We start from the raw sequence: 56449 nt of genomic DNA, 5'->3' as shown, positions 1-56449 counted from the left end.
CGACCGGGAACAACCCCAAGGACCGGAACGTGATCGTGGCCGGGGGCGTCGCGGGCGGCGGCTGGACCGGTGAGGTGCCGGGCACCCGTACCGACATCACCACCGGGTTCGTGCAGGTCGGGTCGCGCGAGTTCGAGGTGGCGAACCCGGGGGCGCTGCGCCCCGGCGACAACATCGTCATCACCCACCCCTGCACCGAGGAGTGGCTGAAGGCCATCGACTACGGCGGCCACGACGTGGGGCCGCCGTGGAAGGTCGGCGAGCACCCGATCATCTACAACCGCTACATACGAGACATTTCAGGAAATGTCGTAAAGATCGATGTGCCGGTCTTCAACCATCTCAACCGCGCCCACGCCACCTCGTTCCTCTACAAGTGGGACCGGGCCGGGCTCGTCACCCACGTCGGCGTGGAGCGGCTGCGCGTGGACATCGAGTACCACGGTGACCCCGAGCAGGACGAGGACCACGCCTACAACGCGATCGTGCTGCTGCGCACCGAGGACTCGTGGGTGCGGGACTGCACCATGCTGCACTTCACCCAGGCCGGCGTCGCCACCCAGGAGACCACCCGCGCCACGGTCGAGAACTGCAGGGCCATCGACCCGGTCAGCATCGTGACCGGCAGCAGGCGCTACAACTTCAACACCTACGTCTACTCCCAGCAGGTGCTGTTCCGCGACTGCCACGCCTACAAGGCCAGGCACGCCTTCGTCTCCAACGGCCACAGCACGGTGTCCGGCGTCGTCTTCCTGCGCGGCACGTCGGAGTACGCGCTCAACTCCAGCGAGGGACACCGCCGCTGGTCGCAGGGCCTGCTGTTCGACGGCCACAAGGACGTGGACCCGCACTACGACTACACGCTCGGCCTGTACAACCGTGGCCGCTACGGCACCTCGCACGGCTGGTCGGCCGCCCACTCGGTGGCCTGGAACTGCGACGTGGCCACCAGCAGGCTCATCGTCCAGAAGCCGCCGACCGCGCAGAACTACGCGATCGGCTGCCGCGGCACGGTGACCGGCGACGGCCCGTTCCAGCAGCCGGCCGGGTACATCGAAGGTGCCAACCAGGCCGGCCTGGTCCCGCCCTCGCTCTACGGGGCGCAGTTCCTGGACCGGCTACGCGGTGGTCTCCAGTCGTAGCAGCCCGCCCTCGGGGACGGTGACCTCCACCGTCCCCGGGGTCAGGGTCACCAGCTCGTCGCCCTCGGTGCGGCCCCGGCAGTCGTAGACCGTGGCCCGGGCCGTCCCGGGGCGGGAGACACGGAGGAGCACGCCGGTGGAGGCGTCGCCGTTGGCCAGCCACAGCGTGCCGGTCTCGGGCGACTCGACCGGCATCGGCGCGTACCTGGCGGTGATCACCGTCCCGCCCGAGCGGGCCGTCACCTGCGGATAGGCCAGGTCGGGGCGGGCCGGCTCGAAGTCGCCGCGCTGCAGCACCTCGGCGTGATCGCGGAAGAACGCCAGCCAGAACCGCAGCGCCTCCTCCTGCGCCGGGTTCAGCGTGGTCAGGTCCACCGAGATCTGCGGGACCGCGAACAGCACGCTGATCAGCTGGGTCGCGATCCGCTGCGGGCTCTCGTCCGGGTGCCACATGAGCATGTCCGCGTGCACGGCCAGGGGCCCGGCGATGAGCCGCAGGTCCACGGTGCGCTGCCGGTTGTGGGCAGGGCTGAGCGGGCAGTCGGAGGCGCGGATCATCGTGGCGTACGGCCACAGGCCCGGGCTCACGTACGGCTGGCGCAGCTCGACCAGGCAGTCCCCCGGAAGCTGGGCCAGGAGCCGGCGCACGCCCTCGTTGACCGTGGCGCAGTCGGCCCCGGGTCCCGGCTCCGGCGGGTCCTCGACGGCGAACTGGTCGATGAAGTCGATCTTCAGGCCGTCCATGCCCCACTCCGTGACCGCCCTGGTGAGGTGGCCCGCGAGCAGGTCGCGGACGGTGGGGTGGCGCGGGTCGACGATGGCGGCGTTCATGTGCTCCTTGTACGCCAGCGTGTACGGCCGCACGCGGTCCCACAGGGCGGTGTGGCGGCCGACGAAGGGCAGGGCGTACCAGAGCAGGTAGGCGAGCCCTTCACCGCGCACCTTCGCCACATGCTGCGCCATGTCAGGAAAGGAGACAGGCGACGGCTCCCACTCGCCGACGTACCCGTAGCCGCGGCCCCGGTCGTCGGAGTGCCAGCCGTCGTCCACGATGATCGCCTCGCAGCCCAGCTCGGCGGCGGGACCGGCCTGCCGCTCCACGCTCGCGGCGTCGACGTGCTGCTGCATGGCGTACCAGGTGGAGTAGGCGGGCATCCGCGCCGCCCGCGGGACGTCGCGGTCCGGGCCGTGCAGCGTCCGCCACCAGTCCGCCACGCCCGCCAGCGTCGTCGCGAAGTGCCGCCGGGTGAGGTCCAGGCGCAGCAGGAGGCCGCCGCCGGGCTCGGCCTCGTGCTCCACCCAGAACCCGAACTCGCCGGTCTCCTCCACCACGCCGGTGCGGGTGCGCACGGGCCGGACGACCTCGCCGGCCGCGAACGTGCACAGCGCCTGATCTTGAGTGCCCACCAGGCACCCGACCGGCGCGTTCTTCTCCAGCGCCGCGGTGCGGGGACGGCGCCAGAAGGGCGGCAGGCCGCGGTGCTCGCCGCCGTCCGCCGCCCAGAAGGCGGTCGCGCCCACGCACGGCACACGCCAGGCCACCCGCACGACGGCCGTCCGGTCGGGGACGACCCGCAGCTCCAGGACGCCCCGGTCCTCCTCGGCCGTCCAGGTCAGCCGGGCCGCCGACGTGCACTCGAACTCCAGCCCCGCCGCCTCGATCCGCACCTCCTCCTGCCGTCGCATCTCGTCGTGTGGCTGCCAGACACCGGGGGCTGCGGTCACTTATCTCTCCCTACTCATGGCCTCACTCCGTGAGGCGGCCCCGCCCTGGTCGCTACGCTCCCGACGCTCTTCCAGGCGACGGCGCTCCCACCTGCTTATGGCCTCACTTCGTGAGGCGGGCTCGGTCGCCATATGCCGCCGCCTTCCTCCGCTCTGGTCGCTACGCTCCCGACGCTCTTCCAGGCGACGGCACTCCCACCTGCTTATGGCCTCACTTCGTGAGGCGGGCTCGGTCGCCATATGCCGCCGCCTTCCTCCGCTCTGGTCGCTACGCTCCCGACGCTCCTCCAGGCGACGGCACTCCCTCGCGGCTGAAGAGGGTCTGGATGGAGACCGCGGCCGCGCCGCGTGCCCACTGCTCGAAGGTCCGCGGGCGCAGCAGCAGGCGGCAGTCGGCCGCCGCGCCGAACGCCTGGGCGGCGAAGGACTGGTTGATCTGCTCCTCGAACAGGTCGTAGGCCGCCAGCCCCGGCACGTCGCCGGTCACGATGATCCGCTCGGGGCCGAAGAGGTTGGCCATCGCGGCCATGGCCAGCCCGATGGCGTGCCCCGCCCGCGCGAACACCTCCCGCGCCGCGGGATCCCCGCCGTGGGCCAGGTCGATGGCCGCGTTCACCGACAGCGACGCGTCGCCGGTGACCGCGCGCACCGCCGCGACGAGCGGCGCCGTCCCGGCGATGGCCTCGACGCAGCCGCGCCCGCCGCAGTGGCACGGGGGCTCGTCGCCCCCGACGGGGATGTGGCCGATCTCCCCGGCCACGCCGTGGGATCCGGCCACCACCCGGTCGTTCACCACCAGACCGCAGCCGATCCCCATGCCCACGGTGACCAGCGCGAACGACGACGCCCCCACGCCGTCGCCGAACCACTGCTCGGCCACGGTGAGCGACTTGACGTCGTTCTCGACCGTGACGGTGAGGCCGGTCGCCGCGGCGGCCAGCCGCGCCAGCGGCACCTGCCGCCAGCCCAGGAAGGGGGAGTAACGGACCAGCCCGTGGGCCTTGTCGACGTCGCCCGACACGGCCAGGCCCAGGGAATGGCAGCGCTCCCGGTAGGCGGGGTCGGCCGCCAGCAACTCGGCGACCAGCCCGGCCAGCTCCGCGACCACGCCCTCGACGTCGGTCGTCGCCAGCCTGCGGTGCGCCGAGGCCACGGGCTGGGCACGCAGGTCGGTGACCACGCCGATGAGCTCGTCGTCGGTGATCTTGATGCCGGTGAAGAACTCCCGGTCCGGTCTGATCGTCAGCGGGCTGGCCGGGCGTCCTGCCCCTGGCGCGGTCCGCTCGGTGGCCTCGAGCTCCGCCAGGTAACCTGCCTCGATGAAAGGGCGGGCGGCCTTGGTGACGGCGGCCGACGACAGGCCGCTGCGTCTGGCGATCTCCACCCGGGAGACCGGGCCCTGGGTGAGCACCATGGTGAAGACGGTGGCCTCAGCACGGGTGGTGGTGGTGAGCCGGGGCTGCATGGCGGCCATCGTATCATAATTAACTTCGTCAAGAATTGAATTCGCAGCGAATGTAATTGGTGAGGTTTGTGTTATCTGAACAGTGACTCTCCCGTCTCCTGAACGGAGCATCGGAGGCTCCCGGACGGAGATGATGGATGTACGCGCGCCCGACGTACGAGGTCGAGACGGTGCTCGCGGCCCGGGCAGGCGATCGCGGCGCGATCGACGAGCTGGTCAGGAGCCACCTGCCGCTGGTGTACAACATCGCCGGCCGTGCCATGAACGGCCATCCGGACGTCGACGACGTCGTCCAGGAGACGATGGCCAGGGTCGTGACCGGCGTGTCCGGGCTTCGCGACCCGGAGAGCTTCCGGTCCTGGCTGGTCGCCATCGCACTGAATCAGGTCAGGGAGTGGCGCCAGGCCGCGTCCGTCACCCTCGCCGCCCTCGACGAGGCGCTGGGCATGCCGGACGCGGGCGCCGACTTCGCCGCCGTCACCATCACCCGGCTCGGCCTGTCCGGGCAGCGCAAGGAGACCGCCGAGGCCGCCCGCTGGCTCGACGCCGACGACCGCGAGGTGCTCGCGCTGTGGTGGATGGAGGTCGCGGGCGAGCTGGCCAGGGCCGACCTGGCGGCCGCGCTGGGCGAGAACGAGCGGCACGCCGCCGTCCGCGTGCAGCGCACCAAGCGGCGGCTGGAGTCGGCCCGCGCGGTGGTGCGGGCGCTGGCGGCCCAGCAGGGCTGCCCCGGGCTGGGCGCCGCGGCGGCGTCCTGGAGCGGCGTCCCCTCCGATCTGTGGCGCAAGCGGCTGTTCCGGCACGTGCGCGAGTGCCAGGCCTGCACCGAGCAGATGTCCGACCTGGTCCCGGCCGAACGGCTGCTGGCGGGGCTCGGCCTGGTGGCCGTGCCCGCCGGGCTCGCGGCCGGCCTGCTGGAGATCGCCCGTACGGCCGCCGCCCCGGCGCTGAAGGCCGGCCTGCTGGCCAAGGGCAAGGCGGCGGCCGGCTCGTTGCTGGCGAGCAAACCCGTCGCGGTCACCGCCGCGGGAGCCACGCTGATCGCCGGGGGAGCGGTGGTCGTCCAGAGCATCCGGCCCGAGCCCGCGCCCCCGCGGGCCGCCGCGCCGGCGATCGCCACGTCGGCGCCCGCCTCAGCCCCGCGCTCGCCCAGCCCGTCGCCGACGCGTACCCGCCGGGTCAACCCGTACGGGCGCACCGTCGACGCGGTGGACCAGGCCCCGCCCAGGAACCGTCCCCCCGCCCCGCTGCCCCGCCGCCGGGCGGGAACCGTGACCGTCGACGGCACCTACGGGCACGCCCGTTTCGGCGCCCCCACGATGACCCACCGCGGCGAGCGGCTCACCATCACCGGAAAGGGCTACTTCCAGGTCCGCTGGGGCATCCTCTACCGCAACCGCGTCGGCCCCTTCCCGCCCGCCACCTGGACCGGGCTGAAGGGCAAGTTGTTCCACGTCGCCTCGGGCGGCGGCCGGCGGATGGACGACGAGCAGGCGCCGGGCGTCACGTGGATGGGCTCACCGGAGACCGGCTTCGCACGGCTGCCCCGGGGCCAGCAGCAGATGTGGCAGAACGAGTTCTACTACCTCGACGGCGCCGTCACCTTGCACAACAACGAGAGCGGCACGGACGTCGACCTCTCGGTCGCGCCCAAGACCTGGCGCGAGGTCTGGGCCGACATCTCGGCCAGGCCCGACCCCGCCAAGAGCATCCTGCGGTACGGCCTGACCCGCGACACCGGCGACGACCGCGCTCCCGTCCCGCAGTACCTCACCCGGGCACGGCCCGCGGACCCCGCCCAGGTGCCGCAGCGCAGCCGGGTCACGCCGCGCTGAGCGGCGCCTTCGCCCGCGCCGGACCCGAGGCGGCGCCTCGACGTGACATGTAGGAAATTTCCTACATGTAGTGGACGTCGGCACAAACCAAGGGCCCGTCCCCGTCGAGCGGGCGGCCGACGTCGTGGGCGCTCTGGAGCTGCTCGTCCACACCTGGGACGTGGCCCGCGCCGTCGGCGGGGACGAGACCCTGGACCGCGAGGCCGTCATCAGGACGCACGCGAGCCTGCGCCCCCACTACGCCGCGCTCCAGGCGACCGGCTCCTTCCGGCCGCAGGACACGCCCCCCGCGGACGCCGACCCGCAGACCGCGTTCCTGTACTTCACCGGCCGCCGTCCCTGACCCCCGCCGCATGGGAAGATCCCGTATGACCGCGAACCCGTGCACCTTCTGCAGGATCGTCGAGGGCGGCGAACCCTCGCAGACCATCCACCAGGACGACCACTGCGTCGCGTTCCTCAACATCGCCCAGGTCACCAAGGGGCACACCCTGGTCGTGCCGAGAAAGCACCGCAGGGACCTCGCCGAGATCCCGCCCGGCGAGGCGGCGCACGTGATGAGCACCGCCGTCCACGTCGCCCGCCGGCTCACCCGCGCCCTCCGGGCGCCCGGTGTGAACCTGTGGCACGCCAGCGGCGAGACGGCCTGGCAGAGCGTGTTCCACTTCCACCTCCACGTGGTCCCCCGCTACACGGAGACCGATCTCACGCCCCCGTGGACGGAGACCGAACTGCCCGTGGAGTCCCTGGCGGCGCTGGCGGAGGAGATCCGCCGGGCGTGACACCGACCAGGCCGCCGGCCATCGCGCGGGAGGGGCACGCCTGAGCGTGCTGGCAGGATTAATTAATTATGTCAAGAATTGAATTCTGGAGGTCTCGGCTTTACGCTCCTGCCGAGCCTCCAGAAGGACCTTCATGACTCTTGTGACCTATCTCGCCGATCACCGGCTGTGGCTGCTGCGCACCCCCGCGACCTCGTACGCGCTGGGGCTGGACCCCGACGACCGCCCGCGCCACGTCCACTGGGGCGCGCCGCTCACCGCCGAGCAGGTGATCGACGTGCCGGCCCTCCCGCACCACGAGAACAGCAGCTTCCAGGTCCGCGGGTACGGCGAACTGGAAGGCCCCGGCTTCGGCGCCCCGTCGCTGCGCCCCCGGTACGCCGACGGCGGCGCGGGCGTGGAGTGGCGCTATCTCGATCACGAGATCGAAGGCGGGCACCTGGCCGTCCGCCTCGCCGACCGCCATCACCCCCTCGAGATCACCCTGCACTACCGCGTGCGCGACGACACCGACGTGATCGAGCGGTGGACCGTGCTCCGCCACACCGGCGAGTCCGGTCCCATCGAGCTGGAGCGCTGCGACTCGGCCGCGTGGACCCTGCCGCCGCTCCCCGATGTCAGGATCAGTCACGTGGTCGGCGGGTGGTCCAGCGAGACCCAGCTCAAGCGCGAGGGACTGCCGTACGGCGAGACCGTGCTGACCAGCCGGCGCGGCACCACCAGCCACCAGGCCAACCCATGGATCATGCTCGACGACGGCACGGCCGCCGAGGAACGCGGCGAGGTGTGGAGCGCCGCGCTGGCCTGGAGCGGAAGCTGGCGGATCGCCGTGCAGCGGCCGCCGTTCGACGCCGTGGGTTTCACCGGCGGCGCCGGCCACGACGGCCTGCGGGTGCGCCTGGCCCCGGGCGAGACCTGGCGCACCCCGGTGTTCGCGGGCGTGTACGGGACGGACGGGTTCGGCGGCATCAGCCGGGCCTGGCACGCCTACACCCTGCGCCACGTGCTGCCCCATCCGCAGGAGCTGCGGCCCGTGCTCTACAACTCCTGGGAGGCCACGGGGTTCGACGTCGACCTGGACGGGCAGCTCCGGCTCGCGGAGAAGGCCGCCGCGCTGGGCGCCGAGCTGTTCGTGCTGGACGACGGCTGGTTCGGCCGGCGCGACAGCGACCGGGCCGGGCTGGGGGACTGGCAGGTCAACCTCGACCGCTTCCCCAGCGGCCTGGACAAGCTGATCGAGGCCGTGCACGGGCACGGCATGCGGTTCGGCCTGTGGGTCGAGCCCGAGATGGTCAACCCCGACAGCGACCTCTACCGCGAGAATCCCGACTGGGTGCTGCACATGCCGCACCGGCGCCGCACCACGCTGCGCAACCAGCTCGTGCTCAACTTCGCCAGGCCCGACGTGGCCGCCTGGGCGCACGCCTGGCTGGACCGGCTCGTCGCCGAGCACGAGATCGACTTCCTGAAATGGGACTTCAACCGGGCCTTCACCGAGGCCGGCTGGCCCGGGCACGACGAACCGGACCGGCTCTGGTTCGACCACGTCCACAACCTCTACGCGCTCATCGACCGGCTGCGCGCCGACCACCCGCACCTGCGCGTCGAGTCGTGCGCGGGCGGCGGCGGCCGCGCCGACCTCGGCATCCTGGCCCGCGCCGACGAGGTGTGGCCCTCCGACAACACCGACGCCGTGGACCGGCTCGCCATCCAGCACGGCTACGGCCAGGTCTATCCCGCCCGCACCATGGCCGCCTGGGTCACCGACAGCCCCAACCCGCTGACCGGGCGCTCCGTCCCGCTGCGCTTCCGCTTCCACGTGGCCATGGCCGGCGTGCTGGGGCTCGGCGGCGACCTGCCCGCCTGGCCGGCGGCCGAGCTGGCGGAGGCCGCCGGGCTGGTGGCCCTCTACAAAGAGGTCCGGCCGGTCGTGCAGCACGGTGGCCTGTTCCGGCTCGGCGCGCCGGACGATCCGGTCAGCGCGGTGCAGTACGTGCTCGGGGACCACGTCGTGGTGCTGGCCTACCGGGTGCGGACGCGCTTCGGTCATCCCGCCGGGCGGTTGCGCCTGGCCGGGCTGGAGGCCGCCGCCCGCTACCGGGACGAGGGCACCGGGCAGGTCCACCACGGCGCGGTGCTCCTGGCCCATGGCCTGCACCTTGACCTGCCCGCCGGCGACTACGCCAGCACCTTGATCCGCCTCACGAGGCTCGCCTAGCTCACCGGCGCGCGGACCGGCCCACCGGCCCACCGGTGGGCCGGTGGCGGGGTCAGGCGCGGCGGAGCTGGAAGGTCAGGCCCAGGTCCTCGTCCACGTGGGACGGCAGGTCCGCCACCGCGCCCTCCGTGACCGTCGTCGCCAGGACCTCCTCCGCCACCACGTGCGGCTCCGACCGCAGCGCCGCGGCCAGGTCCGGCGACGAGGCAGCCCACGACAGCTCGATCCGGTCGGTGATCGACAGGCCGGTCGCCTTGCGGGCCTCCTGGACCAGGCGGATCACCTCGCGCAGCAACCCCGCCCGGCGCAGCTCGTCGGTGAGCTGGAGGTCGAGGGCGACGGTCTCGCCCGTGCCCGTGCCGATCGCGCCCGTCTCCACCGCCCAGCCCGCCCGGGGCTGCTCGTTGACGATCACGTCGTCCGGGCCGAGCATGATCTCGCCCAGCTCCTCCGCCTCCACCATGACCGTGCCGCCGGACCGGATGGCGCGGGCCACCCTCACCGGATCGGCGGCGGTGACCGCGGCGGCCACCACCTTGGTCTGCGGCCCGAACCGCTTGCCCAGCGCCCGGAAGTTCGGCTTGACCGTGTAGGACACGAGATCGGCGCTGAAGCCCGACATGTCCTCCAGGGTCTGGACGTTGAGCTCGTCGGCCACCAGCCCGCGCAGCTCGCCCGGCAGCGACGGCCAGCCGTGCGCCCCCACCAGGGCCCGGGCGAGCGGCTGCCGCGTCTTCATGCCCGACGAGGCCCGGGCCGAGCGGCCCAGCTCCACCAGGCGCCGCACCAGCGCCATCTGGTCGGACAGCGCCGGGTTCAGCAGGTCCTGGCGCACCTCCGGCCAGGAGGTGAGGTGCACCGAGGAGGGCGCGTCGGCCGCGCGCAACACGTCCCACAGGTAGTCGGTGACGAAGGGCGTGACGGGCGCCATCAGTCTGATCACCGTCTCCAGGCACTCGTACAGCGTGGCGAACGCGTCCTCCGAGCCCTGCCAGAACCGGCGGCGCGAGCGGCGTACGTACCAGTTGGACAGGTTGTCGAGGAAGTCGGCCAGCCGGCGGCCGGCGCGCTGGGTGTCGTACTCGTCCAGCGCCGCCGTCACCTCGGCGACCGTCCGGTGCAGTTCGGCCAGCGCCCAGCGGTCCAGCAGCGGCCGCTCGGCCGCCGGGGTGGCCTGCGCCAGCATGGCCGGCGACCACGACTCGGCGTTGGCGTAGAGCGTGAAGAACGACGAGGTGTTCCAGAGCGTCAGCAGGACCTTGCGGACGATCTCCTCCAGCGCGTTGTGACCCACCCGGCGGGCCGCCCACGGCGAGCCCGAGCAGGCCATGAACCAGCGCAGCGCGTCGGCGCCGTGCTGCTCCATCAGCGGCATCGGCTCGAGGATGTTGCCCAGGTGCTTGCTCATCTTGCGGCCGTCCTCGGCCAGGATCAGGCCCAGGCACAGCACGTTCTCGTACGAGGACTGGCCGAAGACCAGCGTGCCGACGGCCATCAGCGAGTAGAACCAGCCGCGGGTCTGGTCGGTGGCCTCGCAGATGAACTGCGCCGGGTAGACGCCCTCGGGCTTGCCACGCTCGCCCCACTGCGCGAACGGCATGGAGCCGGAGTCGTACCAGGCGTCGATCACGTCCGGCACGCGCCGGGCGAGGGCGCCGCAGGTCGGGCAGTCGAAGGTCACGTCGTCGACGTACGGGCGGTGCGGGTCGAGCGCCGAGACGTCCTGGCCCGCCAGGGCGCCCAGCTCCTCCAGGGAGCCGACGCACCTCACATGGGACTCGTCCGCCGTGCACACCCACAACGGCAGCGGCGTGCCCCAGTAACGCGAGCGCGACAGCGACCAGTCCACGTTGTTGCGCAGCCACTCGCCGAACCGGCCCCACTTGATGGTGTCCGGGTACCAGTTGGTGTCCGCGTTCTCGGCCAGCATCTGGTCCTTGACCGCGGTGGTCCGGATGTACCAGGACGGGAGCGCGTAGTAGAGCAGCGACGTGTGGCAGCGCCAGCAGTGCGGGTAGGCGTGCTCGAGGTGGCCGCCGCGGAACAGCAGGCCGCGGGCGCGCAGGTCCTCGGTCAGCTCCTCGTCGGCGTCCTTGAAGAACCGGCCGCCGACCATGGGCACGTCGCCGAGGAAGCGGCCGTCGGGGCCGATCGGGTTGACCACCGGCATGTCGTACTGCCTGATCACGGCCAGGTCGTCGGCGCCGAAGGCCGGGGCCTGGTGGACCAGGCCGGTGCCGTCCTCGACCGTGACGTAGGTGCCGAGCACGACGTAGTGCGCGTCCGGGATGTCGACCAGATCGAACGGGCGCGCGTAGGTCGTGCGCTCCAGCTCGCGGCCGGTGTAGCGGGCCACCTCCGTGACGCCTTCGCCGAGCACCGGCAGCAGCGGCTCGGCCACCACCAGCACCTCGCCGTCCACGGTGCGGGCCGCGACGTAGGTCACGTCGGGGTGCACGGCGACCGCCGTGTTGGACACCAGCGTCCACGGCGTCGTCGTCCACACCAGCAGCGCGGCGCCGAGTTCGGCCAGCGGCCCCGACGTCACCGGCATGCGCACGTAGACCGACGGGCTGGACACGTTCTCGTACCCGCCGGGCTGGCCCAGCTCGTGGTCGGACAGGCCGGTGCCGCAGCGCGGGCAGTACGGCGTGATCCGGAAGTCGCGGAACAGCAGCCCCTTGTCGAAGACGACCTTCAGCGACCACCACACCGACTCGATGTAGGACGGGTCCATGGTCCGGTACGCCTGCGACAGGTCGATCCAGTAACCCATCCGCTCGGTCATCTGCTCGAACGCGTCCACGTGCCGCAGCACCGACTCGCGGCACTTGGCGTTGAACTCGGCGATGCCGTACGACTCGATGTCCTTCTTGCCGGACAGGCCCAGCTCGCGTTCGACGCCCACCTCGACGGGCAGACCGTGGCAGTCCCATCCGGCCTTGCGCGGGACGCTGAAGCCGCGCATGGACTTGTAGCGCGGGAACAGGTCCTTGAACACGCGCGCCTCGACGTGGTGCACGCCGGGCAGGCCGTTGGCGGTGGGCGGGCCCTCGTAGAAGACCCACGCCTGGTTGCCGGCGTTCTGCTCGATGGAGCGCTCGAAGATCTTCCCGTCCCGCCAGCGGTCGAGGACCTCGCGCTCGAGCGCGGGCAGGTCGACCTGCGCGGGAAGAGGGCGGAAGGATGGGGAAGACATTTCGGGCGAGACCTCCACGCTTGAATCGGCCTTGTCGGCTGGCGTGAAGGGACGAAGCCGTGCGGCCCCGCGGTACCACCCTTCTTGACCCCGCCCGCAGGGGCGAGGCCCTCTTCATTTGCTCTGCTGCCGGTTCTAGTGAGCTCCTGAGAGCCGTTCTTCCGGCGGCTCCGGGGTGATATCCCTCACAGTCGGGCCCCATCAACGCCTTGCAGTCTCAAACCATAACGCAGAGTGGAGGCGAAGGCTTCCAGGTTTTCCCCTGTCGCCCTCCCCGTCGGCCCCCGACGGCCGCGCCGTCGGTACGGAGCGCGTAAACGGCAACAAAGTTGTGGGAATGGACGCCGCTGAGGAGGAGTTGAATGCGCGAGGCGGGATAGTACGGGGGAGGTAAACCGTCCGGCGGGTCGTTTGCCGTTCCGTTATCAGGATCCTAAGCTGCCCGCACCCTTAACACGGCCTTGATCAGCAATGGAGGCACGCCATGGCGGCAGTTACGCAGACCGCTACACCGTCCCTGTGGTCGGACGAGGAGCTTGCCGAGGTACGCGGCAGGCTCCAGACCGAGATCGACGAGCTCGAGGCGGACATCCACCGCCACGAGACGGAGATAGCCTCTGGAGACGTCACGCAAGGAGCCGGCGACGACCAGGCCGACGCGGGCGCCAAGACGTACGAGCGCGAACGCGAGATCGCCCTTACCCTGAATGCGCGCGATCTGGTCGCGCAGAACGAACGTGCGATCGCCAGGATCGACGCCGGGACCTATGGAGTGTGCGAATCGTGCCACAAGCCGATCGGCAAGGAACGCCTTCAGGCGTTCCCGAGGGCGACGCTGTGCGTGGCCTGCAAGCAGAGGGAGGAGCGCCGGTAGGCAGACCCCGCGGTCGCCTGTTCGCCGTCCTCATCGTGCTGGCGGCCGTCATCTACGCGGCCGACCTCACCACCAAGACGGTGGTGCTGGAGAGGCTGGAGGGCAAGGCGCCGCTGGTCGTCATCCAGGACGTGCTGCAGTTCCGGGTGATCTTCAATTCCGGTGCCGCGTTCAGCATCGGCACCGGGATGACCCTGATCCTCACGCTGATCGCGGCGGCGGTGGTGGTGGCCATCGTGCGCACCGCGCGCAAGCTCGGCAGCCGCGCGTGGGCGATCACGCTCGGCCTGCTCCTCGGCGGGGCGCTCGGCAACCTCACCGACCGGTTGCTGCGCTACCCGTCGGGGTTCGGCCGCTCCACGCAGCTCCAGGGGCACGTCGTCGACTTCATCGAGGTGCTCCCGGGACACTTCCCGATCATCGACTACTTCCCGATCTTCAACATCGCCGACTCCGCCATCGTCTGCGGCGGCATCCTGGCGGTGATCCTGGCCTGGCGCAACGTGCAGATCGACGGGAGCAGGCCGGTCCAGGAGGGGGACGGGACCAAGGGAGACGACGGGACCGGAGAGGAGGACGGGAAGAGTGGCTGAGCAGCGGAGCCTGCCCGTGCCCGACGGGCTGGAGGGCGAGCGGCTCGACGCCGCGCTCTCGCGCCTGTTCGGCTTCTCCCGTACGCGCGCGGCCGAGCTGATCGTCGCCGGCGAGGTCCTGGTCGACGGCCGGCAGCCGGCCAAGTCCGACCGGGTGCACGCCGGCGCGTGGCTGGACGTCACCCTGCCGCCGCCCGTCACCACGCCGATGCCGGTGGCCGAGCCGGTGCCCGGCATGTCCATCGTGTACGAGGACGACGACATCGTCGTCGTCAACAAGCCCATCGGGGTGGCCGCCCACCCGACCGTCGGCTGGACGGGCCCGACCGTGATCGGGGGCCTGCTCGGGGCCGGCCACACGATCGCCACCAGCGGCGCCGCCGAGCGCCAGGGCATCGTGCACCGCCTGGACGCCAACACGACGGGCGCGATGGCGGTGGCCAAGAGCGAGCACGCGTACTCGCGGCTCAAGCGCGCCTTCAAGGAACGCACGGTCGACAAGCGTTACCACGCGCTCGTCCAGGGGCATCCCGACCCGTTCCGCGGCACGGTGGACGCGCCCATCGACCGGCACCCGTCCGGCGACGGCAGGTTCGCGGTGGTGGCCGGGGGCAAGCCCTCCGTCACGCACTACGACACCGTCGAGGCGTTCCGCGCGGCCTCGCTGCTGGACATCAAGCTGGAGACCGGGCGTACGCACCAGATCCGGGTGCACATGGCGGCGCTGCGCCACCCGTGCGTCGGCGACCTGCTCTACGGCGCCGACCCGACGCTCGCGGCCCGGCTGGGGGTCACCCGGCAGTGGCTGCACGCGGTGGCGCTCGGGTTCGAGCACCCGTCCACGGGGGAATGGATGTCGTTCAGCACCGACTATCCGCAGGACCTGCAGAAGGCGCTCGACATCGTCCGCGACGAGTCCTGAGCCCCGCGCCGCGGCCGGGGCCGCACGGTCAGGAGAGCTTCTTGTCGGCCTTCCGCTTCTCCGCGTCCGAGGCCCTGCCGTTGCTCGAGCCCTCGCCGTCCGAGCCCTCGACCTGACTGGGCGTCTCGGGGGAGGTCTCCTCCTTCTCCTTCTTGGTCTTGGCCGGCGTCGGCTCCTCGGTGGGGGTCTTGCGTCCGCCGGCCGGTGTCCTGGGCCCCTCCCTGGTGGGCGGCGGGGTGCTGCGCGGCGCCTGCGGCTCGTACGTGGACCCGTACGTGGACTCGGGGGAGGCCGGCCCGGTGTCCGTCACCTCCGGTGGCGACTCGGAGGAGCCGGAGGACGGCGAGGGGACGGCGGGTGTGGTGACCACGGCGGGTGCCGGCCCCGGGGTGCGCGCCGTGTCCGGCGGACGGCTGGACCACCAGGCGGCGCCGCCTGTGAGCACGGCCACCAGCAGCGCACCGCCGCCGATCGCGGCCAGCGGGCGCCCACGCCGCCGCGGCGCCGAGGCCGCCGTGACGGGGACGGGCACCGGGCCGGTCCGCTCGGGGACGCCGCCCGCCAGGATCACGGTCAGCCGCCGCTCGGCCTCGTCCAGCGTCATGCGCTCGGCCGGGTTCTTGCGCAGCAGCCCCAGCAGCACAGGGGCGAGCACGCCGGCGCGGGCCAGCGGCTCCGGCTCGGCGTGCATGACCGCGCCGAGCGTGGCCAGCGCGTTGTCCCGCTGGAACGGCGAATGGCCCTCGACGGCCATGTACAGCGTCACGCCCAGCGACCACAGGTCCGACGCGGGCATGGCCGAGCCCCCCGCCGCCCGCTCGGGCGCCATGAAGGCGGGGGTTCCGATCAGGATGCCCGTCCTGGTGACCGGCGCCTCGTCCTCGGTGGTGGCGATGCCGAAGTCGGTGAGCACCGCCCGGCCGTCCTGGGCCAGCAGCACGTTGTCTGGTTTGACGTCCCGGTGCAGCACCCCCGCCGCGTGCGCCGCGCGCAGCGCCTCCATCAGCTGCAGGCCGACGTTCGCGGCCTCGATCGGGGACATCGGGCCGTCCTCGCGGATCAGGTCGCCGAGGGTGCGGGAGTGGACGAGCTGCATGACGATCCACGGGTGCCCGTGCTCCTCCAGCACGTCGTAGACGGTCGCCACGCCGGGGTGCGCCACCCGCCCGGCCGCCCTGGCCTCCCGGAACGTGCGCACCGAGAACACCTCGCGCTCCGGCCCCGTCAGATCCGGCGGCGGCAGCACCTCCTTCACGGCCACGTCACGCCCGAGCACCTCGTCGTGCGCCTGCCACACCGTGCCCATGCCGCCCTTGCCGATCGTCCTGAGCAGGCGATATCTCCCACCGACCATCCCCGCTGAATCGGACATGCACGGCAGCTACCCCAGAAGCATCCGGGCAAGCGCGGTGACGACCGCCGCGGCCGCCAGGACGACGAGGAACGGCGCCCGCAGCAGCAGCGCCACGGCCGCCGCGCCGAGACCCGCCGTGCGGGCCGGGTCGAAGCGCAGCCCGCCCTCCTCCGTGAACACCTGCACCGCGATCAGCGCGGCCAGCAGCGCCACCGGCACCAGCTCCGCGAACCTGCGCACCCCCGGATGGTCCAGCACCCGCCGGGGCGCGGCCAGCCCGGCCAGCTTGAGCGCGTAGCAGCCCGCGCAGAGGGCGGCGATCGCCCACCACAGCGTCATCGCGCCATCACCACCAGGACGGCCGCGGCCGACAGCAGCACCGGCACGCCCGCCGGCAGGAACGGGGTGGCGCACAGCGCGATCGCCGCCGCGACCGCGGCCAGCAGGCGCAGCTCTTTGCTCGCGGCCAGCCGGGGCCACAGGATGGCCAGGAACGCGGCCGGGCCCACCGCGTCGAGGCCCAGCACGCCCGGGTCGCCCAGGAACGACGTGCCGAACGCGCCCGCCAGCGTGGTGAGGTTCCAGGTGACGTACAGGCTGGCGAACGTGGCCGCGAATCCGGCGCGGGCCGCCGCGGGGTCCGGCTGGGCGAGGGAGACGGCCGTGGTCTCGTCGATCACGCCGTGCGCGGCAAGCAGCCGGCGCGGGCCGCGTACCCGCAGCAGGCCGGCCAGGCGCAGGCCGTACAGCGTGTTGCGGCCGCCGAGCAGCAGCGCGCCCGCGGTGGCGGCGACCAGGTCACCGCCCGCGCCCACCGCGCCCGTCAGGGCGAACTGCGAGGCGCCCGTGAACGTCAGCAGGCTCAGCACGCACGCCTGCGGCACGGTCAGGCCCGCGGTGATCGCGGCGGCCCCGAAGGCGAGCCCGGACAGCCCCACGGCCAGGCCCATGCCCAGACCGTCCCGCACGGCGGCGGAACGAGATGTTGTCTGATCCATGGGGCGAGAGACTAGGACGCGCGGGAATCGCTGGTCTTGTACGTTCCTGCGGCGCGCTGGTAGGCGGCAGGCGGTACGCCCACGATGCGGCGGAAATGCCGGGTGAGGTGGGCCTGGTCGGTGAAGCCCACCTCGGCGGCCACCCGCGCCGGCCGCATCCCGGACTCGAGCAGCCGGCGCGCCCGGCGTATCCGCAGCGAGGTCAGGTACGCGTGCGGCGGCAGGCCCGTCGCCTCCTTGAACGCCCGCAGCAGCGGGAACGGCCGCGCCCCCACCGCGCCCGCCAGGTCCTCCAGCGTCGGCGGGTCCAGCAGGCTCTGGTGCAGCAGATCGAGCGCCTCCCGCACGGCACGCCCGCCCGCCCCGGGCGGCGCGGTGGCCGGCCTGGGCGTGGCGTGGCGGGCCAGCAGCCGGGCGAACAGCGTGCTGCTCAGCGTCGAGGCGGCCAGCGCGTCGCCCCGCTCGGCCGCCTGGTGCGCCCGGCCCAGCAGCGCCGCCACCTCGTCGTCGCGCACCACCTGCGCGGGGAAGTGCGGCGTCGTGTGCGGCGCGCCCAGCTCGGCCGCGATCCCGGCCAGCGCGTCGATCGACGGGTAGAGCATGCGGTACGACCATCCGCCCGGCGCCCCGGCCTGCCCGGTGTGCACGGCGTCGGGGTTGACCAGCACCAGCTCGCCCGCCGCCGCCCGGTGGGTGGTGCCCCGGTAGTCGAACTCCTCGACGCCGGCGACGATCAGGCCGATGGCGTAGCCGTCGTGGACGTGGCGGGAGAAGCGGTGGGTGACATACCGGGCCTTGAGCAGATCCGTCCCCGGCACCGCCGGGTGCCGCCAGAAATGCGCCTGCTCTTTCACCGCGGTCTGAAGGTCTTGGCGAACGTCTGGAAATAGCGCTTGTCCTGCGCCCAGCGGGAGTCGAGGGTCTCCCAGTAGAGGGCGTAGGGACGGCCGTCGGCGGTGCGGAAGCCGCGGTTGATCACGTGGATGAGCTTCCCGTCGCGCATCCTGGTGAACTCCCAGTCGGCGGCCTCGCGGCCGAGGTAGCTGGTGGAGGTGATGCCGATCCTGGTGTATCCGCGGAACTCGCCCTTCGCCTGGATCTCCTTCTCCAGGGAGGCCCACTGCTTGGCCGGATCCGTCCAGGCCCTCTCGGGCACGGTCCACTCCACGATGAGCCGGCCAGGGGTGTCCGGTCCCGTCATGGAGATGCTGTCGCGCTCGGCGGTCTTCTTGGCCAGCCATCCCGCGGGCATGGCGATCGAGAACCGGCCCGCCGTGCTCGTGAACGTCCGCCAGCCGGCGGGCGACGCCCGGGTGGGCGAGGCCGTCGCGGGCGGCTCGGCGGAGGGCGAGGCGGTCGTGGCCGTGGTCGGCGTCGTGGTCGGCGTCGTGGCCGGGGTCGTGGCCGGGGTCGTGGTCGTGGTCGGGGCCGTCCATCGGTTGTAGAGCAGCGCGCCGCCCGTGCCCAGGACCGCCACCGAGGCCACGGCCGCGGCCGGCGCCATCCACGGCGCCCTGCCGCGCCGCGGCCGCCGCCCGGACACGGTCGAGTACGGCTCGCCTGCCGCGAGGCGCGGTCCATCGGTTGTGGGACGCGGCGCGGCATCGATCGTCCGCCGCCCGCGACCCCTCGCCTCCCGCCCCGCGTCGACGGGCGTCCCGTGTGGGCCGTGGCCGGCCGGCGTCGGCTGCCGGTCGGCGGGGATCGCCTGGTGGGCGCCGGTCGCGGCCTCGTACAGCAGCCGGGCGGCCTCCTCGGCGGGCATCCGCGCGCCCGGGTCCCGGCGCAGCAGCCCCATGATGACCGGCGTCAGCGCCCCGGCCCGCGACGGCGGCTCGGGCTGGTCGCGCAGCACCGCCGCCACCGTCGCCGCCCACGAGTCGCGGCGGAACGGCGGCGCGCCCTCGGCGGCCGCGTACAGCGTCGCGCCCAGCGACCACAGGTCCGACTCCGGCCCGGCCGGCTCGCCGTTGAGCCGCTCGGGCGGCATGTACGCGGGCGTGCCCACCAGCCCGCCGGTCGCCGTCAGCCCCGCCTCGGCCTCCAGTGAGGCGATGCCGAAGTCGGTGAGCACGACCCTGCCGTCGTGCGCGAGCAGGACGTTCTCGGGTTTCACGTCGCGGTGCAGCACCCCGGAGGCGTGCGCGGTCCGCAGCGCGTCCAGCAGCCGGCCGCCGATCACCGCGACCTGCCCGGCCGGCAGCGGCCCCTGCTCCTCGACCACCTGGGCCAGCGAGCGGGACCGGATGAGCTGCATGACGATCCACGGCCGGCCGTCCTCCTCGACGACGTCGTGGACGACGATCACCGAGGGGTGGTCGAGGCGCCCCGCCGCCCTGGCCTCCCTGATGGTCCTGCGGACGAGCTCGGCCCGCTTGGCCTCGCCGACGCCCGAGTACCGCACCTCCTTGACCGCCACCGTGCGGTCGAGCAGCTCGTCGTAGGCCCGCCACACCACGCCCATGCCGCCTTCGCCGAGCGGCTCAATGAGGCGATAACGGTTACTGACCAGCCTTTCCACGCGGAGCAGCCTACTTGGCGGGTTTGAACGTCGCGTTGAACCCCTCGAAGAAGTCGTAGTCGTCCTTCCAGTGGCTCTTGAGCGTGTGCCAGTAGATCGCGTACGCCTCCCCGCCGGTGGTGGTGAAGCCCCGGTTGCGCACCTGTGTCTTGCCGGTGTTGGTGTTCCAGGTGAAGTCCCAGTCCGCGGCGGCCTTCATGTAGTCCTCGAGCTCGTCCTTGTCGACCTTCTTGATGTCGAGCTTCTTGTAGCCGCCGAACCCGCGCTTGGCGACGGGCTCCTGCTTCTTCCAGTCCTTGTACGGGTCCGTGCCGGGCTTCTTGGCCTTGTCGATCATGACGTACGCGTTCGAGGCCGCTCCAGGGCCCTTGAACCTCACCCATGTGCCGCCGCGTTCCCACACGTCCCAGCCCTTGGGCAGGCCGACGGAGAAGCCCAGTTTCTTGTCCTTGTACATCTTCCAGCCCGCCGGCAGGGGGTCGGCCTCCTTCGTGGGGCTCGGGCTGGGGCTCGCCGGGGCGGTCGGGCTCGGGGTGGTGCTCGTCGTCGCGGACGGCGTGGCCGAGGGCGTGGCCGACGGCGGCTGGGACGCGCCCGGGGACGCCTGGGACGGCGTCGCGGTGATGCCGGCGGCGGCCTGCTGGGACCTCTCCGGCGTGCCGTCGTCGGGGGCCGAGCTCAGGCCGAGGTAGCCGCCGATGCCCGCGACCAGCAGGACCGCCACGGCCGCCGCGATGACCGGGCCGGGCCGCCGCTGGTCGGTCCCGCCCGCGTCCATCGTGGACTCGGCGGGCGGCTTCGGCTGCGCGGTCACCGGGGTGATCCGCGCGCCGGTCTCGGGCACGACAGGGGCGGGGGCGAGGTTCGGGTCGGTCGGCGTGTCGTCCTCGGCCGGCACCTGGCGCGGCTTGGGCTGGTACGGCGGCTTGCGGGGCTTCGCCGGCGCCTTGCGGGGCTGGGGCGCCGTCGGAACCTGGATCTCATGCACCGCCGTGAACTGCGCCGTCGGCGGCGGGCTCGACTGCGCGATGGCCCTGCGCAGCAGCCGCTCGGTCTCCTCGTACGTCAGCCGCTGCACCGGCTCCTTCCGCAGCAACCCGCTGATCACGTCGGTCAGCGGGCCGGCGTTCCGCGCGGGGTCGGGCTCGTCGGTCAGCACGGCGTGCATCGTCGCCAGGGCCATGCCGCGCTCGTGCGGCGAACGGCCCTCCACCGCCGTGTAGATCGTGGCGCCCAGCGACCACAGGTCCGACTCGCGCCGCGCGGGCAGCCCCTTGAGCCGCTCGGGCGCGATGAACGCCGGCGTGCCCGCCAGCCCCGTCACGGTCAGCTGCGTCTCGGTCTCCAGCGTGGCGATGCCGAAGTCGGTGAGCACGACCCGGCCGTCGTCGGCCAGCAGCACGTTCTCGGGCTTCACGTCGCGGTGCAGCACACCCGACTCGTGGGCGCGCTGCAGCGCGTCGAGCACGGCCAGGCCGATCTCGGCCACCCGTTTGGGCGGCAGCGGTCCTTCCTGCTTGATCACGGTACCGAGCGAGCGCGACTGCACCAGCTGCATGACGATCCAGGGACGGCCGTCCTCCTCGATCACGTCGTGCACGACGATCACGTTCGGATGCTCGAATCTGGCCGCTGCCCTCGCCTCGCGCATGGTGCGCCGGTTCAGGAGCTGCACTTCCTCGCCCAAGGCGGCCGCGTATCTGACCTCCTTGACCGCCACCGTGCGGTCCAGAAGCTCGTCGTGCGCCCGCCAGACGATGCCCATCCCGCCTCGGCCGATGGGTTCCTGCAGCTGGTAACGGCCGGCGATGCGACGTCCGTCCTGCTTCCGATCCGACATCAACGGCCTCAAACCCTCCTCTAGGCCAAGAAATACTCCCATAGGCCGGGATCAACGGCGACTCGCCGGAAGGACAGTCCGCCATCTGAGAATGACTGTCCAGCTGGTGAATTGGTTCGGGTAGGGTTCCCACTATGACTCATCGCTACGCATTTACCCAGCCGGCTCCGGGAGGGCCGGTCGGCGGCTAGCGACCACCTGGAGTCGGCACGAGGCAGAGACGCCCGGTCTCTGCCTTTTTGTTTTCCGCCGGTTCCAGGAGCCGGCCCGGATGGGGAGTCGGGAATGTCATCGACCTTGGAACGGCGCGCGGTGGCCGTCGGGGACCTGCTCGTGGGCGACGGGCCCGCCGTGGTGATCGGCGGCCGGGTGAGCCTGCGGGCGCACGGCGGGCGGGCGGACGCCTACGAGCTGCTGCGTGATCGGGCCACGCTGGCCGAGCCGTACTCGGCGGCCGACCTGCCGGCCGTCGCCGAGCTCGCGGACGCCGTGGTGGTGGGCGCCTCGTGGACAGGGGACATCCCGCTGGTGCGGGCGGCGGCAGGGCTCGGGCTTCCGGTGGTGGTCGAACGGCGGGCCGGGGCTCCCATGGAGGAGTGGCTCGCACTGGCCGGCTACTGCGCCGCCGAGGGCGACGGCCGGGTGATCCTCTGCGACGGAGCCCGGGGCGGCCGGCGCCGACGGCCTGATCATCGACGGCGCGGGACCGGTGGCGGACCCGGAGGCAAACCCGCTGACGGCGCTGCGCGTGGCGGAGGATGCCGTGATCGAAGCGGGCCTGCACCTGGCGGAGGAGCGCGCCGGCCGGTGACGCCGGCGGGCTGGGCCGTCCGGCTCCCTGGAGGACGGTGCCCGCACGGAACGGCGACCCCACGGGGACGGGCGCGCCCGGACCCGGTCAGGGGTTGGCGAGCCGGAAGTTGTTCATCGGCCGCCCGGGGCCGGCGGCGATCTGCTTGGTGATCAGATCCGCGAACCGCCGATAGCCCTCGCCCGTCGGATGGTAGCTGCGGGCGTTGACCTTGAGCTCCTCCACGTCCACGGCCAACCCGTTCAGGTACGGCTGCGGCCGGCCCACCTCGTGCCCCGTGAACGCCTCGAACGCGTCGACGTACTCGACGCTCCCGGACCCTCCGAACGCCGCGATCCCCCGGTCGAACTCGGCCACCACGGCGCTCACCGTGTCGTTGAGCCGCCGCGTCACCCCGTTGATCCACCGCTGGTCCTCGACGCCGAGGTTGTCCACGGTCTCCACCGGGCCCTGGGGGAACGGCCGGGGATAGCCGAGGACGACGATCCGGGCGCCGGGGGCGCGCCCGCGCAGCTCGCGCAGCACCTTGATCATGCTGGGCCGCAGCTCCGCGATGCGGCGGGCGACGGCCGCGTCCTGGTCGACGCACGCCGTCGACCACGGCAGCTTGGCGATGCAGGCCGTCAGCACCTTCGTGAACCCGGCGTCGTTGCCGCCGATGCTCAACGTCACCAGGCTGGCGGACGGCCCGACGCGGGTGATCTGGGGCCGCTGGCCGTACTGGCCGGAGAAGAGCTGGCCGGTGGTGGCGCCGCTGCAGGCGTAGAAGGCGGTGCCGCCGCCGAAGCGGTAGGCCTGGGCGACCAGCGGGACGTAGGAGCCGGTCGACCGGTGGCAGCGGTCGGCGCCGTCGTTGAGCGGCCGCTTGTCCAGCTCGTAGACGCCCTCGCCGGAGGAGTAGGAGTCGCCGAGCGCGACGTACGTGCCGCTCTGCGCCACCTGCACCGGCGTCAGCCGGGCCACCTGGGGTAACCGCCCGCGCGGCTCCCGCCCGGCGGGGCAGGCCGCGTCCAGCACGGCGCAGGTCAGCTTCGGCAGGACGCCCAGGGGCAGGCAGACCAGGGCGAGCGCGGCGCCGGCGGCCGCGGCGGCGGCGATCCGGACGATCACGAGCCACGTGGAGCGAGCCGCCGGCGGCCGGACGGTCTCCGGTGTCGACGTGTCCAGCGCGGCCTCCCCCGTACGGCGACTGCTTGCCCCATCGAGATTAACCCGGGATCCCGGCGCGGTCGGCGATCCGGCGCCGCCTGACCACCGTCCACCCCGCCGCGATGGCCGCCACCAGCGCGGGGAGCAGGAAGAACGCGATCCGCTGATCGCGGTCGGCGAACGGCATGAGCAGCACCACCAGCGCCAGGAAGCCGAGCGTGAGCCAGTTCGTGTACGGCGAGCCGGGCATGGGGAACTCCGAACGGTGCCCCGACCGGCGCAGCCGGGTCTGGCAGTGCACGAGCACACCCCAGGTGGTGATCACGCCGAGCGAGGCGACGGCCGTGGCGATGTTGAACGCCCGCTCCGGCAGGAAGTAGAACAGCGCCACCCCCGCCAGGAAGGTCATCGCGGTGAACAGGATGCCGCCGACCGGGACGTGGCGGGAGCTGAGGGCCCCGGCGAAGCTCGGCGCCTCCTGCTTCATGGCCATCGAGCGCAGGATGCGGCCCGTGGCGTACAGGCCCGAGTTGCAGGACGACAGCGCCGCCGTGATCACGACGAGGTTCATGGCGTCGGCCGCCCAGGGGACGCCGAGGCCGGAGAAGACCGTCACGAACGGCGAGACACCCGCGCGGTAGGCGGTCCACGGCAGCACCATCGCGAGCAGCGCCACCGAGCCCACGTAGAAGATCGCGATGCGCCAGACCACCCCGTTGATCGCCTTCGGCATGACCTCGCGCGGACTGGCCGTCTCGCCCGCCGCGATCCCGACCAGCTCGATCGACGCGTACGCGAACACCACCGACTGCAGGCTCATCAGCACCAGCGGCAGGCCGGTGGGGGCGAAGCCGCCGTGCGCGACGAGGTTGTGGGGCCCCGCCCCGCCGACCGAGAAGACCACCAGCACCAGGCCCACCGCCAGGAAGACCGTGATCGCCAGGACCTTCAGCATGGCGAACCAGAACTCCAGCTCGCCGAACAGCCTGACCGACAGCAGGTTGACCGCCAGCACGAACCCCAGCGCGATCAGCGCGGTGGTCCACTGAGGGAACGCGGGCGCCCAGTAGTGGACGTACGCGGCGATCGCGGTCAGCTCGGCGATGCCGGTGAACGCCCAGTTGACCCAGTACATCCAGCCGCTGGCGAACGCCGCCCACGGGCCGATGAACTCGCCCGCGTACTCGACGAACGACCCCGAAACCGGGCGGTACAGCACGAGCTCGCCGAGCGCCCGCATGACGAAGAACGCGGCCAGCCCGGCGGCGGCGTACGAGAGCACCAGCGCGGGCCCCGCGGCGGCCAGCCGGCCCCCGGCGCCCAGGAACAGGCCCACCCCGATCGCCCCGCCGATCGCGATCATCTGGACCTGCCGGTTGCCCAGCGCGTGCGTGTATCCTTCGTCGGTCTGCGTGCGCACGGAGTGTCTCCTTCATTACTTTCCGTGACATCGACGATATCGGTGCAGGTGAGGGCGAAGGTTCCCGGCACGCCGTGCCCGGCGGCCTCCCGGATGATCGTGGCGTGCGGCCCCGGAATGTCGGTCCGGGCCACTAGAGTTTGAGCGCACCATCACACCTTCAGACCGGGAGGCGCCGCTCCATGTCGTCCAGCGACTCGTTCGTGCATCTGCATGTGCATACGGAGTACTCCATGCTCGACGGAGCCGCCCGGTTGAAGCAGATGTTCAAACAGGTCGGCGACCTGGGCATGCCCGCGATCGCGATCACCGACCACGGCAACATGCACGGCGCCTACGACTTCTACAAGCAGGCGACCGGCGCAGGCATCAAGCCGATCATCGGCATCGAGGCCTATGTCGCGCCCGAGCTGCGCCACAACAAGAAGCCGGTGCTGTGGGGCGAGCCGCACCAGAAGAAGGACGACGTCTCGGCGGGTGGCTACTACACCCACATGACGATCTGGGCGCGCAACAAGACCGGCCTGCACAACCTGATGAAGCTCAGCTCGCGCGCCTACACCGAGGGGTTCGTGCGCAAGTGGGCGCGGATGGACGCCGAGATCCTGGCCGAGCACTCCGACGGCCTGATGGCCACGACCGGCTGCCCGTCGGGCGAGGTGCAGACGCGGCTGCGGCTGGGCCAGTACGACGAGGCGGTCAAGGCCGCGGCGAAATTCCAGGAGATCTTCGGCAAGGACAACTTCTACCTGGAGATCATGGACCACGGCCTCGACATCGAGCGCCGCGTCCGCGACGGGCTGACCAGGATCAGCAAAGAGCTGAACATCCCGCCGCTGGTCACCAACGACTCGCACTACACCTACGAGGCCGACGCCGCCTCCCACGACGCCCTGCTGTGCATCCAGACCGGCAAGCAGCTGTCGGACCCCGACCGGTTCCGCTTCGACGGCAGCGGCTACTACATCAAGAACGCCGACGAGATGCGCGCGGTCGACTCCTCCGACCTGTGGGCCGAGGGTTGCCGCAACACGCTGCTGGTGGCCGAGAAGGTCGATCCCGCCGGCTTCTTCGAGTACAAGAACCTGATGCCGACCTTCCCCGTCCCCGACGGGATGACGGAGGAGCAGTTCTTCCGGCAGGAGACCTGGAAGGGCCTCGAGCGCCGCTTCCCCGAGGGCGTGGACGAGGAGCACCGCGCCTGGGCGGAGAAGGAGCTCAGCGTCATCATCCAGATGGGCTTCCCGAGCTACTTCCTCGTGGTCGCCGACTTCATCATGTGGGCCAAGAACAACGGCATCCGCGTCGGCCCCGGCCGTGGCTCGGCGGCCGGCTCGCTGGTGGCGTACGCGCTGGGCATCACCGACCTCGACCCGATCCCGCACGGCCTGATCTTCGAGCGCTTCCTCAACCCCGAGCGCGTGTCCATGCCCGACGTCGACATCGACTTCGACGAGCGCAGGCGCGGCGACGTGATCCGCTACGTGACCGAGAAGTGGGGCGCCGACAAGGTCGCCATGATCGCCACGTTCGGCACCATCAAGGCCAAGGCCGCCATCAAGGACGCCGGCCGCGTCCTGGGCTACCCGTACGCGCTGGGCGACAAGGTCTCCAAGGCCTTCCCGCCCGCCGTCATGGGCAAGGACATCCCCCTGTCCGGCATCTTCGACAAGGACCACCCGCGTTACGCCGAGGCCGGCGAGCTGCGCAGGCTCTACGAGGAAGACGTCGACGTCAAGGCGACGATGGACCTCGGCAAGGGCCTGGAGGGCCTGATCAGGCAGACCGGCGTGCACGCCGCCGGCGTGATCATGTCGGCGGAGGTGCTGACCGACCACATCCCGGTCATGCGCCGCGACTCCGACGGCGCGATCATCACGCAGTTCGACTACCCGACCTGCGAGACGCTCGGCCTGCTGAAGATGGACTTCCTGGGCCTGCGCAACCTCACGATCATCGACGACTGCCTGAAGATGATCGAGTCCACCAGCGGCGAGCAGATCGACCTGCTGAAGCTGCCGCTGGACAACCGCAAGGCCTACGAGCTGCTGGCCAGGGGCGACACGCTCGGCATCTTCCAGCTCGACGGCGGCGGCATGCGCTCGCTGCTGCGGCTCATGCGTCCTGACAACTTCGAGGACATCTCCGCCGCCCTCGCGCTCTACCGCCCCGGCCCGATGGGCGCCAACTCGCACACCAACTACGCGCTGCGCAAGAACGGCCAGCAGGAGATCACCCCGATCCACCCCGAGCTCGAAGAGCCGCTGAGGGAGATCCTCGACACGACCCACGGCCTGATCGTCTATCAGGAGCAGGTCATGGCCATCGCGCAGAAGGTCGCCGGCTACTCGCTCGGCGGCGCCGACCTGCTGCGGCGCGCGATGGGCAAGAAGAAGAAGTCCGAGCTGGACAAGCAGTTCGAGTTCTTCGAGAAGGGCATGCAGGACAACGGCTTCTCGGCCGCGGCCATCAAGGCGCTGTGGGACATCCTGCTGCCGTTCTCCGACTACGCCTTCAACAAGGCCCACACCGCCGGCTACGGCCTGGTGTCCTACTGGACGGCCTACCTCAAGGCCAACTACCCGGCCGCCTACATGGCCGCGCTGCTGTCGTCGGTCAAGGACGACAAGGACAAGTCGGCCCTCTACCTCAACGAGTGCCGCCGCATGGGCATCAAGGTGTTCCCGCCGGACGTCAACGACTCCGACTTCGACTTCACCCCGCGCGGCACCGACATCCGCTTCGGCCTGTCGGCCGTCCGCAACGTCGGCGGCAACGTCGTGGACGGCATCATCGCCGCCCGCAAGGAGAAGGGCCGCTTCGCCGACTTCAAGGACTTCCTGCGCAAGGTGCCGGCCATCGTCTGCAACAAGCGCGTCATCGAGTCGCTGATCAAGGCCGGTGCCTTCGACTCGCTCGGGCACGTGCGCAAGGGCCTGGTCATGGTGCACGAGCAGGCCGTCGACGCGATCATCGACATCAAGAAGAACGAGGCCATCGGCCAGGACTCGCTGTTCGGCGCGATCGACGGCGGCGAGGACCAGACGTTCGACGTGCAGATCCCGCCGGGGGAGTGGGACAAGACCACCCTGCTGCAGTTCGAGCGGGAGATGCTGGGTCTCTACGTGTCCGACCATCCGCTGTTCGGCGTCGAGCACATCCTGTCGGCCGGGGCGGACTGCACGATCGCGGCCGTGCAGGACGACAGCCGGCCCGACGGGCACATCGTGACCGTGGGCGGCATCCTGAGCGGGGTGCAGCGCAAGGTCACCAAGAAGGGCGACACCTGGGTGCTGACCCAGCTGGAGGACCTCGAAGGCTCGATCGAGGTGATGATCTTCCCGTCGTCCTACCAGCTGTGCGCGACGATCCTGGCCGAGGACGCGATCGTGTTCGTCAAGGGGCGGATCGACAAACGCGAGGACGTCGCCAAGATCATCGCGATGGAGGTGACGGCGCCGGACCTGACCCAGGAGGCGGGCGGGCCGCTGCTGGTCAGCCTGCCGCTGACCCGCTGCACGCCCCCGGTGGTGGGCCGGCTGAAGGAGATCCTCACCACCCACCCGGGCACGTCGGAGGTCCACCTGCAGGTCCACAACGGCGCGAAGACGACCGTGATGCGGGTGGACGACCGGCTGCGGGTCACGCCGTCCCCGGCGCTGATGGGCGACCTCAAGCAGCTCCTCGGCCCGGCCTGCCTGGGCGCCTGATCTCGACGAGGCGGCGGGCCGGCGGTGGGCAACCCTCGCCATCGCCCGCCCGCCGGGCATGGGGCAGGATCGCAAGGGTGAGCGAACTGCACTACCTCAGCGCGACCGAGCTGGCACACCTGATCAGGACCGGGCAGGTGAGCTCCGTGGAGGTCGTCCAGGCCTGCCTCGACCGCGTCGAGGAGGTCAACCCGCGCGTCAACGCCATCGTCACCCTGGTCGCCGAGCAGGCACTGGAGGCGGCCAAGGCCGCGGACGCGCGGGAGCCGGCCGGGCCGCTGCACGGCCTGCCCGTCGCGCACAAGGACCTCGTCGACACCGCCGGCATCCGCACCACCTACGGCTCGCCGCTCTTCGCCGGCAACGTCCCCGGCCAGGACGACCTGATCGTGCGGCGGCTCCGGGCCGCGGGCGCGATCACCGTGGGCAAGACCAACACGCCCGAGTTCGGCACCGGCTCCCACACCGTCAACGAGGTGTTCGGCGCCACCAGGAACCCCTACGACCTGTCCAAGTCGGCGGGCGGCAGCAGCGGGGGAGCGGCCGCGGCGCTGGCCACCGGCATGGTGCCGCTCGCCGACGGCTCCGACATGGGCGGCTCGCTGCGCAACCCGGCCTCGTTCTGCAACGTCGTGGGCCTGCGCCCCACACCCGGCAGGGTCCCGGTCGTGTCCGACGCCAACGCCTGGTACACGCTGTCCGTCCTGGGGCCGATGGCGCGGACGGTCGAGGACGTCACCCTGATGTTCGGGGCCATCGCCGGGTTCGACCGCCGATCTCCATACTCGATCAGGGAGGTCTTCACCCCCGAGCCGGAGGAGGGCGTGGCGGGGATGCGGGTGGCCTGGAGCCCGGACCTGGGCGGGCTGCCGGTGGACCCGCGGACGGCCGCGGTCACCGCCGCCGCGCCCGCCGTGTTCGAGCGTCTGGGAGCGCGCGTCGACCAGGTGGACCTGGACCTGTCGGACGCGGAGGACGCGTTCCGGACCTACCGGGCGTGGAACTACGCGCTGTCCTTCAGCGACCTGGACGGCCTCGGACCCAACACCGCCTGGAACGTCGAGCGGGGCCGCGAGGTCACCGGGGCCGACCTGGCCCGGGCCGAGCAGGCGCGCAGCCGCCTCTACCAGCGGATGGCCGCCTTCTTCGACACCTACGACGTGCTGATCACGGTGGTCAGCCAGGTGCCGCCGTTCCCGGTCGAGCACCCTCACGTCAAGGAGATCAACGGCCAGGAGCTCCCCGACTACCTGGCGTGGATGCGCTCGGCGTACTGGATCAGCGTTCTGCACTCTCCCGCCGCGTCCGTGCCGGCCGGGTTCACGCCGGACGGGCTGCCGGTCGGGGTGCAGATCGTGGGCCGGCCGTTCGAGGACGCCAGGGTTCTGCGCGTGGCCCGCGCGTTCGAGCAGGCCACGGGGCACGGCCGGCGCCGTCCGCCCCTCTAGAGCGGTTCCCCGTACGGATGCCGCAGCGGCGACTCGCGGTAGCCGTGCATGCCTTCGAGCAGCCCGAACAGTCCCACCGCGAGCAGCGGCCAGGACACCAGCACGCCGGTGGCGGTGAGCTCCAGCGACCCGGGGACGATCTTCACCCCGGGCGCCGCCGCGGCCTCGACCGTGACCGCCCCGATCGTGAACGTCGAGCCCACCCAGAACGTCAGCAGCGCGCCCAGGATCCCGCCCGCGCACAACCCGAGCAGCACCGGAAGCATCCACCGCCGCCCGGCGAACCACGCGACCCCGCCGCAGAGCAGCCCCAGCCCGCCCGTGATCACCGCGAACCAGCCGTCGGCCGCGATCAGCGCCTGCGTCGACGGGTCGGCCAGCACCGTCCCCTGCTCCGTGACCTGATACGGAGCCCGCGGCGACACCCCCGACCAGAGCAGCCCGGCGGTGATTCCCAGAGTGGCGAGTGCGAGGACAGTTACCGCAAAAGCGCGCACTTCCCTCGTCACGCCACTCCCCCTCATATCTCCATCCGAATCAGCTCGATGGTATCCCCGGCTAGGCTCGCTTCGTGATTGCAGAAGAGGTCTGGCTGATCGAACCCTCCGGCCCGCTCCGGGGGGACGTCCAGGTGCGCGGTTCCAAGAACGGCGTGTCCAAGCACATGGTCGCCGCCATGCTCGGCAGCGGCGAGAGCAACATCCACAACGCGCCCGAGGTGGGCGAGGTCGGCATCACGGCGGCCATGCTGGAGGCGCTCGGCATCCACGTGCGGATCTCCGGCTCGGAGATCACGATCGAACGGGGGCCGGAGATCGAGCCGCGGGTGCCGGCGGCGTTCACCGGGCTCAACCGCATTCCGATCCTCATGCTGGGCCCGCTGCTGCACCTGGCGGGGGAGGCGTTCGTCCCCCTGGTCGGCGGCGACCCCATCGGGCGGCGGCCGGTGAACTTCCACGTGGAGGCCCTGCGCTCGATGGGCGCCGAGGTGGAGGTGGGCGACACCGGCATCTACGCCAAGGCCAAACGCCTCAACGGCACCCGGATCGAGCTGCCGTACCCCAGCGTGGGCGCCACCGAGACGATCCTGATGTCGGCGGTGCTGGCCGAGGGCAAGACCGTGCTGAAGAACGCCGCGATGGAGCCCGAGGTTGTGGAGCTGGCGCTGTTCCTGCAGCGGATGGGTGCCAGGATCGAGTTGTCGCCCGACCGCAGGATCGTCATCGAGGGCGTCGAACGGCTGCGCGGCGCCTCCACCTACCTCAACGGCGACCGCATCGAGGCGTTCTCGTACCTGGCGGCGGGGCTGGTCACCGGTGGAGAGGTGCGCGTGCACGGCTGCCCGCAGGACCGCCTGGTGACCGCGATCACCACGCTGGCCAGGATGGGCGCCCAGTTCGACATCAACGACGAATACCTGTGCGCCACCGCGCCCCCGGAGGGCCTGCGCTCGGCGGCCGTGCAGACCGACACCCACCCCGGGTTCATGACGGACTGGCAGACGCCGCTCATGGTGCTGTTCACGCAGAGCCAGGGCATGTCCGTCCTGCACGAGACGGTCTTCGAGAACCGCCTGGTGTACGTGCCCGCGCTGCAGAAGATGGGCTGCGAGATCGAGGTGTTCGACCAGTGCCTCGGCGGCCCGGCGTGCCGCTACCACGACACCAACGCCCGGCACTCGGCGGTCGTGCGCGGCGTGTCCAGGCTCAAGGGCGCCGACGTGACGCTGCCCGACATCAGGGCCGGGTTCTCGGCCGTGCTGGCGGCGGCGGTGGCCGACGGGCCGTCCACGCTGCGCGGGGTGCACCACATCGAGCGCGGCTACCACCGGCCGTTCGAGCAGTTCGCGTCGTTGGGTCTGAATCTCCGCAGGCATCAGTAAAGAGGTAGGAAGCGGGAGTTTGCCGGTGATCGGCCGGTTGCAGATCGTCTGAGTGACCCTACTCAGATCCGTCGGCGGGCTCGGGCTGGCGGGGGCGCTCGGCGGGGTGCTGGCGGCGGCGCTGGCCGCGCCCTTGGTGAGCGGGGGCGGCCTCGCGGCCAAGAGCGTCGCGAACACCTTCGTCGACCTGCCGCCCGCCCCGCGCGAGGAGCCGCTCGCGCAGGTGACCAGGCTGCTGGACAAGGACGGCCGGCAGTTCGCCCAGTTCTACGAGTCCAACCGGACCGCCGTCCCGCTCGGCGCGGTGGCGCCGGTGATGCGCAGGGCGATCGTGGCCGTCGAGGACGCCCGCTTCTACGAGCACGGCGGCCTCGACGTCAGGGGCACGTTCCGGGCGCTGCTCACCAACACCCAGGCGGGCGGGATCCGGCAGGGCGGCTCGTCGCTGACGCAGCAGCTCGTCAAGAACATCCTGGTGGAGAGCGCCCACACCGACGCCGAACGCGACCGCGCCCGCGCTCCCAACCTGGCCCGCAAGATCACCGAGCTGCGGTACGCGCTGGCGCTCGAACGCAAGTACCGCAAGGACGAGATCCTGGAGCGCTACCTGAACATCGCCTACTTCGGCGGCGGCGCGTACGGCGTGGAGGCGGCGGCCCGGCGCTTCTTCTCCACCTCGGCGGCCCGGCTGACCCTGACGCAGGCGGCCACGCTGGCGGGCGCGGTGCGGATGCCGTACTCGACCGACCCCTCGCTCGGCGAGTCGCGTCGCAGGCGGCTGAAGGAACGACGGGACCTCGTGCTGGAACGCATGGCAGGGCTCGGCCTGATCAGCCGGCAGGAGGCGGAGAACGCCAAGCGCGCGCCCCTCGCCCTGCGGCTCAGATCCGCGCCCGGCGGGTGCGAGCAGAGCTCCTACCCGTTCTACTGCCTGTACGTCCAGCGCGAGCTCCTGTCGAACCCGGTGTTCGGCAACTCGCCGGCCGTGCGGCGGGCCAGGATGGCCAGGGGCGGCCTGGTGATCAGGACCAGCCTCGACCCGATCGCGCAGCACGCCGCCGAGCGGGCCATCCGCCGCCACGTGCACCCCGAGGACACCGAGGTGGCCGCCGAGGCCATGATCGAGCCGGGGACCGGGCGGATCAGGGCGATGGCGGCGAGCAAGCGGTTCGGACGCAACGCCGGCGACAGGAAGAACGGTCCCAGGACCACCTTCAACCTGGCCGCCGACGTGGCCCACGGGGGCGGGCAGGGCTTCCAGGCCGGATCGACGTTCAAGGTGTTCACCCTGGCCACGGCGCTGCGGCAGGGGTGGAGGTTCGGCGACGGCTTCAAGACGCCCGGGGCGCTGGTGCCCGGCCAGGGCTACCGCAACTGCGCGGGCCGGCCGGTGAACGCTCCGGGCACCCGCATACTCAACGCCAGCGGCGAGGGCTCGGGCGGCCCGCACAGCATCGAGACCGGCACCTGGAAGTCGGTGAACATCTTCTACATGATGCTGGAGCGCAAGGTCGGGCTCTGCAACGTGGTGCGGACCGCCAGGGCGCTCGGCGCCGTACGGGCGGACGGGGGGCCGCTGCGCGAGGTGCCGACGTTCACGCTGGGCGTCAACGAGATGGATCCGGTGACGGTGGCGGCGTCGTTCGCGGCGTTCGCGGCCCGGGGCGTCTACTGCCGGCCGCTGGCCATCGTGGAGATCATCGGCAGGGACGGGCGGCGCGCCCACGTGCCGCCGGCCTGCGAGCAGGCCATCGAGCGGCCGGTCGCCGACGCGGTCAACCACGTGCTCACCGGGGTGTTCGACAAGGGAACCATGCGCGGGCAGGGAATCGGCCGGCCGGCCGCGGGCAAGACGGGCACCAACAACGGTTACACCTCGGCCTGGTTCGCCGGGTACACGCCGCACCTGGCGGCCGCGGTCAGCGTGGGCGACATCCGCGGCTCGTACCGCTTCCCGCTGCAGGGCGTCCAGATCGGGGACCAGTACTACGGGTCGGTGCAGGGCGCGTCGCTGCCCGGGCCGATCTGGGTGGAGTCGATGCGGTCCGCGCTGGGGGACGTCGAGCCCAAGGGGTTCCCAGGTCCGGACATGTCCCGCTTCGGCGGCGGCCACACGCCCGGCCTGAAGGAGGCCATGGCCGAGGAGGAGCGGCGCGAGAAGCGGCGCGGCGACCGGGCCTTCGCCAGGCGGCACCGCAAGCTCTACAGGTGGCTGCTCGGCCGCAGCCCGGCGGCGCCGTCGCTGGAGTGGCCGCGGCCGCGCGGGAGGCGGCGCTAGGCCTTGCCGATGGGGGCGGTGACGGCCCTGGTGAGCGTGATGAGGTTGTCGGGCGCGGTCTCGATCTGCAGGCCGCGCTTGCCGGCCGAGAAGTAGATCGTCTCGAAGTCGAGCGCCGAGGAGTCGACCACGGTCGGGAGCTGCTTGCGCTGGCCCAGTGGGCTGATGCCGCCCACGACGTAGCCGGTCACCCGCTCGACCTTCGCCGCGTCGGCCATCGCGGCCCGCTTGCTGTCGAGCGCGCCGGCCAGCGCCTTGAGATCCAGTTTGCCCGCCACCGGCACGACGGCCACCGCGAGCCCGCTCTCGACCTCCGCCACCAGCGTCTTGAAGATCCGCTCGTACGGGACCCCGAGCGCGTCCGCGGCCTCCTCGCCGTAGGCCTGGGCGGAGGCGTCGTGCTCGTAGGGGTGGAGCGTGAACTCGGCCTTGGCCTTGGTCAGGGCCATGGTGGCCGGGGTGCCGCCGCCCCCTTTGCCTTTCGATTTGCTCACGGATGACGATTGTAGCGAATCTACATTGTAAAGGCGCGGCCGGGGGTGTATCCGAACGCCCGCCGGAACACGTCGATGAACGCGCTCGCCGACGCCCACCCGCACCGGTGCGCCACGGCCGTCACCGGGGCGCCGTCGGCCAGCAGCAGCAGCGCGTGGTGCAGCCGCAGCTGCGTGCGCCACTGCGGGAAGCTCATGCCGAGCTCGCGGCGGCAGAGCCGGGCGAGCGTGCGCTCGCTGGTGCCGGCCTCGCCGGCCAGCCGTGCCAGGGTCCTGCCGTCCGCGGGGTCGCGGTGCAGGATCGCGCAGACGGCCGCCAGCCGGGGATCGCCGGGGGCGGGCAGGTGGAACGGCTGCTCGGGGGCGCGTTTGAGCTGGTCGAGCAGCACCGCGAGCAGGCGCCCGCGCTCCCCGTGGCCGGCAGGGGCGCGGGGGTCGCCGGTGTAGGCGATGATCAGCTCCCGCAGCAGCGGCCCGACGGCGAGGACCGCGGGCCGGTCGAGGGCGAGGGGGTTGCCGGTGAGGCCGACCAGGCGCAGGTCGGTGTCGCCGTGGGCGCGGTGCTCGTGGACGGTGCCCGCGGGCACCCAGATGGCCCGGTTGGCCGGGGCGACCCACGTGCCGGCGCTCGTGGTGACGGACAGGACGCCGCGGCAGGCGTACACGATCTGGTGGGTGTCGTGCCGGTGCGCGTCGATGCCTGCGCCCGGCGCGAGCGGCCGCCGCCCGGTGGGCGCCTCGGGCATGTGGCGGATTTCCGGCATGGGTTGGCATTTTATCGGAAGCGGGCCAAGTGCCGGCCGGGAAATGATCGGGGGGTGAACAGGATCCCCATGCTCGCCGCCGGCCATGCCGCCGTCGATCTCTATCAGGGGGCCGTGCCCGCGCTCGTGCCGTTCCTGGTGGCCGAGCGCGGGTACGGCTACGTGGCCGTCTCGGGCGTCGTGCTGGCCGCGACGCTGCTGTCGTCGATCGTGCAGCCGGTGTTCGGCATGCTGACCGACAGGTGGCGGATGCCGTGGCTGATCCCGGTGAGCATGGTGGTGGCCGGGGCGGGGGTGGCGGCCGGCGGCGTGACGGACTCGTACGTGCTGACCTGGCTGGCCGTGGCGCTGTCCGGGCTGGGCGTGGCCGCCTACCACCCGGAGTCGGCGCGGCTGGCGCGGATCGCCAGCGAGGGCAGCCATGTCCGGATGAGCTGGTTCTCGCTCGGCGGGACGCTGGGCTTCGCCTCGGCGCCCGTGCTGGTGACGCCGCTGCTGGCGGTGTGGGGGCTGGGCGCTTCGCCGCTGCTGGTGGTGCCGGCCGTGCTGGGGGCGCTCGTGACGCTTCCCGCCGTCCGTGCGGCGGCCGGGAGCGGTCAGGGGGTCAGGGCGGCGGCGCCGGTGACGGGCCGGGACGACTGGCCCTCGTTCACCAGGCTGACGCTGGTGATCGTCTTCCGGTCGGTCGTGTACGTCGGCTTGAGCGCCTTCGTGGCCCTGTACATGGGTGGCGGGGCGGCGGGCGCGGTGGCGTTGTTCGTGTTGTTCGCGGGCGGGGCGGCGGGAACGGTGCTGGGCGGCCGGTTGGCGGTGCGCTGGGGGCGGGTGCGGACGATGCGCCTGGCGTACGCGGCGGCGATCCCGGCGGTCGCGGGCGTGGTCCTGGCGCCCGGGTCCTTCGCGTACGTCTTCATCGCCGCCTCCTCGATCGCCCTGTACGCGCCGTTCTCCCTGCACGTCACGCTGGGGCAGGACTTCCTGCCGCGCCGGGTGGGCACGGCGGGCGGGGTGACGCTGGGGCTGGCGGTGAGCGTGGGCGGGCTGGCCAGCCCGGTGGTGGGCGCGATCGCGGAGGCCGCCACGCTCAGGACGGCGCTGGCCTGTCTGATCGTGTTCGCGGTCCTGGCCTGGCTGCTGTCCCGCACGATCGAGGAGCCCGGCCGGGAAGGCACTAGCGCCGGGTGGTGATCCGCACGACGGCTGTGTTGTCGCGCTGGGACGGGTCGAGACCGGTGGAGGCGACGTGCGCGGTGACCGGCAGCGACCGCCCGGCATCGGGGCCGACGTTCACGCGGGCCGAGATCCGGACCGGCCGTCCCGGCCGGACCGCGCCGATCACGCACGTGGCCTCCCGCGAGGTCTGCTGGCACGCGGCTCCGCTGACCTCGCCCAGCCCGGCGCCGTGCGGCAGGGTGAGGGTGAACGGCACGTCGGCGGCCGCCATCAGCCCCCGCATGGCGACGGTGGCGGTGACGGTGGTGGCGTCGCCGCGCCTGACGGGCCTGGCCGGGCCGTCGGCCTTGACGGACAACGAGTCGTAGACGCCGTGCGGGTCGGCCTTCTTGACGATCGAGCCGTAGCTTTCGACGTTGAGCGCGTTGGCGACGGAGTAGCCGTCGGCCTGTCCGTCCTCCGTGCCCGCCGACAGCACGCCGATCAGGTCGTGGGTGCCCTGGAGCACCCACGGCCCGCCGCTGTGCCCCTTGGAGAGGTGGCAGTTGTACGTCTCCAGCTTCGACGGCGTGACCGCGGAGCGGGCGGCCGGCATGGGTTTCGCCGCGGCGGCGATCACGCGTCCCGGCTGAGTCCTGGCCAGGCACCAGAGCTGGTCCCGGCCGTCGTACGGCTCCCGGCCCGGCAGTCCCGGATAGCCCGTGGTGACGACGGTGTGCCCGCCGCCCTGGTTGCGCATCGGGGTGAAGGCGCCGACGGCGTCCTGAAGGGTGCGGTTCCTCCTGCCCACTTCGATGAGCGCGATGTCATAGGTCGAGTTCCAGTCGCCCCCGCTCAGGCCGGTGTAGCCCAGCGGTTTCCAGGCGCGCCGCCCGCCCCACCGCCCGTACGGCTCCCGCTGCCGCTCGGAGGCGGCCCGCCCGTCGTAGGCGGGCACGAACGCGAAGTTGGTGTGCCAGCGGCCGTGCGGGGCGCCCTGGGGGACGCTGTAGACGCAGTGGGCGGCGGTGACGATGAGCAGCCCCGCGGCGGAGCGGACCACGGAGGCGCTGCAGGCGTCGCCGCGCCCTTCGGCGTTGACGAAGAACAGCCGGCCGGTGATCCTGCTGGAGGCGTCGCTCGTGTACGGGCGGGGCACGCGGGCGTACCCGTTGGCGTCCCCGCCGGGGGTCAGCCGCTTGCCCGCGGGCACGCTGCGCCGCTGGGCCGAGGTCTGGATCGGAAAGGTCTCCGGAAGGTCGGCGGCCTTGGCCTTGGCCTGCTTGACCGGCGTCCAGTAGCGCACGGCGCGGCCGGGGCGCATCACGGGGGAGGACTCGGCGCCCTGCGACCGGTCGCCGGCGGGAGCGGCGGGCGGTGGCCGGTCGGCCGCCGCGGGCAGCGCGAAGGCGACGCCGGCCACCGCGGTGAGCGTCGTGAGCAGAGCTCTCGGCACAGTGTCCCCCTGAACGGATCAGATCGATGACGTCTGATCACTTTAAGTCACAGAAAGGAGACGAAGTGTAGTTAGATGGTTCGTGTCGGCAGGCCGTGGCGGGGTCAGCCGGCCGCCGCGTCGCCGCCGTGGCGCCGCTGGAGGATCTCGGTGGTGCCGGCGTCCGTCGGCGCGCGATCGGGGCGCAGCCCGCGCCAGGACGGGTGGCGCAGCATGCCGTCGCCGGTGACCTCGGCGTACTGCACCTCACCGACCACGCGCGGCTCGACCCAGTGCGCGTCGCGGGCGTGCTCGCGCGGCACCGGCTCGGCGAAGGGCGGGTCGGGCCGCGCCAGCGGCGCCAGCCGGTCCTGCAGGTCGCGCAGCATGGCCTGGGTGAACCCGGTGCCGACGTGCCCGACGTACAGCAGCCGCCCGCGCCGGTCGTACGCGCCGAGCAGCAGCGACCCGATCATCCCTGAGCGCCGCCCGCCGCCCGGACGCCAGCCGCCGATGACGACCTCGACGGCGCTGACGTTCTTGACCTTGGTCCACTCGCTCGTGCGCTTGCCCGGCCGGTACGGCGAGCTCATCCGCTTGCACACGACTCCTTCGAGCCCGAGCTGCCGCGAGGAGTCGAGGGCGCGCCGGGCGTCATCGGCGAACCAGACGGGCACCTCCCACCGGTAGCCGGGCGTGAACGTGCTCTCCAGCAGCTCGCGGCGTCCGGTGTAGGGGAGGGAGACCGAGCTGGCCTCGTCGAGGTGCAGGATGTCGAACGCCATGAACGTCACCGGCACCGCCCTGGCCAGTCCGGCCGCGGCGGCCGGGTCGCGCTGGTGCATGCGGGGTTGCAGCGTCTCGAAGCTGGGCCGCCCGGCCTCGTCGAACGCCACGATCTCGCCGTCGACGACGGCGGGGCGGCCTCCGGTGGCGCCTGCCATGAGCTGCAGCTCGGGGTAGGCGGGGGTGATGTTCTTGCCGTTGCGCGACATCAGGCGGACGGCGCCTTCCTCGAGGTAGGCGAGGGCGCGCACGCCGTCCCACTTCATCTCCACGGCCCAGTCAGGGCCCTGCACGGAGGCCAGGGTGCCGAGCTGGGCGAGCATCGGCGCGTACGCCGGCAGCCGCACCATGGTGCATGCCGTACCCCGTCCGCTTGATCGACAGTGGCGGATCGGGGTCTACAGATGGTCAAGCTGCGTGTCCTCCACGAGCGCGGCCAGGTCGACCCCGTGTTCGCCGAGCTCGGCGACGGTGGCGCAGTAGCCGCGGAGGTAGGTGCGGCCGTTGACGCGGCAGGAGACGCGCAGCAGCGGGCGATCGTCCAGAATGATCGCCTCGACCAGGATGCCGTCCGGGCCTCGCCACTGTCCCATGGGAGACCAGTGTACGTAGTCGGACATAAAGGACGAGTAGCTTAAAACTTCTCGCACGGCTTTGCGTGAAGGTGTGACCCGATCCGGGCGCGCCCCGCCGGGCCGCGTTCCTTGCTCGTGCGCGGGACGGCCGCGGGAGAGGCTGAAGTGACCCACGCGCCTTCGACGCGTTCCTTGCCTGCAAAAATAACTTAGAGTAACTTTTGATGGCATACAGTATTTTGCCGTTCGATGTTAGAGCGCGCGTTCAGATGGGCAGAGGGGCACCCCAGAGCGTTCACCGGCCGTGGCCGCGCCCCCGTGGCGGCCACGGCGCTCGCCCCGGCAGGCCCGGTCCGGGGTGACGACGGCCGCGGGGGCGGCAGAGGCGAATGCCGCCCCCGCGGCCGTCGCGTGTCCCGCACTGTGTCCCGCACTGTGTCCCGCAGTGTGGACAGAACGAGACTCGGGTCGTGGACTCCGTAGACTGTTGGCGTGATTTCCCGTATCGACATGCGCGGTTCCCTCCCGGACAACCTGCGCGACGTGCTGCCCCGCGCTGAGCTCGATGTCGAGGCCGCCCTTGAGCAGGTGCGGCCCATCTGCGAGGACGTGCATCATCGGGGCGTCGCGGCCGTACGGGAGCTGACCGCCAGGTTCGACGGCGTCGAGATCGCCACCACCCGCGTCCCCGCCGAGGCCATCGAGCGCGCGCTCGCCGAGCTCGACCCCAGGGTGCGGGCGGCGCTGGAGGAGTCGATCAGGAGAACCCGGCTGGTCCACCGCGACCAGCGGCGCGCCGACGTCACCACCCAGGTCGTGCCCGGCGGCACGGTGACCGAGCGGTGGGTGCCGGTCGACCGCGTGGGCCTCTACGTCCCCGGCGGCCGCGCGGTCTACCCGTCCAGCGTGGTCATGAATGTCGTGCCCGCCCAGGAGGCCGGCGTCGGCTCGCTGGCCGTGGCCAGCCCGGCGCAGAAAGAGTTCGGCGGGCTGCCGCACCCCGCGATCCTGGCCGCCTGCGCGCTGCTCGGCGTGGACGAGGTCTACAACGTGGGCGGGGCGCAGGCCGTGGCCATGTTCGCCTACGGCACCGAGGAGTGCGCGCCCGCCACCATGGTCACCGGGCCGGGCAACATCTATGTGGCGGCGGCCAAGCGGCTGCTCAAGGGCCGCATCGGCATCGACTCCGAGGCCGGCCCGACCGAGATCGCGATCCTGGCCGACGAGAGCGCCGACCCGGTCCACGTCGCCGCCGACCTGATCAGCCAGGCCGAGCACGACACGATCGCCGCCGCCGTGCTCGTCACCACCAGCCCCGAGCTGGCCGAGGCCGTGGAGAAGGAGCTGCCGGGCCAGGTCTCGGCCACCAAGCACTCCGCGCGCATCGCCGAGGCGCTGAGCGGCCGGCAGTCCGGCATCGTGCTGGTCTCCTCGATCGACGACGGCCTCGCGGTCGTGGACGCGTACGCCGCCGAGCACCTGGAGATCCACACCGCCGACGCCGCCGCCGTGGCCGCGCGGGTCCGCAACGCCGGGGCGATCTTCGTCGGCACGTACGCGCCCGTCTCGCTCGGCGACTACCTCGCCGGGTCCAACCACGTGCTGCCCACGGGTGGCTGCGCCTGCCACTCCAGCGGCCTGTCGGTGCAGTCGTTCCTGCGCGGCATCCACGTCGTCGACTACAGCCGCGAGGCGCTCGCGGAGGCGGCGGCCCACGTGTCGGTCCTGGCCGACGCCGAGGACCTGCCCGCCCACGGCGCCGCGATCCGCGCCCGATTCGACTGGCGAGTGCCCACGGAGACCGAGTGAACCTGGACGATCTGCCCATCCGCGACGACCTGAGGGGCAAGACGCCGTACGGCGCGCCCCAGATCGACGTCCCGGTCCGGCTCAACACCAACGAAAACCCCTACCCGCCCTCCCCGGAGCTGGTCGCCGACCTGGCCGAGGCGGTCCGGGCGCAGGCGGGCGACCTCAACCGCTACCCCGACAGGGACGCCACCGCGCTCCGCGCCGACCTGGCGGGCTACCTCGGCCACGGCCTGCGCACCGAGCAGGTGTGGGCCGCCAACGGCTCCAACGAGGTGCTCCAGCAGATCCTGCAGGCCTTCGGCGGCCACGGCCGCACCGCCATCGGGTTCGAGCCGTCCTACTCGATGCACCCGATCATCACCAGCGGCACCAACACCGAGTGGATCAAGGCCAGCCGCGAGGAGGACTTCTCGCTCGATCCCGGCAAGGCCGTGGCGGCGATCGAGGAGCACCGGCCGGACATCGTGTTCCTGGCCTCGCCCAACAACCCGACCGGCACCGCACAGCCGCTCGCCACGATCGAGGCGATCCTGGCCGCCGCGCCCGGCGTGGTCGTGGTCGACGAGGCCTACGCCGAGTTCGCCCGCGCGGGCACGCCTTCGGCGCTCACGCTGCTGCCCGAGCACCCGCGGCTGATCGTCACCAGGACGATGTCCAAGGCGTTCGCCATGGCCGGCACGCGGCTCGGTTACCTGGCGGCGCATCCGGCCGTGGTGGAGGCGCTGCTGCTGGTGCGGCTGCCGTACCATCTGTCGACCCTCACCCAGACGGCGGCGCGCGTGGCGCTGCGGCACCGCGCGGAGCTGCTGGGCACGGTGGACGCGCTGCGGCGCGAGCGCGACGCGACGGTGGCCTGGCTGCGGTCCAAGGGCCTGGCCGTGGCCGACTCCGACGCCAACTTCGTGCTGTTCGGGCGCTTCCCCGACCGGCGCGCGGTGTGGGAGGGGCTGCTGGAGCGCGGCGTGCTCATCCGCGAGGTGGGTCCGCCCGAATGGCTGCGTGTGTCGATCGGCACCGGCGAGGAGATGGCGGCCTTCCGCGCCGCCCTGGAAGGGGTCCTGCTGTGAGCGAGCGAACCAATGAACACGGCGCTTCTGCGGTTCACAGGACCGACGAAGGAGGGCCTGTGAACCGCGTAGGCCGCGTCGAGCGCGTTACGAAGGAGACCTCGGTCCTGGTGGAGGTCGGTCTCGACGGCACCGGCCGGGTCGAGGTGGCGACCGGGGTCGGCTTCTTCGACCACATGCTGGCCCAGCTCGGCAAGCACGGGTTGTTCGACCTGACCGTCAAGACCGAGGGCGACCTGCACATCGACTCGCACCACACGATCGAGGACACCGCGCTCGCGCTGGGCGCCGCGTTCCGCGAGGCGCTGGGCGACAAGTCGGGCATCCGGCGGTTCGGTAGCGCGTCGTGCCCCCTGGACGAGTCGCTCGCCCAGGTCACCGTCGACCTGTCCGGGCGGCCGTACCTCGTGCACACCGAGCCCGAGGGCATGGCGCCGATGATCGGCCCCGACTACGACACGACGATGACGCGCCACATCCTGGAGTCGCTCGTCGCCCAGGCCGCGATCTGCCTGCACGTGCACGTGCCGTACGGCCGCAACGCCCACCACGTCGTCGAGGCCCAGTTCAAGGCCCTGGCCAGGGCGCTGCGCGAGGCGTCGGAGCCCGACCCGCGCGCCACCGGGGTGCCGAGCACCAAGGGCGTCCTATGACCGACAACCTCATCGCCGGCGTGATGGTGTTCATCGGGCTGTTCCTGATCGGCGGCGTGTTCTCCCTGGCCAGGCAGGGGCTCAAGATCGGAGCCGTCATCTGCGCCGTCGGCGCGGCGATGGCGATCACGGCGGGGGTGCTGTGGTGGTGAACAAGGTCGTCGTCCTCGACTACGGCTCTGGCAATCTGCGGTCGGCCGAGCGGGCGCTGGCCCGGGTCGGCGCCGACGTGACCGTGACGTCCGACTTCGACGCCGCGCTCGAGGCCGACGGGCTGGTCGTACCGGGCGTGGGTGCCTTCGAGGCGTGCATGGGCGGGCTCAAGGCCGTGGGCGGTGAGCAGATCATCGGCCGCCGCCTGGCCGGCGGACGGCCGGTGCTCGGGATCTGCGTCGGCATGCAGATCCTGTTCGCCAGGGGCGTCGAGCACGGCGTGGAGACCGAGGGCTGCGGCGAGTGGCCGGGCACCGTCGAGCGCCTCGACGCGCCCATCCTTCCCCACATGGGGTGGAACACGGTCAAGGCCCCCGCGGGCAGCGTCCTGTTCGCCGGGCTCGACGCCGCCACCCGCTTCTACTTCGTGCACTCCTACGGCGTGCGCGAGTGGGAGCTGCGCACCGGCGAGGGCTTCGCCGAGCCGATCGTCACGTGGGCCGAGCACGGCGTGCCGTTCGTGGCCGCCGTGGAGAACGGCCCGCTCATGGCCACCCAGTTCCACCCCGAGAAGTCCGGCGACGCCGGCGCCACGCTCCTGGCGAACTGGCTGGGCACCCTGTGAGCGAGCGAAGCGAGTGAACGATCAGACACGCGAGCTTCTGCTGACAAGGCTGGCGCTTTTGCTCACAGGGCTGACGGAGGAGGCCCGGTGAGCAAGGAGCGGGCGCGCCGGCGGGCCGAGCGCGAGGCCGAGCGGGCCCGCGCGATCCGTGCCAACGAGGAGCGGCAGGCGCGCCAGGCACGCCGCCGCGCCCTGCTCACCCGCCTCACCCCGCGCCCGGTGCGCGTCGCCCGCCAGGGCGGCCTGCTCGCCCGGCGCCACCGCGCCCAGAACGCCGTGGTGGCGCTCGGCTTCCTGCTCGTCCAGGCGATCGTCTGGCTGCTGTGGGGGTCGCTCTTCGCCAGCTTCGCCGCACTCGTCCTGTCCCTGCTGCTCGTACCCGTTGTCGTGACCCTCGCCTTCGACCGGAGGACCTGAATGTCGCTCGTTTTGCTGCCTGCCGTGGACGTCGCCGACGGCCAGGCCGTACGCCTGGTCCAGGGCGAGGCCGGGACCGAGACCGGTTACGGCGCACCGCTCGCCGCCGCGCTGGCCTGGCAGGAGGCGGGCGCCGAATGGATCCACCTCGTCGACCTCGACGCCGCGTTCGGCCGGGGGAGCAACCGGGAGCTGATCGCCGGCGTGATCGCCCGGCTCGACGTGAACGTGGAGCTGTCCGGCGGCATCCGCGACGACGACTCCCTGACCGCCGCCCTGGCCACCGGCTGCCGGCGGGTCAACATCGGCACCGCCGCGCTGGAGAAGCCCGAATGGTGCCGGAAGATCATCGCCGAGCACGGCGACAGGGTCGCGGTCGGGCTCGACGTGCGCGGCACCACCCTGGCCGCCCATGGCTGGACCCAGGACTCCGGCGACCTGTGGGAGGTGCTCGACCGGCTCGAGGCCGACGGCTGCCCCCGCTACGTCGTCACCGACGTGACCAAGGACGGCATGCTCCAGGGCCCCAACCTCGATCTCTACCGCCAGATCTGCGCCCGCACCGACAAGCCGGTGATCGCCAGCGGCGGCGTCTCCAGCCTCGATGACCTGGTCGCACTCGCTTCTCTCGTCCCGGACGGAGTGGAGGGAGCCATCGTGGGCAGGGCCCTGTACGCTCACGCGTTCACACTGGAAAACGCGCTGGCCGCGGTGCGCGTGTAGCTTCGCCGGGAGGGGGCGGAATGAGCTTCGGTAGCGTCAGCATGCAAAGCACCGGACCAAGGGTGTTCTCTGGCGGCATCTGGGAGGAGAAGTACGGCTACGCGCGTGCCGTGGTCGTCGGAGAGCGGGTGATCGTCTCCGGCTGCACCGCCACGGTCGACGGAGAGGTGCGCCACGTCGGCGACGCCTACAAGCAGAGCCTGACCGCGATCGACATCGCGCTGGAGGCCGTGCTGATGGGCGGGCTCACCCGCGAGGACGTCGTCATGGTCCGCTACTACGTGGTGGAGCAGTGCCACTTCGACCTCGTCGGGCAGGCCATCGCCGAGGTCCTCGGGAAGGTGCGGCCCGCCTGCACGGGAGTGCGTGTGGCCGGCCTGGTAGACCCTAGAATGCTGGTCGAGATCGAAATCGAGGCGTTGCGAGCATGACCGTAGCGGTAAGAGTCATTCCCTGTCTCGACGTGGACGCCGGACGTGTGGTCAAGGGCGTCAACTTCGAGAACCTGCGCGACGCGGGCGACCCCGTCGAGCTGGCCAGGCGCTACGACCAGGAAGGCGCCGACGAGCTGACCTTCCTCGACATCACCGCCTCGTCCGGCGAGCGCGAGACCATGCTCGACGTCGTACGCCGGACCGCCGAGCAGGTGTTCATCCCGCTCACCGTCGGAGGCGGGGTGCGCTCGGTCGACGACGTCAACCGGCTGCTGCGGGCCGGTGCCGACAAGGTGTCGCTCAACACGGCCGCCATCGCCCGGCCCGAGCTGCTCACTGAGGCGTCCCGGCGGTTCGGCGCCCAGTGCGTCGTCCTGTCCGTCGACGCCCGGCGCGCGCCGGGCACCCCCAGCGGATTCGAGGTGACCACGCACGGCGGGCGGCGCGGCACCGGGATCGACGCGGTGGAGTGGGCGGCGCGCGGCGAGGAGCTGGGCGTGGGCGAGATCCTGCTCAACTCGATGGACGGCGACGGGACGCTCGACGGCTACGACCTGGAGATGCTGCGGGCGGTCCGGGCCGCGGTCCGGGTCCCGGTGATCGCCAGCGGCGGGGCCGGGCGCCTGGAGGACTTCCCGCCGGCGGTGGCGGCCGGCGCGGACGCCGTCCTCGCGGCCTCGGTGTTCCACTTCGGCACCCTCAAGATCTCCGAGGTCAAGGACACGCTGCGCCTGGCGGGCCACCCGGTTCGCTGACACCACCCCTGGCCCGCCTCGCGGTCCGGGGGACAGGGCCTGCCTGACCGCCGGCCTGATCGGCTCGCCCGGCCGGATGGCTGACCGGTTCGGCCGACGGTCGGGCCTGCCGCGCGGGCGGCACTGCGGCCGATCGCTCAGAACACCCGCAGGTGGTTGAACAGCTCGTACGACACGTCCTTCGCCGCGAACGCCGCCGCCTCCGAGCGCTTGACCGCCAGGTACGCGCTGCGCCGCAGCGGCCCCAGCGCCTCCATCAGCACCTCGTCCGACTCCAGCGCGTCCAGCGCCTCGTCGAGCGACGACGGCAGGCGAGGGTACCGGCCGGGCCGCGTGTCGGGATCGACGTCCACGGGCTCCCCGGGGTCCAGCTTGCGCCGGATCCCGTCGAGGCCGGCGTGGATGACGGCCCCCAGCGACAGGTACGGGTTCGCGGAGGAGTCCGACGGTTTCAGCTCCAGGTTCGGCTCGCCGGTGGAGCCGAGCGGCGAGCACACCCGTACGGCGGCCTCCCGGTTGTCGGGCCCGTAGACCGCGTACGCGCTGGCCCACGAGCGGGGAGCCAGGCGGCGGAAGCCGTTGACGCTGCCGCACGTCAGCGCGGTCAGCGCCGGCATGTGGGCGAGCAGGCCGCCGATGAAGCCGTCGCGCACCTCCCCGTCCTCGCCGAAGACGTTGTGGGTGTCGTTCCACAGCGACAGGTGCAGGTGGGCGCCGTTGCCCGCCTGGTCGGCCAGCGGTTTGGGAGCCAGCGTGGCCCACATCTGCATGCGCAGGGCCACGCCGCGCACGGTCTCGCGGAACAGCACGTGGTTGTCGGCGGCACGCAGGGCGGGCGCGTGGCGGATCGACAGCTCCTGCTGGCCGGGCCCCAGCTCGGGATGGTAGTGCTCGACCCGCATGCCCTGCGTCTCCAGGGCGTGGATGAGCTTGGTGATGTAGTCGTGCGCCGTGTCGAACCCGGCGTTGGCATAGCACAGCGAGTCGTCGAGCGGCACCAGCCGGTCCGGGCCGCCGGCCGGGTCGGGCAGGCGGCGGCCGAGCGTGAACTCCGGCTCGAACGCCGCGCGCAACGTGTAACCTTCGGTGGCGAGCTCCGCGATCGCGTCCTTGAGGAACGTCCGCGCGCACGCCTCCCAGGGCGAGCCGTCCGGCCGGCACAGGTCCGACAGCATGGCGGCGGCGCCCGGTGCGTGGGGCAACGGGACGTACGTGGCGGGGTCGGGGACAATGCGCACTTCGCCCACCGGGCCCATGTGCTCGACGTCCTGGAGCTGGTCGAGCATGTTCATCGCCATCATGGCCACCGTGTGCCCGATGCCCGTGTTGAGCCGTTCGGCCAACCGCGACCGGGATGCTGCTTTTCCCCGGATCACGCCGCCGTGGTCGGCGTACAGGAACCGGATCAGCTCGATGCCCTCGAGCTCAGCTCGCTCGAGGATGCGCCGCGCCTGCGGGTCGAGCTGATTGGTCTTGGCAGCGCTGAGGCGATCTCTCATTCTGCCTGCGTAACACGATCCGGCACCGCGGGGAAGCACCTGACGCAGACAGAACCTCGGTCAGGTTAGAACACTTGAGAAGAAGACGGCCAACTGGTCGGCTCCTTGCATGATTCCTCCGAGCACTCCGTTGACCGCGGCGGCGGCTTGCTCCGGCCGGGTGAACAGGTAGAAGACCACGAACGCGACAGCCGCGTAGGTGATCACCTTCTTGACCTGCATGGGGGCCTCCTGCAGTCCATTCCCAGCCGTATATACCCGGATCTGGGCGATCACTGGCATCCTCTGCGAAGATGTTCATGATCCTAACCGGGGGGCTTCTTGCCCATGCCATGGTACGGGCTTGAATTCATGCTTGAGCGCCTGCAGCGCCGCGATTTCCGCGATGGGCGAGGCGGATCGGTCAGCCGTCAGATGCCCAGGGAGGCGCCGCGCAGCCGGGTGACGTCGCCGGGCTCGCCGGTCAGCTCCACGCGGGCGTGCTCCTGACGGCCGAAGCAGAACATCAGCAGCTCGGAGGCCGTACCCGTCACTTCCACCCGGGGGCCCTGACGGGGGCCGCCGACCGCCACGCCGCCGCCCAGCCGGTGCAGCACCACGCCCACGGGCGACTTGCGCAGCATCAGCCTGGCGCCGCTCGACACCCGCGCCCAGATGAGCCGGTCGAGGTCGGCGGGCAGCGCGCGCGGCTCCCACGACGGCTGCGCCCGGCGCACGTCCTCGTGGTGCACGAAAAACTCCAGCATGTTGACGGCCTCGTCGAGGGAAGGCAGCAGGCCGTACACGCCGCCCGGCTTCCGTACGAGGCCGACCAGCTCGGGGTAGGGGTGCTTGGCCTTGAGCCCGTTCTGGACCGAGGCGGTGTAGCCGGCCAGCGGCTTGAGCGCGATCCCGCCCATCGCGTCCGGCCGGCGCTCGCGCAGCACCAGGTGGGCGGCCAGGTCATAGGTGGTCCAGCCCGTGCAGAGCGTCGGCGCGTCGGGACCCAGCGCGTCGAATGAGTCGCAAAGCGCGGAACGTTCATCACGAGCATGATTCACGCACTCAACCTTACCGCTGGGAATAACGTGATGATCAGACGTGATGTAGTGACTTACGGATAGACATCGGCTTGAAGGGGGAACTTCCCGAGTGGCGAGCAAGGTCACCTCGGCCGTCATGCGTCAAGGACTGCGCGTCCTTGGGGTGGCCATTCGCACCGAGAAGGTGGTGTTCGCCCTGGCCGTGCTGGCCAGTGCGGTCTACGGCGGCATGACCGTCGCCTCCGCCTGGGCGCTCGGCTGGGCCACCCAGAACGTGGTGCTGCCGACCTTCGCCCAGGACCGCGTCACGTCGGGCGCGCTCTGGACCGGCACGTTCCTCATCGTCGGCGCGGCGCTGCTCAAGGCGTTCGGCGTGGCGGGCCGGCGCATCCTGGCCGGCGTCATGCAGTACCGCATGCAGGCCAGGTCGCGCAGGGACGTCACCAAGCAGTACCTGCGGTTGCCGTTGTCCTGGCACCACCGCCACCCCACCGGCCAGCTGCTGTCGAACGCCAGCTCCGACGCCGAGGCCGCCTGGGCCCCGCTCGCGCCGCTGCCCATGGCCGTCGGCGTGGTCGTCATGCTGGTCACGGCCGCGATAGCGATGCTGCTCACGGACCTGACGCTGGCGGTGGTCGGCTTCCTGATCTTCCCGGCCATCGCCGTGCTCAACCTCGTCTACCAGCGCCGGCTGAGCCCGCTGGCCACCCGCGCGCAGCAGCTGCGCGCCGAGGTCAGCGAGATCGCGCACGAGAGCTTCGACGGCGCCCTCGTCGTCAAGACCCTCGGCAGGGAGGATCTGGAGACCGAGCGGTTCCGGCGCCGCGCCCACGAGCTGCGCGACGCCAACATCGCCGTCGGCCGCGTGCGCGGGCTGTTCGACCCGATGCTGGAGGCGCTGCCCACGCTCGGCGTGCTCGCGGTGCTCGCCGTCGGCGCGCTGCGCCTGTCCACCGGCTCCATCGACTCCGGCGACCTGGTCCAGGTCGCCTACCTCTTCACGCTGCTGGCCTTCCCGATCAGGGCGCTGGGCTGGGTGCTGGCCGAGCTGCCGCGCAGCGTGGTCGGCTGGGAGCGGGTGCAGGCCGTGCTGGAGGCCACCGGCTCCATGGAGTACGGCCGCGAGACCACGACCTCGCCCGGGCCGGCGGCCTTGGAGGTCCGCGGCGTGTCGTACCGCTACGGCAAGGCCGAGGTCCTGCACGACGTCACCTTCGACGTGCCCGCCGCCCGCACCGTCGCCCTCGTCGGCCCCACGGGATCGGGCAAGTCCACGCTGGTGCAGCTCCTCGCCCGGCTGGTCGACCCGGACTCGGGACAGGTCCTCCTCGACGGCGTCGACGTGCGGGAGCTGGCCTACGGCGCCGTCGCCGAGTCGGTGGCCCTGGTGCCGCAGCAGACGTTCCTGTTCGACGACACCGTGCGCGGCAACGTCGCGCTCGGGCTGGACACCGCCGACGAGGACGTGTGGGACGCGCTGCGGCTCGCCCAGGCCGACGGGTTCGTCGGCAGACTCTCCGGCGGCCTCGACACGCGCGTCGGCGAGCGCGGCGCCACCCTGTCCGGCGGCCAGCGCCAGCGCCTCGCCCTGGCCCGCGCCGTCGTGCGCCGGCCGCGCCTGCTCGTGCTCGACGACGCAACCTCCAGCGTGGACCCCCAGGTCGAGGCCAAGATCCTGTACGGGCTCCGCGACGCCGCCGAGGCGTCGACCGTCGTGGTCGTCGCCTATCGCATGGCCACGATCGCGCTCGCCGACGAAGTCGTCTACCTGGACCACGGCCGGGTCGTGGACCGCGGGCCGCACGAGGAGCTGCTTGCCCGCTGCGAGGGGTACCGCAACCTGGTGACGGCCTACGAGCGCGAGGAGGCCGAGCGCGCCGCCATCGACGTCCCCCCGGACGAGACCGGCTCGGAAGAGATCAGCGCTGAAGAGGAAGAAGAGGTCAGCGCATGACCGTGCAGAGCATCCGGCGCAACTCCGACCGCTCCGCGCTGGCCACCGTCCGGCAGGGGCTCTCGCTCACCCCCGAGTTCCGCAAGGGCCTGGCCGTCACGCTGATGCTGGCCGTCGTCGCGACCGTGGGCAAGATCATCGTCCCGATCGCGGTGCAGCAGACGATCGACACGGGGCTCAAGGGCGGCACGCCCGACATGTCGTACATAACCCGCGCCGTCCTGATATGCGCGGCCGCCGTCGTACTCACGGCGCTCGCCGGGTACGTCATGAACGTCCGCCTCTACAAGGCCACCGAGTCGTCCCTGGCCACCCTGCGCGTCCGCGGCTTCCGCCACGTGCACGACCTGTCGGTGCTCACCCAGAACACCGAGCGGCGCGGCGCCCTGGTCTCGCGCGTCACCGGCGACATCGACCAGATCAGCACGTTCATGCAGTGGGGCGGGCTGATGATCATCGTGGCGTTCGGCCAGGTGCTGGTGGCCACCGTGCTGATGTTCGTCTACTCCTGGCAGCTCACGCTGCTGGTGTGGGCCTGCTTCATCCCGCTGATGATCGCCCTGCCGCGCTTCCAGCGGCTGCTGTCGCGGGCGTACACGGTGGTGCGCGAGCGGACCGGCGACATGCTCGCCGCGGTCAGCGAGTCCGTCGTCGGCGCCACCGTCATCCGCGCCTACGCCTCCGAGCGCCGCACCGCCGAGCGCATCGACAAGGCCGTGAACGCCAACCGGGCCGCCCAGGTCAAGGCGCAGACCATCGTCGGCTTCGTCTTCCCGCTGACCGAGATCGTGGCGGCCGTCGCGATCGCCGGGATCGTGCTGCTCGGCGTGCGGCTCGGCCTGTCGGGCGACATCACGCAGGGGCAGCTGGTGGCGTTCCTGTTCCTGGTCACGCTGTTCGTATCGCCGTTGCAGACGGCAACGGAGGTGCTCAACGAGGCCCAGAACGCCGTCGCCGGCTGGCGGCGCATCCTCGGCGTGCTCGACACCCCGCCCGACGTGGCCGACCCCGGCGAGCAGGGCATGGAGCTGCCGCGCGGTCCCATCTCGGTGGCCTTCGAGGACGTGCACTTCTCCTATCCCGGTGGCGCGCCCGTGCTGCGCGAGGTCACGCTGGAGATCCCGCCACGCTCCCGCATCGCGGTGGTGGGGGAGACCGGCTCGGGCAAGACCACGTTCGCCAAGCTCCTGACGCGGCTGATGGACCCGGGCTCGGGCCGCGTCACCATCGACGGCCACGACCTGCGCGACATCCGCTTCTCCTCGCTGCGCGAGCGCATCGTCATGGTGCCGCAGGACGGCTTCCTGTTCGACGGCACGCTGGAGGAGAACATCCGCTACGGCAAGCCGCCGGCGACCCGCGAGGAGATCGAGCTCGCGCTGACCGAGCTGGGCCTGGCCGACTGGCTGGAGGGCCTGCCCGCCGGTCTGGACACGCCCGTCGGCCAGCGGGGCGAGTCGCTGTCGGCCGGCGAGCGCCAGCTCGTCGCCCTGGCCCGCGCCTACCTCGCCGACCCCGACCTGCTCCTGCTGGACGAGGCCACCTCGGCGGTGGACCCGGCCACGGAGGTACGGCTGGCTCGCGCGCTCGAAGGCGTCACCCGCGGCCGCACCGCCATCTCGATCGCCCACCGCCTGTCCACGGCGGAGAACGCCGACGAGGTCCTCGTGTTCGACGCGGGCCGCCTGGTGCAGCGCGGCGCGCACGCCGACCTGGTCGACGAGCCCGGCGTGTACGCCGACCTGCACGCCTCCTGGGTGTCGGCCGCGCACTCGTGATCGTTCATTCGTGTACGGCGGCGAACGTCACGGTCGTCCCCCTCGGCCCCGACACGATCGTGATCTGATCGCACAGCATGCGCGTCAGCCACAGCCCGCGCCCCCGGCCCTCGAACCCCGTGGGCGGGCGCATGTCGCCCACCCACCCCGGTGGCAGCCCCGGCCCCTCGTCGGTCACCTCGCACCACAGCCGGCCGCCGTGCGACCACAGCCGCAGCCGCCCGTGCCCGCCGCCGTGGACCACCGCGTTGGTGGTGATCTCGTTGACCGCCAGCACGAAGTCCTCCAGGTGCCGGCCGGTCAGCCCCTCGTAGGCGGCGTGCTCGGAGACCGCTCTGCGCAGATACGTGATGCGCCCGCGCGCGAAGGCCGCGCGGAGCACCTGCCTACACATGGCGCACTGCGAGGAACTCGTCCGCCCTGATCAGGCGGAGCACCCGCGCCATGGCCTCGCCGCAGACGACCACGGTGGCCCTCTCCGGCCTGGCCATGGCCATGAGGGTCAGCAGCTGCGCCGATCCGGCGTCGATGAAGTCCAGCCGGGAGGCGTCGATCACGACCTCGCCCGGCTCCTTCTCCAGCGGCGCCAGCAGCGACGCGAACGCCTGCCTGTTGGTGAGATCGATCTCGCCCCACACCCGCAGCCCCGGCGGCGAGGAGGTGCCGGCGAAACGCAGCAGCGCCTGCTCGGGCGAGATGGGATGCACGGACGCGGCCCGGTCGATGGCATCGCGCGGGAAGAGGCCACGGTCGTACTGGCACACGGCCGCCAGCCAGCGCTCGCCGAACAGCTCGTTGGCCGCCGCCTCGAACGCCGCCTGCCCGCGCGCGTCCCGCACCCCCCAGGAGGCGTCGACCAGCGCGTACACGCCGTTTTGGCCGTGCTTGCGCGCGCGCTCGTTGGCGTCGGCCAGCCGGCACAGCACCCGCTCGGGGTCGAGGCAGCCGTCGGTGAAGTGGGTGTCCGCGCAGGCCAGGATCTCCACCTGCCCCGCCGACTCCGCGTCGGCGAACCCCGGCACGAGCGGCGCCAGCCAGTCACGCGTCCGTTCCGGGCTGTCCGCATGCGTGATGATCATCACTTTGGAACGGCGGCGCAGCCCGTTCATCGTGAACAGCCGCGTCGTCGTCATCCGCTCGCGCTCGCCGTCGAACGGCAGGCAGACGTGATCCCCCAGATCAGGATCGAGGACAGAGCCCGCGACGTGCACCACGATGGCACGACCTCCCTTAGCATGCGTCGCTTCAAGAAAATACCCCGCACCACGTCATCACGTAGCGCATTCTCTGTAAAACTCACCGTGACGCGATCCCGGCCGGTGTACGTTTTCGGCGGGGCCGCCCGCGCGGGGAGCGAGCGGGCGCGCCTCCGCGGGAGGGGTCATGAGAGACATGGGCGCGGATGTGCTGGAGATGACGCGACGCCTGCACGGCGAGCTCGTGGTGGTCAGCCTGGCGGGGGAGGTGGACGTGGACAACGCCTCCCAGGTCCGGCGGTGCCTCGGCGAGGCGGTGGAGAGCCACGGCCCCCGGCTGGTCGTCGACCTGACCCGGCTGACCTTCATCGACACCACGGGGCTCGGCGTCCTGGTGCGCCAGCTGGCCGACCTGCGCGCACGCGACGGCACGATGGCACTGGTCGCACCGGACGGCCAGGTGCTGCGCCGGCTGCGCAGGACCAACCTGGCCCCGCTGTTCCCGATCTACGACACCCTGTCGCAGGCCCTGGGCTGAGGCCCCCGCATCGGTGACGGGGGCGCGAGGGCGGGCTGGTTGAATGGAGGACATGGCCCTTGATCCCAAGATCGCCGCACGGTTGAAGCGCAACCCCGACGGCCTCGTCCCCGCGATCGCCCAGCAGTACGACACCGGCGAGGTGCTCATGCTGGCCTGGATGAACGACGAGGCGCTGCATCGGACGCTCACCACCGGCAGGGCCACCTACTGGTCGCGCAGCCGCGGCGAGTTCTGGGTGAAGGGCGACACCTCCGGCCACGTCCAGCACGTCAAGTCGGTGGCACTCGACTGCGACGGCGACACCATCCTGGTCAAGGTCGACCAGGCCGGCGCCGCCTGCCACACGGGCGACCGCACCTGCTTCGACGCCGATCGGCTCGAGACCGCGCTCGGCCCGGCGTGATGGACTCCGGCGCCGAGGGCAGGCCCACAGCGGCGCGGAGGGAGCTGTGGGGCTGGCTGGCGCTGACCGTTCTCGGCTGCCTCCTCGTGCTGCTGGCCGCCGGCCGGGCCTGGGTGAGGGTCGCGCAGGCCGGGGCGCAGGCGCCCACCGGCGGCGACCTCGGACCCGCGCTGACCCCCGTGGCGCTGGCCGGCCTGGCCGGCGTGGTGGCCGTGCTGGCCACCAAGGGCGCCGGCCGCCGCGTCGTCGGCGGGCTGCTGGCCCTCTGCGGGGCCGGCGCGGCCGCGGCGACGTGGGCGGCACTGGACGGCGCGGCCGTGACGGGCTGGCTGGGCGAGCACAACGCCCTGCACGGCGCCTCGGGCCTGTCCTGGGAGATCGTGCCGCTCTGGCCCGCCGTGGCGGGGGCCGGCGCGGCCCTGATGCTGGCCGGGGGTGTCCTGGCCATCCTGCGGGGCGGCAGGTGGGCGGGCATGTCGGCCCGGTACGAGCCGGACGCGGCCCCGCGGGCGGACGACGACAAGGCACTCTGGGACGCCCTCGACCGAGGAGACGACCCCACGGACTCCCGATGAATGCGGCTGTGACGAATTCAGCACTGTTCTGAACCTCTGTCGGCTTGGCCGCCGTTTCCTCAATAAGCTGCCGGTGCGACTCGCCACGAAACACTAGGAGCCAGGGGCATGAGCTACGGGGACCAGGGCGGCAACGGGGGCTATGGCGCGCAGCCGCCCGGCGGAGGATACGGCCAGCAGCCGCCCACCGGCGGCGGGTACGGCGGCTACGGCCAGCAGCCCCCGACCGGTGGCGGGTACGCTCAGCAGCCCCCCGGCGGCGGCGCCTACGGCGGCTACGGCCAGCAGCCCCCGAGCTATCCGCAGGAGCAGCTGGGCTACGGCCAGCTGCCGCCCAGCGGCGGGTTCGGCCAGCAGCCCGGCTACGGCTACAACCAGTACGGCCCGCCCCAGCAGCCGCGCCAGACCAACGGCATGGCCGTGGCCTCGATGGTGCTGGGCATCGTCGGTCTGGCTTTCTGCGGTCTGACCAGCATCCCGGGCGTGATCCTCGGCCACATCGCGCTCAACAAGATCAAGCGTACGGGCGAGGAGGGCCAGGGCATGGCCGTGGCGGGCCTCGTCACGTCGTACATCACGGTCGGGCTGTGGCTGCTGACGTGGATGCTCTTCGGTGGCTTCCTGCTGTCCATCCTCGGGATGAGCGCCGCCGCCACGTCCTCCGTCTCCGACTACTGATGGGTAGTCTGTCGGCAACGTAGCCGGACCGTGACGGGCTGCTTGCGGTCCGATTACGAATTGTCCGCAAATTGGGTCTTATTCCACGTGGGGCATGGTTTCTCGCTAGGCTGCCGCGCACTCGCCACAAAGATGACGACATGAGGAGTCCTAGGATGACTTACGGTAACCAGGGCGATGGCGGCTACGGCTCGCAGCCGCCCGGCGGCGGCTACGGCCAGCAGCCCCCGAGCGGCGGGGGCTACGGCCAGCAGCCGCCCAGCGGCGGCGGCTACGGCGGTGGCGGTTATGGCCAGCAGCCCCCGAGCGGTGGCGGCTATGGTCAGCAGCCCCCGAGCGGTGGCGGCTATGGTCAGCAGCCGCCCAGCGGTGGTGGCTACGGCGGTGGCGGTTATGGCCAGCAGCCCCCGAGCGGTGGCGGCTACGGCGGCCAGCAGCCGCCGGACAACCAGCTGGTCCCCGCTATCCTCACCACCCTGTTCTGCTGCCTTCCTTTCGGCATCGTGGCGATCGTCAAGTCGTCGCAGGTGAACCAGAAGTGGCAGGTGGGCGACTACCAGGGTGCGGCGCAGGCGGCCGAGGAGGCCAAGACGTGGTGGAAGCGCAGCCTGATCTTCGGCGCGATCGGGATCGTCGTGATCATCATCGCCTATGTGCTGTTCTTCGTCATTCTCGCCGCGAGCGTGAGCACCACCTACTCCTCGTACTAGGCCGCTCGCGGGGGATCACGTACGGAAGGCGGATACTGGGAGCATGAGCATCGCAACAACCGGGCGGAGCGGCACCGATCGG

Annotated in this window: 53 protein-coding genes (2 of these 53 cut by a window edge); 31 read left to right on the top strand and 22 right to left on the bottom strand. The window is 71.9% G+C overall.

Going from position 1 to position 56449, the window contains the following annotated elements; translation table 11 throughout:
* Positions 1 to 1142, top strand: partial view of a hypothetical protein gene (locus ACIBX3_RS37980; protein ID WP_397125364.1) — the 3' portion only. 442 nt of this gene lie to the left of the window's left edge; only the last 1142 of its 1584 coding nucleotides appear in the window; its start codon lies beyond the left edge, outside the window; it ends in the stop codon at positions 1140 to 1142.
* On the opposite strand, the gene ACIBX3_RS37975 is transcribed toward ACIBX3_RS37980, so the two are convergent.
* On the bottom strand, positions 1119 to 2867 hold the full coding sequence (locus tag ACIBX3_RS37975) for a glycoside hydrolase family 36 protein (RefSeq protein WP_397125363.1): 1749 nt from the start codon (positions 2865 to 2867) through the stop codon (positions 1119 to 1121). The two genes, ACIBX3_RS37980 and ACIBX3_RS37975, sit on opposite strands and share 24 nt — an antisense overlap.
* A 268-nt stretch (positions 2868 to 3135) precedes the next feature.
* Positions 3136 to 4332, bottom strand: a complete 1197-nt coding sequence (locus tag ACIBX3_RS37970; protein ID WP_397125362.1) for an ROK family protein — start codon at positions 4330 to 4332, stop codon at positions 3136 to 3138.
* A 137-nt stretch (positions 4333 to 4469) separates the two neighbouring features.
* On the opposite strand from ACIBX3_RS37970, the gene ACIBX3_RS37965 reads away from it, so the two are divergent.
* From ACIBX3_RS37965 to ACIBX3_RS37950, 4 genes are all read left to right on the top strand, one after another.
* Positions 4470 to 6167 carry an RNA polymerase sigma factor gene (locus ACIBX3_RS37965; protein ID WP_397125361.1) on the top strand — a complete coding sequence of 566 codons (1698 nt, stop codon included), beginning with the start codon at positions 4470 to 4472 and terminating at the stop codon, positions 6165 to 6167.
* Positions 6168 to 6237: 70 nt separating this feature from the next.
* On the top strand, positions 6238 to 6510 hold the full coding sequence (locus tag ACIBX3_RS37960) for a hypothetical protein (RefSeq protein ID WP_397125360.1): 273 nt from the start codon (positions 6238 to 6240) through the stop codon (positions 6508 to 6510).
* A gap of 25 nt (positions 6511 to 6535) precedes the next feature.
* Complete coding sequence (locus ACIBX3_RS37955; RefSeq protein WP_397125359.1) at positions 6536 to 6949, top strand: HIT family protein; 414 nt, start codon at positions 6536 to 6538, stop codon at positions 6947 to 6949.
* A gap of 133 nt (positions 6950 to 7082) precedes the next feature.
* Positions 7083 to 9167: an alpha-galactosidase gene (locus tag ACIBX3_RS37950; protein WP_397125358.1), complete on the top strand. Its 2085-nt coding sequence runs from the start codon at positions 7083 to 7085 to the stop codon at positions 9165 to 9167.
* Positions 9168 to 9219: 52 nt separating this feature from the next.
* Here ACIBX3_RS37950 and ileS read toward each other — a convergent pair whose 3' ends face one another.
* Positions 9220 to 12366, bottom strand: a complete 3147-nt coding sequence (gene ileS / locus ACIBX3_RS37945) for an isoleucine--tRNA ligase (RefSeq protein ID WP_397125357.1) — start codon at positions 12364 to 12366, stop codon at positions 9220 to 9222.
* 484 nt (positions 12367 to 12850) lie between these two features.
* Here ileS and ACIBX3_RS37940 point away from each other — a divergent pair, with 484 nt between their 5' ends.
* The 3 genes from ACIBX3_RS37940 to ACIBX3_RS37930 are packed head-to-tail and all read left to right on the top strand — an operon-like array spanning position 12851 to position 14755.
* Positions 12851 to 13240 carry a TraR/DksA family transcriptional regulator gene (locus ACIBX3_RS37940; protein WP_397125356.1) on the top strand — a complete coding sequence of 130 codons (390 nt, stop codon included), beginning with the start codon at positions 12851 to 12853 and terminating at the stop codon, positions 13238 to 13240.
* Positions 13241 to 13275: 35 nt separating this feature from the next.
* Complete coding sequence (lspA, locus tag ACIBX3_RS37935) at positions 13276 to 13833, top strand: signal peptidase II (protein ID WP_397125355.1); 558 nt, start codon at positions 13276 to 13278, stop codon at positions 13831 to 13833.
* Positions 13826 to 14755, top strand: a complete 930-nt coding sequence (locus ACIBX3_RS37930) for an RluA family pseudouridine synthase (protein WP_397125354.1) — start codon at positions 13826 to 13828, stop codon at positions 14753 to 14755. The genes lspA and ACIBX3_RS37930 overlap by 8 nt, the downstream gene beginning before the upstream one ends.
* Before the next feature lie 28 nt (positions 14756 to 14783).
* Here the strand turns inward: ACIBX3_RS37930 and ACIBX3_RS37925 are convergent, their stop codons facing one another.
* Genes ACIBX3_RS37925 through ACIBX3_RS37900 form a run of 6 tightly spaced genes read right to left on the bottom strand, consistent with a single transcriptional unit; the run spans position 14784 to position 21468 of the window.
* A complete protein-coding gene (locus ACIBX3_RS37925; protein WP_397125353.1) occupies positions 14784 to 16127 on the bottom strand; it encodes a protein kinase in 1344 nt (447 codons plus the stop codon).
* Positions 16128 to 16136: 9 nt separating this feature from the next.
* Positions 16137 to 16448: an AzlD domain-containing protein gene (locus ACIBX3_RS37920; RefSeq protein ID WP_397125352.1), complete on the bottom strand. Its 312-nt coding sequence runs from the start codon at positions 16446 to 16448 to the stop codon at positions 16137 to 16139.
* Positions 16445 to 17107: an AzlC family ABC transporter permease gene (locus ACIBX3_RS37915; RefSeq protein ID WP_397125351.1), complete on the bottom strand. Its 663-nt coding sequence runs from the start codon at positions 17105 to 17107 to the stop codon at positions 16445 to 16447. Before ACIBX3_RS37915 ends, ACIBX3_RS37920 begins: the two co-directional genes overlap by 4 nt.
* Before the next feature lie 11 nt (positions 17108 to 17118).
* Complete coding sequence (locus tag ACIBX3_RS37910) at positions 17119 to 17961, bottom strand: AraC family ligand binding domain-containing protein (protein WP_397125350.1); 843 nt, start codon at positions 17959 to 17961, stop codon at positions 17119 to 17121.
* Positions 17958 to 19628 carry a serine/threonine-protein kinase gene (locus ACIBX3_RS37905; protein ID WP_397125349.1) on the bottom strand — a complete coding sequence of 557 codons (1671 nt, stop codon included), beginning with the start codon at positions 19626 to 19628 and terminating at the stop codon, positions 17958 to 17960. The genes ACIBX3_RS37910 and ACIBX3_RS37905 overlap by 4 nt, the downstream gene beginning before the upstream one ends.
* A gap of 10 nt (positions 19629 to 19638) precedes the next feature.
* Complete coding sequence (locus ACIBX3_RS37900; RefSeq protein ID WP_397125348.1) at positions 19639 to 21468, bottom strand: protein kinase; 1830 nt, start codon at positions 21466 to 21468, stop codon at positions 19639 to 19641.
* Positions 21469 to 21753: 285 nt separating this feature from the next.
* Here ACIBX3_RS37900 and ACIBX3_RS37895 point away from each other — a divergent pair, with 285 nt between their 5' ends.
* Positions 21754 to 22431, top strand: coding sequence for a hypothetical protein (locus ACIBX3_RS37895; RefSeq protein ID WP_397125347.1), 678 nt, complete (start codon positions 21754 to 21756; stop codon positions 22429 to 22431).
* On the opposite strand, the gene ACIBX3_RS37890 is transcribed toward ACIBX3_RS37895, so the two are convergent.
* Positions 22367 to 23389, bottom strand: coding sequence for an SGNH/GDSL hydrolase family protein (locus tag ACIBX3_RS37890; RefSeq protein ID WP_397125346.1), 1023 nt, complete (start codon positions 23387 to 23389; stop codon positions 22367 to 22369). The genes ACIBX3_RS37895 and ACIBX3_RS37890 overlap by 65 nt on opposite strands.
* A 97-nt stretch (positions 23390 to 23486) precedes the next feature.
* The gene (locus ACIBX3_RS37885) at positions 23487 to 24848 is read right to left on the bottom strand and encodes an amino acid permease (protein WP_397125345.1); all 1362 of its coding nucleotides are present in this window, start codon (positions 24846 to 24848) and stop codon (positions 23487 to 23489) included.
* A gap of 182 nt (positions 24849 to 25030) precedes the next feature.
* On the opposite strand from ACIBX3_RS37885, the gene dnaE reads away from it, so the two are divergent.
* Both dnaE and ACIBX3_RS37875 read left to right on the top strand, forming a co-directional pair.
* Complete coding sequence (gene dnaE, locus ACIBX3_RS37880; RefSeq protein ID WP_397125344.1) at positions 25031 to 28558, top strand: DNA polymerase III subunit alpha; 3528 nt, start codon at positions 25031 to 25033, stop codon at positions 28556 to 28558.
* A 77-nt stretch (positions 28559 to 28635) separates the two neighbouring features.
* Entirely contained in the window at positions 28636 to 30006 is a 1371-nt protein-coding gene (locus ACIBX3_RS37875; RefSeq protein ID WP_397125343.1) for an amidase, read from the top strand.
* On the opposite strand, the gene ACIBX3_RS37870 is transcribed toward ACIBX3_RS37875, so the two are convergent.
* The gene (locus tag ACIBX3_RS37870; protein WP_397125342.1) at positions 30003 to 30515 is read right to left on the bottom strand and encodes a hypothetical protein; all 513 of its coding nucleotides are present in this window, start codon (positions 30513 to 30515) and stop codon (positions 30003 to 30005) included. The two genes, ACIBX3_RS37875 and ACIBX3_RS37870, sit on opposite strands and share 4 nt — an antisense overlap.
* A 62-nt stretch (positions 30516 to 30577) precedes the next feature.
* Here ACIBX3_RS37870 and murA point away from each other — a divergent pair, with 62 nt between their 5' ends.
* Positions 30578 to 31888: a UDP-N-acetylglucosamine 1-carboxyvinyltransferase gene (gene murA, locus ACIBX3_RS37865; RefSeq protein WP_397125341.1), complete on the top strand. Its 1311-nt coding sequence runs from the start codon at positions 30578 to 30580 to the stop codon at positions 31886 to 31888.
* Between the two features lie 52 nt (positions 31889 to 31940).
* Positions 31941 to 34166 carry a transglycosylase domain-containing protein gene (locus ACIBX3_RS37860; protein WP_397125340.1) on the top strand — a complete coding sequence of 742 codons (2226 nt, stop codon included), beginning with the start codon at positions 31941 to 31943 and terminating at the stop codon, positions 34164 to 34166.
* Here the strand turns inward: ACIBX3_RS37860 and ybaK are convergent.
* Together ybaK and ACIBX3_RS37850 are read right to left on the bottom strand one after the other, a co-directional pair.
* Complete coding sequence (ybaK, locus tag ACIBX3_RS37855; protein ID WP_397125380.1) at positions 34163 to 34615, bottom strand: Cys-tRNA(Pro) deacylase; 453 nt, start codon at positions 34613 to 34615, stop codon at positions 34163 to 34165. The genes ACIBX3_RS37860 and ybaK overlap by 4 nt on opposite strands.
* Before the next feature lie 65 nt (positions 34616 to 34680).
* On the bottom strand, positions 34681 to 35424 hold the full coding sequence (locus ACIBX3_RS37850; RefSeq protein ID WP_397125339.1) for an AraC family transcriptional regulator: 744 nt from the start codon (positions 35422 to 35424) through the stop codon (positions 34681 to 34683).
* A gap of 54 nt (positions 35425 to 35478) precedes the next feature.
* Here ACIBX3_RS37850 and ACIBX3_RS37845 point away from each other — a divergent pair, with 54 nt between their 5' ends.
* Positions 35479 to 36612, top strand: a complete 1134-nt coding sequence (locus tag ACIBX3_RS37845; RefSeq protein WP_397125338.1) for an MFS transporter — start codon at positions 35479 to 35481, stop codon at positions 36610 to 36612.
* On the opposite strand, the gene ACIBX3_RS37840 is transcribed toward ACIBX3_RS37845, so the two are convergent.
* The 3 genes from ACIBX3_RS37840 to ACIBX3_RS37830 all read right to left on the bottom strand — a co-directional run bounded on the left by ACIBX3_RS37840 (position 36596) and on the right by ACIBX3_RS37830 (position 39390).
* Positions 36596 to 38032, bottom strand: a complete 1437-nt coding sequence (locus ACIBX3_RS37840; protein WP_397125337.1) for a trypsin-like serine peptidase — start codon at positions 38030 to 38032, stop codon at positions 36596 to 36598. The genes ACIBX3_RS37845 and ACIBX3_RS37840 overlap by 17 nt on opposite strands.
* 104 nt (positions 38033 to 38136) lie before the next feature.
* Complete coding sequence (gene ligD, locus ACIBX3_RS37835) at positions 38137 to 39147, bottom strand: non-homologous end-joining DNA ligase (RefSeq protein ID WP_397125336.1); 1011 nt, start codon at positions 39145 to 39147, stop codon at positions 38137 to 38139.
* A 48-nt stretch (positions 39148 to 39195) separates the two neighbouring features.
* Positions 39196 to 39390 (bottom strand): hypothetical protein, encoded by a 195-nt coding sequence (locus ACIBX3_RS37830; protein ID WP_397125335.1) that lies wholly within the window; start codon positions 39388 to 39390, stop codon positions 39196 to 39198.
* Positions 39391 to 39864: 474 nt separating this feature from the next.
* Between ACIBX3_RS37830 and hisD the strand changes: the two genes are divergently transcribed.
* From hisD to hisF, 9 genes are all read left to right on the top strand, one after another.
* Entirely contained in the window at positions 39865 to 41181 is a 1317-nt protein-coding gene (gene hisD, locus ACIBX3_RS37825) for a histidinol dehydrogenase (RefSeq protein ID WP_397125334.1), read from the top strand.
* Positions 41178 to 42251, top strand: coding sequence for a histidinol-phosphate transaminase (locus ACIBX3_RS37820; RefSeq protein ID WP_397125333.1), 1074 nt, complete (start codon positions 41178 to 41180; stop codon positions 42249 to 42251). The genes hisD and ACIBX3_RS37820 overlap by 4 nt, the downstream gene beginning before the upstream one ends.
* A 59-nt stretch (positions 42252 to 42310) precedes the next feature.
* A complete protein-coding gene (gene hisB, locus ACIBX3_RS37815) occupies positions 42311 to 42904 on the top strand; it encodes an imidazoleglycerol-phosphate dehydratase HisB (RefSeq protein WP_397125332.1) in 594 nt (197 codons plus the stop codon).
* Positions 42901 to 43056 carry a hypothetical protein gene (locus tag ACIBX3_RS37810; RefSeq protein ID WP_397125331.1) on the top strand — a complete coding sequence of 52 codons (156 nt, stop codon included), beginning with the start codon at positions 42901 to 42903 and terminating at the stop codon, positions 43054 to 43056. Before hisB ends, ACIBX3_RS37810 begins: the two co-directional genes overlap by 4 nt.
* On the top strand, positions 43050 to 43682 hold the full coding sequence (gene hisH / locus ACIBX3_RS37805; RefSeq protein ID WP_397125330.1) for an imidazole glycerol phosphate synthase subunit HisH: 633 nt from the start codon (positions 43050 to 43052) through the stop codon (positions 43680 to 43682). Before ACIBX3_RS37810 ends, hisH begins: the two co-directional genes overlap by 7 nt.
* An 87-nt stretch (positions 43683 to 43769) precedes the next feature.
* Positions 43770 to 44099 (top strand): hypothetical protein, encoded by a 330-nt coding sequence (locus ACIBX3_RS37800; protein WP_397125329.1) that lies wholly within the window; start codon positions 43770 to 43772, stop codon positions 44097 to 44099.
* Positions 44100 to 44822: a bifunctional 1-(5-phosphoribosyl)-5-((5-phosphoribosylamino)methylideneamino)imidazole-4-carboxamide isomerase/phosphoribosylanthranilate isomerase PriA gene (priA, locus tag ACIBX3_RS37795; protein ID WP_397125328.1), complete on the top strand. Its 723-nt coding sequence runs from the start codon at positions 44100 to 44102 to the stop codon at positions 44820 to 44822.
* 20 nt (positions 44823 to 44842) lie between these two features.
* Positions 44843 to 45253, top strand: coding sequence for a Rid family hydrolase (locus tag ACIBX3_RS37790; RefSeq protein WP_397125327.1), 411 nt, complete (start codon positions 44843 to 44845; stop codon positions 45251 to 45253).
* Complete coding sequence (gene hisF, locus ACIBX3_RS37785) at positions 45250 to 46011, top strand: imidazole glycerol phosphate synthase subunit HisF (protein WP_397125326.1); 762 nt, start codon at positions 45250 to 45252, stop codon at positions 46009 to 46011. The genes ACIBX3_RS37790 and hisF overlap by 4 nt, the downstream gene beginning before the upstream one ends.
* A gap of 137 nt (positions 46012 to 46148) precedes the next feature.
* On the opposite strand, the gene ACIBX3_RS37780 is transcribed toward hisF, so the two are convergent.
* The 3 genes from ACIBX3_RS37780 to ACIBX3_RS37770 form a co-directional block, all read right to left on the bottom strand.
* The gene (locus ACIBX3_RS37780; RefSeq protein ID WP_397125325.1) at positions 46149 to 47510 is read right to left on the bottom strand and encodes a glutamine synthetase family protein; all 1362 of its coding nucleotides are present in this window, start codon (positions 47508 to 47510) and stop codon (positions 46149 to 46151) included.
* 60 nt (positions 47511 to 47570) lie between these two features.
* A complete protein-coding gene (locus tag ACIBX3_RS37775; protein WP_397125324.1) occupies positions 47571 to 47732 on the bottom strand; it encodes a hypothetical protein in 162 nt (53 codons plus the stop codon).
* 188 nt (positions 47733 to 47920) lie between these two features.
* A complete protein-coding gene (locus ACIBX3_RS37770) occupies positions 47921 to 48550 on the bottom strand; it encodes a TIGR03085 family metal-binding protein (protein WP_397125323.1) in 630 nt (209 codons plus the stop codon).
* Positions 48551 to 48641: 91 nt separating this feature from the next.
* Here ACIBX3_RS37770 and ACIBX3_RS37765 point away from each other — a divergent pair, with 91 nt between their 5' ends.
* Positions 48642 to 50486 (top strand): ABC transporter ATP-binding protein, encoded by a 1845-nt coding sequence (locus tag ACIBX3_RS37765; protein WP_397125322.1) that lies wholly within the window; start codon positions 48642 to 48644, stop codon positions 50484 to 50486.
* Positions 50483 to 52264, top strand: a complete 1782-nt coding sequence (locus ACIBX3_RS37760) for an ABC transporter ATP-binding protein (RefSeq protein WP_397125321.1) — start codon at positions 50483 to 50485, stop codon at positions 52262 to 52264. Before ACIBX3_RS37765 ends, ACIBX3_RS37760 begins: the two co-directional genes overlap by 4 nt.
* 4 nt (positions 52265 to 52268) lie before the next feature.
* Here the strand turns inward: ACIBX3_RS37760 and ACIBX3_RS37755 are convergent, their stop codons facing one another.
* Positions 52269 to 52646: an ATP-binding protein gene (locus ACIBX3_RS37755; RefSeq protein ID WP_397125320.1), complete on the bottom strand. Its 378-nt coding sequence runs from the start codon at positions 52644 to 52646 to the stop codon at positions 52269 to 52271.
* 4 nt (positions 52647 to 52650) lie between these two features.
* Positions 52651 to 53478, bottom strand: coding sequence for an MEDS domain-containing protein (locus ACIBX3_RS37750; RefSeq protein WP_397125319.1), 828 nt, complete (start codon positions 53476 to 53478; stop codon positions 52651 to 52653).
* A gap of 169 nt (positions 53479 to 53647) precedes the next feature.
* On the opposite strand from ACIBX3_RS37750, the gene ACIBX3_RS37745 reads away from it, so the two are divergent.
* The 6 genes from ACIBX3_RS37745 to ACIBX3_RS37720 form a co-directional block, all read left to right on the top strand.
* A complete protein-coding gene (locus ACIBX3_RS37745) occupies positions 53648 to 53998 on the top strand; it encodes an STAS domain-containing protein (protein WP_397125318.1) in 351 nt (116 codons plus the stop codon).
* 43 nt (positions 53999 to 54041) lie between these two features.
* Positions 54042 to 54404, top strand: a complete 363-nt coding sequence (gene hisI, locus ACIBX3_RS37740; RefSeq protein WP_397125317.1) for a phosphoribosyl-AMP cyclohydrolase — start codon at positions 54042 to 54044, stop codon at positions 54402 to 54404.
* Positions 54404 to 54979, top strand: coding sequence for a Trp biosynthesis-associated membrane protein (locus ACIBX3_RS37735; protein WP_397125316.1), 576 nt, complete (start codon positions 54404 to 54406; stop codon positions 54977 to 54979). Before hisI ends, ACIBX3_RS37735 begins: the two co-directional genes overlap by 1 nt.
* Positions 54980 to 55087: 108 nt before the next feature.
* On the top strand, positions 55088 to 55657 hold the full coding sequence (locus ACIBX3_RS37730; RefSeq protein WP_397125315.1) for a DUF4190 domain-containing protein: 570 nt from the start codon (positions 55088 to 55090) through the stop codon (positions 55655 to 55657).
* A gap of 155 nt (positions 55658 to 55812) precedes the next feature.
* Entirely contained in the window at positions 55813 to 56367 is a 555-nt protein-coding gene (locus ACIBX3_RS37725) for a CD225/dispanin family protein (protein ID WP_397125314.1), read from the top strand.
* A 43-nt stretch (positions 56368 to 56410) separates the two neighbouring features.
* A protein-coding gene (locus tag ACIBX3_RS37720; RefSeq protein WP_397125313.1) for a DUF2752 domain-containing protein crosses the window boundary here: on the top strand, positions 56411 to 56449 show its start. The gene runs 393 nt beyond the window's last position; the window shows 39 of its 432 coding nt (coding positions 1–39); it begins with the start codon at positions 56411 to 56413; the stop codon falls past the right edge of the window.

The sequence above is a fragment of the Nonomuraea sp. NPDC049480 genome (assembly GCF_044465905.1).
In the GTDB taxonomy this organism is placed as follows: Bacteria; Actinomycetota; Actinomycetes; order Streptosporangiales; family Streptosporangiaceae; genus Nonomuraea.
Note: the sequence above shows the minus strand (reverse complement) of the source record. Positions and strands in the feature narration are given on the sequence as shown.

What these genes read in the sequence shown, in the direction of transcription:
- ACIBX3_RS37970 (WP_397125362.1), bottom strand. Translation starts at nt 4,332, where the DNA reads ATGCAGCCCCGGCTCACCACCACCACCCGTGCTGAGGCCACCGTCTTC.
- ACIBX3_RS37965 (WP_397125361.1), top strand. Translation starts at nt 4,470, where the DNA reads ATGTACGCGCGCCCGACGTACGAGGTCGAGACGGTGCTCGCGGCCCGG.
- ACIBX3_RS37955 (WP_397125359.1), top strand. Translation starts at nt 6,536, where the DNA reads ATGACCGCGAACCCGTGCACCTTCTGCAGGATCGTCGAGGGCGGCGAA.
- ACIBX3_RS37950 (WP_397125358.1), top strand. Translation starts at nt 7,083, where the DNA reads ATGACTCTTGTGACCTATCTCGCCGATCACCGGCTGTGGCTGCTGCGC.
- ileS (WP_397125357.1), bottom strand. Translation starts at nt 12,366, where the DNA reads ATGTCTTCCCCATCCTTCCGCCCTCTTCCCGCGCAGGTCGACCTGCCC.
- ACIBX3_RS37940 (WP_397125356.1), top strand. Translation starts at nt 12,851, where the DNA reads ATGGCGGCAGTTACGCAGACCGCTACACCGTCCCTGTGGTCGGACGAG.
- ACIBX3_RS37925 (WP_397125353.1), bottom strand. Translation starts at nt 16,127, where the DNA reads ATGTCCGATTCAGCGGGGATGGTCGGTGGGAGATATCGCCTGCTCAGG.
- ACIBX3_RS37920 (WP_397125352.1), bottom strand. Translation starts at nt 16,448, where the DNA reads ATGACGCTGTGGTGGGCGATCGCCGCCCTCTGCGCGGGCTGCTACGCG.
- ACIBX3_RS37915 (WP_397125351.1), bottom strand. Translation starts at nt 17,107, where the DNA reads ATGGATCAGACAACATCTCGTTCCGCCGCCGTGCGGGACGGTCTGGGC.
- ACIBX3_RS37900 (WP_397125348.1), bottom strand. Translation starts at nt 21,468, where the DNA reads ATGTCGGATCGGAAGCAGGACGGACGTCGCATCGCCGGCCGTTACCAG.
- ACIBX3_RS37895 (WP_397125347.1), top strand. Translation starts at nt 21,754, where the DNA reads ATGTCATCGACCTTGGAACGGCGCGCGGTGGCCGTCGGGGACCTGCTC.
- dnaE (WP_397125344.1), top strand. Translation starts at nt 25,031, where the DNA reads ATGTCGTCCAGCGACTCGTTCGTGCATCTGCATGTGCATACGGAGTAC.
- ybaK (WP_397125380.1), bottom strand. Translation starts at nt 34,615, where the DNA reads ATGGCCCTGACCAAGGCCAAGGCCGAGTTCACGCTCCACCCCTACGAG.
- ACIBX3_RS37850 (WP_397125339.1), bottom strand. Translation starts at nt 35,424, where the DNA reads ATGCCGGAAATCCGCCACATGCCCGAGGCGCCCACCGGGCGGCGGCCG.
- ligD (WP_397125336.1), bottom strand. Translation starts at nt 39,147, where the DNA reads ATGGTGCGGCTGCCGGCGTACGCGCCGATGCTCGCCCAGCTCGGCACC.
- ACIBX3_RS37830 (WP_397125335.1), bottom strand. Translation starts at nt 39,390, where the DNA reads ATGGGACAGTGGCGAGGCCCGGACGGCATCCTGGTCGAGGCGATCATT.
- ACIBX3_RS37810 (WP_397125331.1), top strand. Translation starts at nt 42,901, where the DNA reads ATGACCGACAACCTCATCGCCGGCGTGATGGTGTTCATCGGGCTGTTC.
- priA (WP_397125328.1), top strand. Translation starts at nt 44,100, where the DNA reads ATGTCGCTCGTTTTGCTGCCTGCCGTGGACGTCGCCGACGGCCAGGCC.
- ACIBX3_RS37790 (WP_397125327.1), top strand. Translation starts at nt 44,843, where the DNA reads ATGAGCTTCGGTAGCGTCAGCATGCAAAGCACCGGACCAAGGGTGTTC.
- hisF (WP_397125326.1), top strand. Translation starts at nt 45,250, where the DNA reads ATGACCGTAGCGGTAAGAGTCATTCCCTGTCTCGACGTGGACGCCGGA.
- ACIBX3_RS37780 (WP_397125325.1), bottom strand. Translation starts at nt 47,510, where the DNA reads ATGAGAGATCGCCTCAGCGCTGCCAAGACCAATCAGCTCGACCCGCAG.
- ACIBX3_RS37775 (WP_397125324.1), bottom strand. Translation starts at nt 47,732, where the DNA reads ATGCAGGTCAAGAAGGTGATCACCTACGCGGCTGTCGCGTTCGTGGTC.
- ACIBX3_RS37760 (WP_397125321.1), top strand. Translation starts at nt 50,483, where the DNA reads ATGACCGTGCAGAGCATCCGGCGCAACTCCGACCGCTCCGCGCTGGCC.
- ACIBX3_RS37745 (WP_397125318.1), top strand. Translation starts at nt 53,648, where the DNA reads ATGAGAGACATGGGCGCGGATGTGCTGGAGATGACGCGACGCCTGCAC.
- hisI (WP_397125317.1), top strand. Translation starts at nt 54,042, where the DNA reads ATGGAGGACATGGCCCTTGATCCCAAGATCGCCGCACGGTTGAAGCGC.
- ACIBX3_RS37735 (WP_397125316.1), top strand. Translation starts at nt 54,404, where the DNA reads ATGGACTCCGGCGCCGAGGGCAGGCCCACAGCGGCGCGGAGGGAGCTG.
- ACIBX3_RS37730 (WP_397125315.1), top strand. Translation starts at nt 55,088, where the DNA reads ATGAGCTACGGGGACCAGGGCGGCAACGGGGGCTATGGCGCGCAGCCG.
- ACIBX3_RS37725 (WP_397125314.1), top strand. Translation starts at nt 55,813, where the DNA reads ATGACTTACGGTAACCAGGGCGATGGCGGCTACGGCTCGCAGCCGCCC.